This window comes from Subdoligranulum sp. APC924/74 (genome assembly GCF_003324125.1).
GTDB classification, from domain to species: domain Bacteria; phylum Bacillota; class Clostridia; order Oscillospirales; family Ruminococcaceae; genus Gemmiger; species Gemmiger qucibialis.
Genome location: NZ_PSQF01000001.1, coordinates 1 through 57,671, shown reverse-complemented (window position 1 = coordinate 57,671; position 57,671 = coordinate 1). Strand labels below are relative to the sequence as shown.

The following is a 57,671-nucleotide window of genomic DNA, read 5'->3' as shown; positions in this document are numbered from 1 at the left end:
CAGCCGGATGGCTGTCAACCACCCAGTCAGCGCGGAAGGTCATGCGGTCTGCATTATGCTCCGGGGTTCTGACCTGCTCTGCCCATTCCTTATTGCCGTGAGAAAAGCGGCCATCGTAGCTTTTATGGTGCAGAGTGTTCGCCAGAATGTAGCCCACACGCTCCATGCCGTACTGCCGCACCACCTGATCGACTGCATCATCGCCAAGGTACATTCCATCATAGTTGTCCGCAATCGCTTCATGGATTGCCTGCTTGCACTCACTGTTCAGCCGATAGGATGTGCGGTATAAATCCACCTCGTCATTTTCTTTGGCATAGCTGAACGGCTCGTAGTAAACAGGCACATCCGAATAGTCCTGTGCGCTGTTGTCCGGCACAGGCGCAGCCTTTTCAATGATCTCCGATACCACATCTTCTTTTTTCGGCATATTCCATTTTTCAGAAAGATATTTCTGCACGGCCTCCTGAAAATCTTCATCGAAGCCGTTCCACAAATCCTCTGCCACCAGCTTGCCCTGCTCATTGACTGCAACGCAGGCCGCCATATCGCCGTGTTCCTCATGCTCCAGCAGGAAGAACTTCTCGCCGCCGACTTCTGTTTCATCAATGGCGTACCATGTACCGATATGCCCTTCGACTGCGATGTGGTCGGAATCACCGTGGATCAGTCCATTTCTTTTCTGCTGCTGTTCCTCCATGAACTCTCGCACAGTCAACTCTGCGCCTGTGAAGTTCAGTCCTTCCTCGCCCAGTTCCAACCGCCCCTCTGCGCCAAGGTCAAGTTCTTCGGCCATCAGAACAGATGCCGCATGGTTCACCACCACAGTTTTCTCCACTGTAATGGGCTGGCCTGGGTCGTAGTCCGAACCGCGCAGATCATAGCGATATAAGCCCTCCGGCACATCTTCATCCCGCAGTCGGCCATTGCTGAAAAGACCGGGCTTATCAAAGATTTCGATTTCCTGCAATTCTTCGTTCAAAAGCGTTTCTTTCTGCAAATCCATATTCCTTTCCTTGAAAAATTCCGGCAACTCGGCAAAGCCGATGCTGTCCACATAGTAGGCTTTGACTGTACTGCCATCATTGAGTACCACCACATCACTGACCGACAGCGAATGTCCGGTAAAGTCTGCCGGACGCTGGATGTTGAACCGTTCATAAATGCCATCCAGCGTATCCTTTTCCGTAAGCGGTGCGGTATAGATCAGGTCATAATCTGCACGGGTAACCGTTATGCCTTTCTTCTGCACATAGTCCAGCCCCATAAAGCGGTAGTCGTGTTCCGGGTCACGCTCTGTGATTTGATAAATGCCGAACTGCTTTTCGCTACCATACAGCAGCACATTTTCCTGTTCTGTCATGTTCCGCCCCTGTTCCAAATCTGCTATTGCAATCTGGAAGGTATCACTTCCGCGCTCGATTTCCTCTCGTGCTGTGACAAGAATCGGCCACGGGCTAATGCGGACAAGATAAATCTGCTTACCCTCGTCATACAGTCGCAGAGCCTGTTCACGGTTTATCACTGTCAGCTGAAAATCCGGGCGCGCATACTCGTCCTCTGCATAATCTTCCCGCTGTTCCAACAGAATCGCATCCCATGCGTCTGCCTTAATGCCGAAAATGCCATCGTGCTGCTCGATTTCCTCTTGGCTTACATAATCACCTGCCGTGCCATCACGGAACAGCGGATAAATCCTCTCACCCAGCCGATGCCATTCCCGTGCGCCTTCTTTCGTCAGCGGCAGCACATCATCTTTTCGGTAGCCATAGTCGTGCATTTCCGAAAGACCAATCATCCCATCCGGGAGATTTTCGATTTTCTCCTGCGCATCGTGCATCAGGCGGTTGACTTCTTCTTTGTCATCCTCGGCCACTGCAGCTGCAATACCGTTCACCAGTTCTTCCGTTGCCGCCCGGTCATCCAGTTTGAAGGCGAAATTTACGATGAGGTTTCGCTGCTCATCATCAAAAATCGTTTTTTCCTGCTCCTTATTGGCAATCAGCTTTTCCGCATACTGCATCGCGGTCATGCGCTCTGCGCTCCTTTCCGCGACTGCCGCTTCCAGCTTTTCCAGAAAGTCGGCTGCGGTCAGTCGAATCGTATCCATCGAATCTTTCAGTTCCTTCATCTCCTTGCCACTGGCCCAGCTTGCCACATACGGAAATGAATAATCGGATGTGTCAATGTCCAGAGCCGAGCAGACCGTAAATGCAATGCTTTCGGCTTCGGTTTCTTTCGTGAGCCTGTCTTTTTCTTCGCCGCTCTGCTCCATCAAATCGCTGTTGTGCAGCATCGCATGAGCAACCTCATGGATCATCGTCTTTATGGTCTGGCTCTCGCCCATGCCGACCTGAATGCAGATTTCTTTGTCTGCATCACTGTAATAGCCTTTGGCATCTCCTTCGATTTCATCAAACCGCATCGGCACAGGCGATACCTGCTCGATTGCCGCCGTAAGCAGCGCATAGTCTTTGACGCTGGCCGTCAGTTCGTTCACTTCCAGCGATGGAATCGGTTCCCCATCGGTCTGTGAAACATCAAAAACCGTCGTCACTCGGAAGCGCGGAACCACATACTCCACACGTTCCATTTCCGGTTCACCGTTTTCGTTCAGCACAGCCAAGCCCGTATCCTTGTCGATTTTCTCGCGTTCTTCCACTTCCTTGATGGGAGCCGGAGCAATGATCTGGATGCCCTTTTCGCCTTTTTTGACGTAACGGTTGAACTTATTCTTCCATGCGTTAAACCCTGCCACCAGTGTGGCATCAGGCCGCTGCATAGCAATCAGTAGCGTATTATTGAAGCTGTAATTATGGAATTTTGCCATCGTGCGCAGGTATGTCGTGTACATTTCCGATGTAAAAATGTCCTTTACGCCCTGCTCCAGCCGTTCCGTGATTTCTTTCATCTGCTGTTTGCGGTCAACTGCCATGCAAGCCCTCCTTTTTCTTGACCCATCGTGTTTTCATCTGGCGCGGATATTGGTCGGCCTGTTTTGGTGCTTTTGCACCGTTCCATTCCAAGCCTCCGGCTCTGCCCTCACAGGTATATCCGGCAGCTTTCAAAGAACTGCCATGCTCTGTGTCCAGAACATATGTGATAACTTTGTTGTAGCCCATTGCCCGTGCTGCACGGTATGCCGCCGCATACAGGATGCTGCAGGCGTTCGGCGTTCCATCCGTACACAAGCGGTTGACTTCCAGCGTGTAGCCATCGTCCAGCCGCCGTGCCACGGGTCTGCCGCAGATGGCAACCCCCACCAATGCGCCATTGTCCGATACCCCGATGGAGAACTTATGTCCCCGTGTCGGCTTATGGTGGCGGTGATACTGCTGCACAAATGCGTTTGCTGTTTTCAAATTGATCGGTGTTAATGTCAGCAAATGCCCTCCTTTTTCAAAAATGCCCCGTTAGATTCCTTGCAGAGATCTAACGGGGTTATCCTATTTACAGTTCCATATTGTGACTTTTCCGCTTCTGGGATTTCTGCGGTTCTGCGCTGCGCTCTGCCTGCTTTGCATGAAGCTGTGCCAGCACAGAGGGTTTACGCACATTGTCCGCAGTGCGCTCTGCAACACGGCCTGCGTAGTTCACAGGCTGACGTGGCTTATCTGCAACCTCGGTTTCGGCTGCATCCTCGTCCACGCCCAGCGCATCCTCACTACCCTTTTCATCCATGTTGAGCAGAGAGTTCAGCTCCGCAAGGCGCGCAGATTTTTCGGCCAGTTCTGCTTCCTGCGCGAAAGGACGCTTGGCTTCTTCCTTTGCCTGCGCCAACTGCTGTTCCAAGGTTTCCAGTCTGCGTTCCACCTGCGGCAGCGTTCTTTCAATGCCTGCCAGTGCATTGGTAACGCGCAGGATATTACCCAGCGGGTCTTTGCCGACTTCCATCGAATAGTTCCATGCGCCCTTGATGGACAAACGGAACACCTTATCGAAGTTGTCAAACCGGGAGTGCAGTTCAAACGCACCGTAGCTGCCGATTCTGCCCTCGGTGCCAGCCGCCTTCAAAGCCTTACAAGCCTCGATGATGGCCGCGCCCGCTTCCTTGCGTTCGGTGTACACCTTGCCGCTGATCTCCATAGAGAAGTGGTCTTTGTCCTGCGCCAGAAGCGGTTTTGCCTCTTCCATATCCGTTTTCAGTGCTTCGATCTGACCCTTTGCCGCAGTAATTTCTCGTGGATAGCGACGCGCAATATCGGATTCCAGACTATAAATCTGACTGGTGTGATTGGCTTTCAGCAGTTTCAGTTTGCTGACCTGAATATCCAAGTCCATCTTTTCCTTGATGTAGGGATTGCCCGTTGCCAGTGCCTTGATTTCGGCATAGGACAGCGCGGTATCGTCCACATCATCGCAGGCACGGACAGGCGACTTGGATGTCATAATCTGGCTTATAAACTTCTGTTTATTTTCCAGAATCTGCCACATATACGAATCAAACGTATTTTCAGTGACGTAACGATAGATTTTTACCTGCTTATTCCGGTTTCCCTGCCGGAGAATACGTCCTTCCTGCTGTTCTAGGTCAGACGGCTTCCACGGGCAATCCAGATGATGCAGGGCAATCAGCCGATCCTGAATATTGGTTCCTGCGCCAAGTTTCGGCGTAGACCCCATCAGGATACGAACCTGTCCGGCGCGCACCTTTGCAAACAGGTCAGCCTTTTTGGTTTCCGTGTTATACTCGTGAATGAACGCCACTTCTTCACGAGGAACACCTTTCGCCACCAGCTTCTCCCGCACATCATCGTAGACGTTGAATGTGCCATCTGCTTTTGGTGTCGATAAATCGCAAAAAATCAACTGTGTTCCCCTATCCGGGGCAGATTCTTCCCAGACCTTGAACGCATTGTCCACACAGCGATTGACCTTGCTCTCCGGCTCATCCGGCAGCATATCATTGATAAGCCTCTGGTCGAGTGCCAGTTTTCGGCCATCGTTGGTGATCTTGAGCATATTATCGAATCTGGGATTCACATTACCGTTGCGTACAGCCTCGGCGCGGTCAGCAAAGGAACTCACCATTTCTTCCTGTGTTTCGCTGGGCTTCAACACTTCGTTGATGTACTCTGCTTGCGGCACAGGCAGGTTCAGCATATCCGCCGTCTGCACGTCTGCCGATTCCTTGAACAAGGAAATCAGTTCCGGCAGATTAAAAAACCTGGCAAAACGTGTTTTGGCACGGTAGCCCGTCCCTTCCGGTGAAAGCTCGATTGCTGTGACGGTTTCACCAAAGGATGCCGCCCAATCATCGAAGTGGCTCAGTCCCATCTTCTGCAGGGTGTCATACTGGAGATACCGCATAATGGTGTACAGCTCCACCATCGAGTTGCTGACCGGGGTTCCGGTTGCAAAGGTCACGCCCTTGCCGCCTGTCAGTTCGTCCAGATACTGACACTTTGCAAACATATCGCTGGACTTCTGGGCATCGGTCTGGGCGATACCCGCGATATTCCGCATTTTCGTGTAGAGGAACATATTTTTATAGAAATGCGACTCATCCACAAACAGGCGGTCAACCCCCAGTTCCTCAAATGTAACCACATCATCCTTTCTCGTCTGGTCGTTCAGCTTTTGCAGCTTTGCTTCCAGCGTTTTCTTTGTTTTTTCCATCTGCTTGACCGTAAAACTGCGGCTGTCCTCACTCCGGGCATCGGCCAGAGCCAGCGTAATGTCGTCGATTTGACGCTCTACAATGGCTTTCTGCCGTTCCGGGGAGAGCGGCACTCGCTCAAACTGCGAATGACCGATCACGATGGCATCGTAATCACCGGTTGCAATGCGGGAGCAGAACTGCTTTCGATTGCTGGGTTCAAAATCCTTCTTCGTTGCCACCAACACATTCGCATTGGGATAGAGCCGCAGGAAATCCGCGCCCCACTGCTCCGTGAGGTGATTCGGTACCACATAGAGATTCTTCTGCGACAGACCCAGCCTGCGGCTTTCCATGCCGGCAGCAATCATCTGGAAGGTCTTGCCTGCGCCCACGCAATGCGCCAGCAGCGTATTGTTGCCGTACAGAATGTGCGCTACCGCATTTTTCTGGTGCGGCATCAGGGAGATTTCCGGGGTCATGCCCTCGAAGCGGATATGCCTGCCATCGTACTCACGGGGGCGAATCGCATTGAAAATTCGGTTATAGGTCGCACACAAATCCTCACGACGGTCTAAATCCTTGAAAATCCACTGCTTAAACGCTTCCCGAATGGATTCCTGCGCCTGCTGCGCAAGCATCGTTTCCTGCTTATTCAGTACACGGTGGTCGCCATCCGCATCGTGAATCGTATCGTAGATTTTGGTATCCCGGAGGTTCAGCGCATCCTCCAGCAGCTTATAGCCGTTGACGCGCAGGGTTCCGTAAGTGTTGGTAACAAGCGGATTGCCGCGATCCAGCGACTTGCCCGAAATGTTCCATGCACCTGAAATTTCGGAATAGGTTGCCTTAATATCAATCCCGGCATAGTAGTTCGGGGTCTTGAACACTTCTTTCATAAACTGCGTGATATACTCCGGCTTCACCCAGTTCGCACCCAGCCGCACTTCGATTTCCGAAGCATCCAAATCCTTGGGCTGTACCCGTTTGAGGTAATCCACATTGATTTGATATTCAGCATGGTTTGCCGCAAAGATTTCTGCTGTGGCCAGTTTTTCACGAACATTGCCGGACAGGTATTCATCCGAGGTTTCCCACTGCTGTGTCACAGGATTTCGGAAAATCGCACCTACCAGTTCATCCGTGATTTCCTGTTCCGGTTTACCGCAAAGCTGCGCCATAAACGGCACATCCACCTTTGCTTTTTCTCCAATGGAAAGTGCCAGGGCTTCGCTTGGCGTGTCCACCGAGGTAACAGGCTCCGGCTTACGGATGGTACGTTTGGTAAAAATATCGGCAAGCCGTTTGAGATTCTTCTCCTCGTCCAGAATTTCCAGTGATGCCAACAGACAATAGCTGCTGTCCTGCCGGAACGCCCGCTTGTTGGCCGTGCTGTTGATAAGGCCATACTGCGCCTTAAATGCGGTGTACTGCTGTTTCAGTTCATTCTGCAAAAGCTGAACTTCTGCATCCGAACCATCATGCAGCTGGCAATCCAACAGTTTTCGGGTGGTTTCCCGCAGAGCGATCATACCCAGCACCCGCTCTGCGGTTACGGCAGGCAGTTCCACCTTATTCATAAAGGAGTTTTCGCGGTAGTAAATCTGCCCGTCCACGTTCGTGAAGCTGAAATTCTTCACATTTGGGTCTGCCGGAATGGGTTCTTCCTGCACATCCAGTTCATCGTCGGAGATTTCCGGCACTGTGATGGTAGCCTGGATGTTGCCGACCGCCTCTTTTAACTGCCGGGCAAGGTCTGCACCCTCGATTGGCTTGACCGTTGTTTCCTGCTTGCCGTACTGGGTACTTTCCGTGGTGATCTCCCCCAGCACCATCTCAGGATGCTGCGCAAAATACTGGTTGATGGAATATCCCTCCGACGTTTCACCGAGATCCACCCAGTCAGCCCGCTCCACCGCTGCACGGTCACGCTTCTGCAGGAACAGAATGTCAGCAACCACGCCCGTGTTGGCATTGCGCTGGAACGCATTGTTCGGCAGACGAATCGCGCCTACCAGATCGGCACGGTTGGCAAGGTACTCACGGACAGAGGAATCCTTCTTATCCATCGTACCGCTGGACGTTACCACCGCCACCGCACCGCCCGGACGCACAAGGTCAAGGCTCTTGGCGATAAAATAATCGTGGATGAGGAAATTGTGGCGGTCATACCGCTTATCCGGTACCTTGTAATTGCCGAAAGGTACGTTACCCACAACACAGTCAAAGAAACTGTCCGGGAACTGCATCGTTTCAAAGCCCTGCACCGCAATCTTGTTTTTCTGGTACAACTGCTGTGCAATGCGGCCCGAAATGCTATCCAGCTCCACGCCGTACATCCGAATCTTCTCCATGCTGTCCGGCACCAGACCCATGAAATTGCCGACACCACAGGACGGTTCCAGCACATTGCCTTTGGACAATCCCATATTGCCCAGGGCTTCATACATTGCCTTGATGACCGTAGGGGAAGTGTAAAATGCATTCAGGGTACTGGCACGGGCTTCCTTATACTCATCTGCCGTGAGCAGGGACTGCAGTTCGGCATACTCTTTCGACCACTCCGCATTGCTTTCATCGAACGCCTGCGGAATGCCGCCCCAGCCCACATACCGGGAGAGTATCTCCTGCTCCTCTGCGGTAGCCTGCCGCTGCTCTGCATCCAGCGTTTGCAGCACCCGAATGGCCTCCACATTGGCTTTATACTTTGTTTTCGGTCCTCCTGCACCGAGATCATCATCCGTAATGCGGAAGTTCATAGGCTCCTGTTTGGGCTGTGCTGGCAGTTCTATCGCACCGCTGTCCAGCGGAAGATTGTGCTGCCGCCGTGCATGGTTGACCTCTGCCGGGGTCATAGGCTTCTGCGTCAGCGGTTCAAGGGCTTCCTCTGCTGCTGCACGGCTGATGGCATCCGTTCTGTTCTGCACATCTGCGATCAGCTGCATCTGTTCCGGCAGAAACTCAGGATTCAGCAAATCTTCCAACTCGCCACCCGATTCTGCCACCGAATAGATCACATCCATCTGCTCCGGGGAAAAATCCTCGTAGGCCACGCCAGCATTGTGCAGAGCCGTAAAGACTGTGATTTCCACCGCTTCTTCCATCGGCACATCGGCCTGTTCGTACAAATGCCGAATGTACTCCAGCGGTTCCGTTCGGAAGATCGGATACCGGGCTTCTTTCGCAAGGGTCATGTCCTGCAAGCTGACCGTTCCCTGTTCAAAGTTGACCGAATCCACACGGAACTCTCTATCGTCCAGTTCAACGATGGTATTGACTGGCAGATATTCCTCTCTGCGGAAATACTTTGTCTGCGCATGGGTTCCATCTTCCTGCTGGCCGGACAGATAGACGCTCTCCCCCTGTTTCCAGAGCTTCTTTGCCTGTGAGGCCCACTGTTCACGCGGAAAACCAGATACATCAACCTTGCCGAGTGCGGTTTCCTTTTCCAACAGCTTGCTGCCAAGAAATTCTGAAACGCGCTTTGCATCCTCGCCGTAGAACTCAAAGTTACCGTGCTGCTCGTAGCCGACCAGCGCATTCGGGTAACGCTCTTTCAGCGCGTTATACTCGTTGGCGGCATCCAGCGGCAGGGGCTGCAGCGTCTGCTCCGAAGGCTTTTCATCTGCAATGGACACATCTTTTTGGGGTTCCTCAACCGCTGCGGCGGTTGACTGCTCTTTCGATTGCGCTTCCTGCTCCATGAAGTCAAACATGGACATCTGCCCCTGTTCAGGAACCGCAATCTCAACAGCCCTCTTCTTTTCCGGGAAAATCGTGTACGTTCCATCGACATACTGGTGCAGGATAGAGAGGAATTCTGCCTTGCGCTCATATTCCTCGGAATCCAGCGGCACAGACAGCAGTGCCTTGTCCATCTGCTCCAGAAGTTCCGCTGCTTGTTCGAGGTCTGTCAGCTTTTCAACAAGAGCCTTTCGTCCTTCTTCATGGTAAAGGTCTTGCGGGTAAGGCCGCTCCACGTTGTTCGGCAGATGGTGATAGAAGCCCATCACCCGCATTGCCATCTTCTCTCGCTCATAAGAAGGCATTCGGGAGTAGTCTGCCGGCTTCAAATATTCACTGTCACGGATAAGCCGGTCAATTCGGCCTGCGGCCTGATTCCAGTTCAGATGAACACTGGCATACGGATTCCCGTATGGGCCACGCTCCAAAGCAATACCCCTGCCATCGTGATCTTCGTGAGAATCGTCTGCCCCGCAGAGTGCATGGCTGCTGCCGCCGATCCCGTAATGCTCTTTCAGGAAGTCAGCCCGTTCTTTTTTGTCCTCATGATTCAGGAAGAACGAATAGATTGCCAGCCGACTGTCCGAATAATTGCTTCCCCGCGTGAAATAAGCGTTTATTTCATCTTCCGTAATGAACTTCTTGTACTCATTCCAGTGAAAGCCATCTCGCGCCGAGTAGTTCTGATAAGGCTTTGCAAACTGCTGGAACAGAGCTGCCACTTTATCCGGCTTATAAAAGTGCATCCGCATCAGGTCTTTATCTTCGGCGTAGGCTTCCCCCAGCGCAGATAATCTGTCGTTTAGGTCAGTCAGAAAATCCGTATCATCCAGCAAGCCTGCCAGCCTGTCTGTCAGTTCCGGGAAACCGCCCCTGAAGATTGCTGTATCCTGAAACACTGCTTCGGCAACACCGTCTGCCAAGTCACGTTCCATATAAGCCAACGTCTGCGCGTGTTCCTGTAAGGCGTTCTGCCGTGCAGCATCCAGAACCGCCTGCGGAGCATACTCGCCCTGCCGGAGCAGTTCATGGATACGATTGCTCACATCCTCCCAGGATAAAAACGCATTGGCAAGCGTACCGCCCTTTGCCGTGCTGCCTACTGCAATACGCAGCCCTAAATCATCGAACCAGACTGCATACTTTGCGCCGTCAATTTCAAAGCCTTTGCCGCCCGTACCATATTCGTTTTTCACGAACTCCGTGTATTCTTCCGGGGTTTTCTCGACCATGAAATTGTAGATCAGACGAAGCTGACCTTTACTGCGGTTGCTGCCCGTGCGCAGAATTTCATCGACCACTTCGGAATCAAGTGCAATTTCATCCGCATACCGCGCCTGGATCGGTGCTTCGATAGCGCGGATCTGCTGTTCCACGGTCGGCAAATCAGGAAAAGAAAAAGCAGAGGCAATTTCTTCCTCTGCTTCGCTCAAATCCTGTTCCGTTGTCGGTTCAGTTAATTGTACACCAATTCCTTCAAGACGATCTCCTCGGCCATCGCCGTCAGGTTGTTCTGGTGCGCTGCCCATGCCAGCGGGTCTTTCTCCTTGCTCGGTGCCGGGAACTTCTCGTTCAGGCTGTCCAGCAGCGTTTCCACCCGGCTCTCCGCTGCTTCCTCGATCTGCGCCAGATGCTGGTTCAGCCTGCCGCTCATCAGCATACTCTGATACCAGTTCTTGCGGTTCTCTTTCAGATACGTCCTGCGCAGCATCCCGTACTTCCCGATGATCTGCGGCTCGTCCTTCACGGCCAGATTCGGGAACAGATAATCTCCCTTGCGGTAATACGTCAACTCCATTTTCTTGTCCTCCTTTGGTCGTGTTTTCTCCGGTTTCGTACTTTAATGTGTTAAAGTCCGTATTGGTATTATACAAGCTGTCAACGGATTTTTCAAGCTGCTGCGTGATTTCTTTTTTGTAAATTTTCCGCATCTCTCGGCCAATGTCAAAAAGAACCGCTTCGCACTGTTCGGAAACCGCGTTGCCAAGGAACGACAGCACCGGCAGCTTGTTGAAATCCACAATGCGGATAAAGTCATCATCGTCCAGCACATCCATAGGCTCCTGCCCGCAGCGGCGGGAAAGCGTATAGAAGATACTGTTGGTCATCAGTTCCCGAAAGCGGACACGGATGTTATCTTCGTCCAGTTCTTCCAGGAACGTATCCGCCACCTCATAGGCCAGACCATCCATCGCTTCATCCAGATTGTCGGCGGTCAACTGCTGTGCCAGTTCCATCAGGGCGGTGTTCATGCTGTCTGTCTGGGATAAACCATAGGTATCTTCCAGATGGTCTAAGATAGCCTGCTCATGCTCGTGGCTGTCCAGATTCCATAAGAGCGGTGTTTTTCCGCCGCGCACCAGATGGGTGTCAGCAATATCGAACACATACCGCAGCTTGGTACGCGGTCCGGTATCATCCAGAAGCGCGATGCCTTTTGCGCCACGGTTGACCCATCGGCTCATTTTCTGATTCCAGAGTTCCAGTTCTGCGCAGGCGGTTGCATCGGGCCGCTGTGCGTGGATCAGGAGTGTATCGGTGAACGAATAGCGATACAGCCGCGCCGCCACATCCAGATAACTCATCCAGTCCTGTGGCGAGTTACTGACATACCGGGCGCTCTGCTGCGCCAATTCTCGAATATCGTTAATCTGTGGCAAGGGTCAAACCTCCTTTATGTTTTCTTTTTCATCGGTGCTTTGGGAAATTCCAGACTGTACTGTGCGCGGCCCTCTTCGACGCGCATCACAAGATCAGCGGCGAATGTCTTATCTTTTTTCGCGGAATAAAAGTCTTTTACATGGGTGCGGCCTTTCTTCAAAAGGTCTACCGCCATCTTCTTGTCCAGCGTTTTTCTCATGTTGGACAAGTATCTGCTTTCTTTCCAGAGTGCAAATTTGCAGCTACGGTCTGCACAACAAAAACTAAGTTTGCTCTCATGTACAGGATTGCCGCAGACCGGGCAGCTTCCTACGCTTACCTTATTATGATGGGGAGCTGCCGCGACGGTAGGAATCTGCCGGAGGTCAGCCAGCATCTTATCGAGCAATCCGTGGATGCCCTGCATAAAATCATGGGGCTTGATCTCGCCGCGCTCCATCCGCAGCAGATCATTTTCCCATTCGGCTGTCATGCTGGCGGATTTCAGGTAGTCCGGGATGTTGTGAATTACCGCCACCCCCTCCTCCGTGGGAATCATCTGCTTGCCTTTACGCTGCACATAGCCGGAGGATACCAGCTTTTCCAAAATCGCAGCGCGCGTTGCAGGGGTTCCCAGACCTTTCTTCTCCGTGTCCTTTTCAAATTCCTTGTTGCCTGCGGTTTCCATGGCCGACAGCAGGGTATCTTCGGTGTAGACTTTCGGCGGTGAAGTAAAGCCCTGCTTTTTCTCTGCCCGTACCACCGGAAGAACCATTCCTTGCTCCATCTTTTTCGGAAGCGGCACAACCTTGTCCTTTTCCGGCTCTACGAACGGAACAGGCTTTGCCGTATATCCGGGCTGCAAAATTTCCTTATACTTTGCTGTAAAATTCTGTCCCTGACAGCATACCGTCACCAGCACATCCTCATAGATGAACGGCGGTTGCACGGCCAGCAGCAGTTTCCAGATGATAAGCGAAAGAATCTTCTGTTTGGTTTCGGACAACTTTTCCTTATTACACTTTGCGCCCTGCATCGTCGGCAGGATCGCGTGGTGGTCTGTGACTTTGCTGTTATTGATAACGCAGCTCACATCCACAGTCTGGCCATCCAGAGCCAGTACCAGAGATTCCACTGTCTTGCGCATATCCTCGGTCACAAACTGGCTGTCCGTTCTGGGATATGTCACCAGCTTTTCTTCATACAGTTCCTGTGCCGCCTGCAAGGTCTGGCTTGCAGGCAGACCATAATAGCGGTTTGCTTCTCGCTGCAAGGTCGTTAGGTCATACAGCTTCGGGGGCTTCTTCTCCACTCGCTTGCGCTCGATGCTGCCGACCACCGCACACTGACCATCGCAAGCGGCCTGCATAGCATCCGCGTCCTGCTCCTGCGCCATCTGTTCCGATACAGCCACGACACCTGCGCCAAACAGTTCCACTTTATAATAAGGTTCTTTTACGAAGTTCTTGATTTGGGCCTGCCGTTCGGCCAGCATCGCCAGCGTCGGGGTCTGCACACGGCCAATGGTCTGCTTTCTGCCGTACTTTTTTGTGAAAGCACGAGTGCCGTTCATGCCGATCAGCCAATCCGCTTTTGCTCTGCACTCGGACGCTGCAAACAGGTTGTCATACGCTGCGCCGTCTTTCAGGTTCTCAAAGCCCTGCTGGATAGCGGCATCCTCCATACTGCTGATCCACAGCCGCTTGATGGGGAGTTTACTTCCGGCAAGAGCATACACACGGCGGAAAATCGCTTCGCCCTCGCGTCCTGCATCGCAGGCGTTCACCACATAATCGAATTTCTTGCTGCGGAGCAGTTTGCGCAGAACATTGAACTGCGGCTTCTTGGTATTGTGTACCAGCAGTTTCCACTCAACAGGGAGAATCGGCAAATCCTCAAAACGCCAGTTTTCATAGCGTTCATCGTAGTGTTCCGGGGCTGCATACTCTGCCAAATGTCCCAGACACCAGCTTACCACGCAATTCCCACCCTCCAGATACCCGTCCTCCTGCCGGTATGCACCGATCACTTTTGCAATGGATTTCGATACACTCGGTTTTTCTGCAATCACCAAATATTTCAACGCTTTCTCCTTTTTGAAAAAAGCAGGGATAGCCTTTCGACTACCCCTGCCCCCTTATCTCACGGTTTTACTCCTGCTGGCTGTCCTCGTTCACAGTCGCAAGGCTCTGGTCGGTTTCCAGATTTTCACTCTGCGGCGTTTCTTCTTTCGGCTTCGGCTTATAAATGTAGAAGTAGAAGAAAGCACCTGCACCGCCCAGTGCCGCCACGAACACCAGCAGCAGAATCTTATTCATGCCACCGCTCGATTCCTCTTTCGGTTCTTCGATTTCCACATCCGGGGTAGGTTCGGGTTTGGTTTCGGGCAGAACTACCGCAGGCGTTTCTTCTTCCTGCTTGCCGTTCCGCTCTTCATCGTCCAGAAACTCCTGCAAATCGTACTCGTCGATCATCGAGAGCATATAGACGTTCTCATTGTTCCGCGCCCGGTCAATCACCAGAAAGAACGTGTTGCCGCCCTTGGTCTTTACTGTGAAGAACTCCTTGCTGGGGTCATCTACGATGTTGTCCTCCACCTCGCCGTTGCCTGCGATGGTGAACGGGATCTTTTCTTCCTCCGTTGGCTCGGCTTCCTCGACCACTTGCACAGGTTCCTCCGCCACCGCAGTGGTATCCACATAAGCAAAGACCGGTGTCGAAAAGCCCACTGCCATCAGCAGGGTCAGAATTGTGCTGGGGATAACAACTCCCAGCCGTTTAAGCATCTTTTTCAATCGCTTCCTCCGTTTCTGCTTCTTCCGAAGCGTTGTTTACAGCGGTCAGGAACGTCACATTGCCCGCCTGAATGTTGTCCAGCAGAGCCAGCAGTTCGCGCCCGCCCATCTTGGTGCTGCGGATGGCACGAATGATCTCGCTGTCCTCTTCCTTTTTCTGTGCTGCCCGGATGGTTCTCAGCCGTTCTTCCAGTTCCGCGATCTGCTGTTCGGTCTTTTCGGCTTCATCCAGATATTTCTGTAATTTTTTGCCCATCGGCCCTCCTTTCAGTTGATGCGGCCAAAGCCTAAAAAGTGGCTTTGCCAGTAGGTCGAATTGATGCTGGTATAGGAAATGGGGTCGCCGCAGTGGATCATCATGCCATTGCCGACGTAGATTCCAACGTGCGACGCGCCAACGGTGTTATAGGTTTTCTCAAAGAAAATCAGGTCGCCGGGCTTTGCATCCGCAGGGGAAACATAACTGCACTTCCCGCGCAGGCCGTTGGCTGTTGTACGCCCAACGCTCCACCCATTGCCGCAGTTATTGATAACCCAGCATACGAAGCCGGAACAGTCAAAACTGGTGCTTGGGGAACTGCCGCCCCACACATACGGCATACCTAGATACTTTTCGGCTTCCTCAATCATCCTTGCGAACTTTTCATCCGAAAGGGCTTCCGAAGGAATATTATACTTGAAACCACCGCCGGAACCACCAGTACCGCCGCCCGTGCCGATACTGCCCGTTGTGCCGCCGCTGTAAGTCGGGGAGCCTGCGCCGAACAGTTCCGGGCGGTTGCCGTAGGTCAGGTTATAGGCATCGTATCGTCCGGTCTGCTTCCGGTTCATGTTCTTCCGCGCGATGGTATCGAAGCCCTTATTTTTCAGCAGGACATTGAGAATTTTATACTCGTACTCCACTTCTTCCTGATAGGTATAGGTTTCCATGCTGATGTTTCCAAAAGCGTCAATCGTTGGCCGAATCCCTACTCTGGTTTCCATGCGAGTGCGAATCTCAATTGTTTCCCACACTTTCAGGAGATACTGTTGCTTGAACAGTTCCTTGATAACAGGCTTAACCTGTCCTCTGGTGAACTGCTCATAAACTGCCGTCAAATGAGAAATCAGCTGATACGGGTCATGGCCGATCTCGTCCAGCTGATAGCGGTATTCATCATAGCCCGGATGGGTGGATTCCATCTGCCGAATCTGCTTATCCAGTTCTTTTTCCAGCTCCAGATAATCCTCTTCTGCACCTTTCATGTCGGCATCCTTGCTGGGGTAGGTCGTTCCCACAAAGGTACTACCCGTTCCCTGAATCGCTGCACCACAGCTTGAAAAGGCTCCCAGCATTACCATCACCAGCAGGATACCCACTCCAATACTGACCCACAGGGTTTTATTCTGCGCGACGATCTCCTGCACCGCCGCTTTCGCTTTTTCCGTAATGGTGTTGGTTGCCGCTGCTGCCTGCTTGCTGGCGGCAGTTCCGGCTTTCTGGCCGCGCTTGGCGGCTGCATAAGCATCCTTATACTGCTTTTTCTGGTAAAACTTCGCACCGACTGTTTTTGATTCACCTCCTGCGGCAGTCGGCGGTGGTTGGGGCTGTTTCTTTTTCAGCGGCGGTTCTGCTGCATTTTCTGCAGTACCGCCCTCGCTCTCGGAGAATTTCAGGCGGCTGGACTTCTGATCCTCGCCACCTCTTTTCTCTGCTCTGGCAGATTTGTCTTTGGGCTTTTTCCTGCCTTTGACAAAGTGGTGCAGGCGTTCGGCGACTTCTTCCGACTTATGAGCAGCTTCCACGCCGGAATTGTCCTTTTCTACCTGATGTACTTTCTGATGGGCATACCCGGTGGCGGTGTCCACTCCTTTCTTGGCCACCTTTTTAACGCCCATCTCCATGCCACGGACAATGCCGCCTTTTTCATCCTCAAAAGAAAGTCGGCCTTTCTTTGCGGTCTGCGGCTCTACATCCGCTTCCGCAGGCGCATCCTTTGGCTTGCCCTCTTCCTGATGGGCTTTGTAATAGTCTGCGCTCTGCTTGGCGGTGCTGTGATGCCGGGGTGTTTCCTCCTTCCCATCCTCGGCATCCATACAGATTTCTTCGTCCACGACAGGTTCTTCGTCTGTTTCCTTTTCCGCAGTTTCTTTTGCCGAATCTTCCTTCTCCGGCTTTTCTTCTGCGGTTGCGGACTTCTGTTCCCCGGTGCGGAGGATTTCATCCACCAGACCATCCTTGGTCATTTTCTGGACGATTTGATCTCTGCCCCGAAACTTTTTGTCTGCTATGGAAATCACCTCCTTCCGGCTGGAGCCGTCATGCGAGCAGGGCTGCGTGGGTTTCCCACTTATCAAGCACCTGCTCCAGCTTCCGGGCAAAGGCGATCAGACGGGTATTCACTTCCTCACGGTCAAGATAACCGCGGGCTTCCATGTGAAAGCCGTCAGTCAGTTCATCGGCCAGTGTGCCAACGGCATAGAAATCTTCCAGCACCGTATGCACCACCGATTCTTCATCGTGGAAGTTGAGCGGCTCCATCTCACCAAAGGGCGGGCCGGAATCACTTTCGTGCGGCTCCATGTCAGAGTGATGATGAATCTTACGGCTCAGTCGGTCAAAAATGTTCGGTGTGTTCATGCTTCTTTTTTCTCCTTGTATTTTCCCATCTCATTGGGCTTCGTTGTCATCAGACTGTACAGTTTCAGCGAAGTATCGAACTTATCCTTAAACGGGATAATCGTGTTGCCGTAGAACAGCAGCCCCTCGCCCTCGTTGCTGTTCGTCACATACGACAGCTGGAACGGTGAAATATTCAGCTGCTTTGCAAGGATTTGTCGGTCGCCGGATGCCTGGTTGAGCATATAAATAAAATCGCTGTTCTCGAAGATATTCTCGATTTCCCGGCTGGCGAGTAAATCCTTGATGTTCTGCGTAATTCCTGTCGGTACACCGCCCCATTTTCGGAACCGCTTCCAGATTTCGACGCTGTATGCTGCGGTCTGTTCCTCTTTCAGCAGGAGGTGGAACTCGTCTATATAGTACCGGGTGTTCTTTTTGCTGTTGCGGTTGATGGTAACGCGGTTCCAGACCTGATCCTGGACGATGAGCATACCCAGTTTTTTCAGCTGTTTGCCCAACTCTTTGATATCGAAACAGATAATTCTGTTATCCAGTTGCACATTGGTCTGGTGATTGAACACTCGCAGCGAACCATTGACGTAGATTTCCAATGCCGTGGCGATACGCTGCGCCTGCCGCTCTTTCTGCTCCCGCAGGCAGTCGTACAGATCACCGAGCGTTGGCATATTTTCCGGCTTCGGGTCGTTCAGATACTTCTGATAGACCAGCGGCAGGCAGCGGTCAATGACCGACTTTTCTTCCGGCTCCATGCCATCCCGTGCGCCCATGATAAGTTCGCACAGGGAAAGAATGAAGTCCGATTTCATGCCCAGCGGGTTATCATCGTCCGCATAGTTGAGGTTAATGTCCATCGGGTTGATGTAGTCCTTACTGGTGGACGAGATGTGAATGACCTGACCGCCCAACGCTTCCACCAGCGGATAATACTCGCCCTCCGGGTCTGCCACGATAATATCGTCCGTTGTGGTAAAGAACACATTGGTGATCTCACGCTTTGCACTGAACGACTTACCGCTGCCTGGTGTGCCGAGGATCAGGCCGTTCGGGTTTTTGAGTTGTTTGCGGTCTGCCATAATCATGTTGTTGGATACCGCATTCAGACCGTAATAGAGGGAATCTCCCTCCATGAAAAGCTCCTGCGTAGTGAAGGGAACAAAGATTGCCGTGGAAGTGGTGGTCAGTGCGCGCTTAATGGGAACGAGATTATTTGCCAGCGGCAGGCTGCTCATAAGGCCCTGTTCCTGCAAATAATCCAGACGGTTCAGTGTGCAGTTGAACTTCTGAGCGATACCAGCAGTCTGAAACACAGCACTATCCAGCTCCTGTTTGGTCTTGGCCGTATTGAGGAACAGCACCGTAACAAGGAACATACGCTCATTGCGGCTTTGCAGATCATCCAGAATCTTCTTGGCCTCGCCGCCATAAGTTGCAAGGTCGCTCGGAATAATTTCCATATCATAACCAGACCTCACAGCTTTCTTCTGTTCCTCGATTTTCATACGGTCCAGGTCGGTAATTTTGCCCTTGATCAGTTTGATGGCTTTCAACTGGTCTACCGACTGCACATGGATGCTGACCACCAGATTTTTGTCCATATCCAGAAACTCGGCCAGCACCTTATCCGTCAGTTCCGGGGCAAGGATGTTCAGATAGGATGCTGCACCATAGGTGTCTCCCATCATAAAGTCCTTGCCACTCTTGAACAGGAAACTGGTCGGGGCAATGAAGTCTTTGGTCGTCATGCCGCTCTGCAGGATGCGGTCATAGCTAAAATCGAACTTCTGCTGTTCTTCCTGATGAAAGGTTTCGTACATGATCTGAAGCCGTTCCACGCCGTTCAGCGGGTAGGCTTTCACGCCCAGCACCTTGAAATTATTGAGAATATCGGTTTCGATACGCTCTAACCGGGGCTTTGCTTCCCGGACACTTTTCGCTTCAATGCTGAATGTGATGTACTTCGTCCGAACCAGACCGTTATTGCCCTTGGCAAGCTGCTGTTTCAACATCTGCGCATATTCCATACGCACATCGTCAAACGCGTCGTGCTGCGGCTCGATCTGGATCACCCTGTTGTACTCGCTCATATCGCTCTTGTGGTTGATGAACGAAAGCTGAAAGCGGATGCTGGCATCGAAGTAGTTGAGGAAGTCGCACCAGCTTTCAAAGATGGTGTTTTTATCCTCGTTCTGCGCCAGCTGGTAGTTGATATCGTAGAATCGGACGGTTTTGGAATACAGATGTTCCTCCACCCGGCAGATACCGTCGCGCCCCATTTCCAGATACGGAATGGAACGCTGCACGGTCAACCGTTGTTCCTTTTCGTTCCTTTCGGGTTTACGAAAGAACTTCTGGAAGAAGCCGCCGAGTTGCGGTTTCTTCTTCGGTTCACTTTTTACCAAGAATGCCTCCTTTCTTCTGGATCGGTGCTGCGGTTTCCAGTTCCCGGTCATACAGGTTTTCGACTTCATAGCGCCGCACTGCAGGCCGCTTAAATCGGACGCTGATGAAATTCGTCAGAATGGTTTCAAGGTGCATCCCGTTTTTCTCATACAACGCAAAGAAAAACTCCGGCAGCATCAGGAGCACCATGCCTGCTGCCGCATTGCTGGTTCCCAGCGTATCGCGCGTGAGGAAATAAAACGGAACGCCAATGCCTGCCGCGAACCCCATACATACAAGCTGGCGTTTCGTCAGGTTCAGAAAGACCTTATTCTTTACTTTAGAAAGGTCTTTGGGAATCGTTACATAGGCCATTTATCACCAGAACAGCACGACCGCCGCCGGGAAATGGCTCTGTCTGCTGTCTTTTCCTTTCGTTTGATTTTCCCGGATTTAGTGACTGCCGAAGATCTGTTTGGACAGACTTGCGGTTTTCAAAAGCGAAAAACAAAGAATTACCGTGTAGGCCATCGTGCCGAACAACGCCGAGTGAATATCCGAAGATACCCGGATGCTGCCGATGAGGGCTGCATAAATCGCCACGCAGACCATCATCAGGAACGCCTGAAATGCCAGCGCGAACAGCCCCCGGAAGTAGTTCGTACCCACATGACCCCATTCACGGTTGCTCATGGTTGCAAATGGAATCGGAGCAAGCGAAGTGTAGAGGTATATTTCTATCATTCTGCCGTACATTATCACTGTGATAACCACTGACAGAATTTTCAGACACCAGCTTACAACAAGGGTTTCCAATGCCAGCGTCACCAGTTCGCCAATCGCCATTGTTGCCATTGCCGCCTGCATCTGCATGGAAAGAGAACTAATATCAATGGCGGTATTGCCACGGATAATGCCGGAGGAAGAATTTACCACCGACTGTCCAATGTCAAATACCGCCATTGCAATATCGAACGTATGGCTGACGAGATAGACCGCGATCCACATCTTCACGAAATACTTGAAGAACATCCATGTGTCTACATCGTGCAGATTGTTCCGTTCCGTCAGCATCGAAATCAGTTCGTAGCAGAGGATCAGCGTGATGATGATTCCCGCAATCGGAATCACCACCGAATCCGAAATGTTACGGATCATGCTGAAAATACTGCTGTTCCACCCTTGCGGTGTCTGCCCGACCTGAGCAGCGATTTCACTGGTCTGTTGGTTGACCGCTGTGAACATCGTACTCAGGTTGGACTCCACCATGCCGGAAAGAAGTTCCCTCATCCATTTTTCGATTGCTGCGAAAATATTATCGAACAATGGCGGGTTTTCCTCCTATCGCTTGTTGATTAGCCGAACAGACCAGAGAGCAGCGGGATCAGCTGGGTGCCGATGAGGATGACACCGCCGCCGGACATCAGCTGCTTCATGCCCTGCGACTTTGCGCCGGGGTTGTCGTTTCCGTACCCTTCCATGAGGTTCACAACGCCCCAAACACCAAGGCCCGCGCCGATGGCAACAACGAGAGTCTGCAGAACGGTAATAGCCTGATTGAAGAATTCCATAGTCGTTTTTCGCCAGATTGCAGCATTGATAAAAAATACGATTCCAAAAGAAAAACAGGCTGGCACATCTTCGGTGCTACCTGTTTCCTGCAATTCTGGCTTCTCCTTTCATTTTCATAAAAAATCAGCCTTTTGGAATCGCAAAATGTAGAAATCAGTCGGACAAGTTACCTGCCACGGGGTCTGCCCGGACAGGCGGGCGGGTGTATTTACTTCGGATAATGGCCTCCTTCCTATGCTGTGCTTTCTTCGGACAAATTCACCTCGTAGCAATCAAATTCTTCATCCATCCGCAGTCTGAGTTCGTGCTTCAGATAGCGTTCTACATCGAAAGCGTTCTTCTTATCAAAGTCCGAAAGCTCCTTGTACCGCTTATGCTTGGTAATGTCGAATTTGTCGCTCAGGAATGGCCTGACTCCGCGCAGCTGCAGGATGCACTTACTGCCATCCATGACAGAAAGCTCGTCCCGGCTCATAAGCTCCTTTCCGGTCTTTTGGTAGGTTGTACCAAAGGATGGGCTTTGACCGCGTGTGTCGGATGTGTTATATAGGTCGATTGTTTCTTTTCCCAGCGTTTCGGAAATTTCTTTGAGCGTCGAACTTTCCTTGCCGCCGAGGAACAGCATGGTGTCGCAGTTGCCGATGATGGTTTCTGCGGCATCCTTGTAGATGGTTTTCAACTGGCTCTGCGACTGCAGGATGATGGATGCCGAAATCTCGCGGCTGCGGATGGTGGCGATCAGCTTATCAAACTTCGGGATCAGCCCGATGTTTGCGAACTCATCGAGCAGCAGCCGCACATGATACTTTAGCTGACCTCCGCATTGATCGTCTGCACGGTCACAAAGTAGATTGAAAAGCTGGGTGTACATGATGGACACCACGAAATTGAACGTATCGTCCGTGTCGGAGATGATAACGAACAAGGCTGTGCGGCGATCTCCCAGCAAATCCAGTTCCATTTCATCGTAGGCCATCAGGTCACGCAGCTCCGCAATGTCAAATGGGGCTAACCTGGCACCACAGGAAATAAGAATCGACTTAGCGGTCTTGCCGGCAGCCAGCTTGTATTTCTTATACTGCCGGACTGCAAAATGCTCCGGCTTCTTCTGTTCCAGTTCCTCAAAAAGCTCATCTACGGCATTTTTGAAGGTTTCATCATCCTCGCGGGCTTCGCTGGCATTGATAAACTCCAACAGCGTGGAGAAGTTCTGCTCCTCCTCCGGGGCTTCATACCAGATGTAGCCAATCAATGCACAGTAGAGCAGCCGTTCCGCTTTGATCCAGAAATCTTCGCCGGATTTTTCTCCATCACCCTTTGTGTTAGCGATGATGGTATTGACCAGTTTCAGAATATCTTTCTCACTGCGGATGTAATGGAACGGATTGTACCGCATTGATTTTTTGAAGTTGATGGTGTTCAGGACTTTGATCTTATACCCGGCATCCGAGAGCATCTTTCCGCACTCGATAATGATCGTACCCTTGGGGTCCGTTACGACATAGCTGACCTTTTGGGGCATCTGCATCAAGTTGGGCTTGACGTAAAATCGCGTTTTGCCACTGCCGCTGCCGCCGATCACAATGACGTTTTTATTGCGGGCGTACTTCGGATGCTTTGGTCTACCACTCATCATCAGCCGTTCGGTCTGTGTGAGGATGACGTTGTTCTCGAATACCGGGTCAATAAAAGGTTCGATGTCCTTCTGGTTTCCCCACCGGGCAGAGCCATATTCTTCGCCTTGCCGATACTTCTTCGCGTTTTTCCCTTTGAAGTAGATCACTGCTTTCAGCGCAGCTGCGCCGACCAGACCTATCAACAGATCAAACGGATGAAAGCTGGGCAAGAAACTTTTGTAGGCCAGGCCAAAGTTCATAAAAAGAACCATCAGCCTGTCCACCACGGAATCGCCATTGCAATGACGGTAGAGCCATGCGGCTTTCTCCACCATGTAGAAGGCGATAATGTACGGAAAATTCAGCAGGATCAGCTTTTTCATATCTGCTGCCTGCGCCATCCGGCTGATTTCCGCAGCCAGTTTTTTGCCCCATGCCGTGCCGCCCGTCTGGTTGGACGGTGCTTTGCGCGGCAGGCGGGCAGGTGTTTTCGGATTTTTCATCGTATCGTTTCCTGCTCCCTCTTCTTTTCTTTCTTGAGCTGACGGTGATTGGAAAGTTCCGCTTTCACCTTTTCCAGCTTCTGGCGCACCGATTCACGCTTCTGCTTTTTCAGCGTTTCGCTGGTGTATTCCTTAAAGGCGGCGGTCATAACATCCACATCCTTGGCCTTAAAAAAGACCATGTACTCTGTTTTGCCATCCTGCTCCACCTTTTTCAGACTGTAATCAATGCCGTATTTCCGGGCCACCCGGTCGAAGGACTTGATATTATTGTCTGTAACCACAATATTCGTGATCTGTGCGCCGCTCTTTTGCAGGCTCTTAATGCTCTGCTTACCCGATTTTTCACATTGGCTTTTTTCTCCTTTTGCCTGCTGTTTCTTCTTCTCCATCTTTGAGAGCAGCTTTAACAGGGCTGCTTTCAAAATCTGTGCGGTGATTTTTCCTCCTTTGATGCACAGCGCGATGGTTTTCTCAGTGACTTCTTCCTGCATGGTTGCTCATCTCCTCTCTATCTTTGCTGTATCAGGGGTGGTCTGCCCCAGACACAGGAGATACCGTATTCCCCAACATGGAGCGAAACTTCTTACGGCACTGGTGCAGCAGATAGCCACACTCCCATTTGTGCCGGCAGTGCTTGCAAGGATGGCCGCTGTCCGTTCCCGGACGCTGGCGCATCATGCGTTCAAACGGATTATCGGTAAAATTCATAGGTTTAACCTCCCTGTTCAGCCAGCGGCAGCACCCCGTGCCGCTTCAACGTATGATAAAGGAACTTCCGACCTTTCTGCGTCCATGCCGTGTGCAGCTTTTCCACCTCGGAACCATCGCTGCGCTGGAGCCGGAACGTCAGGCTGGACGTATAGCCCTTACCGTGGTGTTCCGAATACAGCACCCACTGGCCGTTGGCCCGGTACTGGATGCCGTGCAGATGCAGCAGCCGATTAAACACCTTTGCTCCGCAGCCGTACTCTTTGGCGATCTGCGTGGTTGTCACCAGCGAATCCGAATCGCTCAGCTGCGCTTCGTAGCTGCTCCGACGCGGCGGCTTCTTATGCAGCAGGCCGAACAGCGCATCCCAGTCAAACGGTTGCGGACGATACGCCGCGCCGACTGCCGTATGGTGCAGTTTGCAGAGCTTCTTTGCCATGTCCTGCGTGATGCGGTAGTCTTTCACATACCGCTGGACCGTGCGCCCGCCCTCATCCTGCAGCCGGAAACGGGGCATATACTCGTAGTCGCGGCCCTCGATGAAACCATACTGGCACATACGCGGGAACCACTTGCGGAAGTCGCTGCGAATGTGCATCTGGTCATACAGATCACGCGCCCACAGCGTAGAGGGCAGCGTGTCCATACTCATGAATACGATGTTCATGGGGTTGTCCTCCTTAATTTTTATCTACCCTGCCGCCCCACCCCATATCATGCCGAACCTGTGCGGAATAATAGCTATCCACGGTCACGGGAGCATTGTAGAGCGTTGCCAGCAGATATTGCTTGATGTTCCGAATCTGAGTGCTGTTTTCTTTTAGGCACTCCAATATGTACTGGATATGCGAGGAATCCAGCTTCATCAGGCGGCTTTTCACCACCTCTTTCGGCTTTTCCTCGCCACAGATGCGCAGGAACTTCTTTCTGCTGGTGACGGTTTCAACCAGCAGTTCCAGAATCTCATACAGAACCGTTTTATCTGCCGGATAGCCCTGTTCCAGAATTTCCAGTTCCAGAGCCTCCTTGAAATAGCGGCGGTACTGTTCTTCTTCCTGCAGTTCAGCCGGATAGATAAGATCAGTCTCACTACTATCTGTCTTATTTATCTTCTCAGTATTACTTCCGTTTGATTTTAGAACTCCCGGAAGTTCGTTTTTCAAACTGCCGGAAGTATGATTTTCATACTTCCAGTAGTTCGATTGCGAAAGCCCCGCATAAAGGTCTTTCACATACAGCAGATTGGGTTTGCCAAGTCCCTGTCTGCGCCGCTCGATGAGCCGAAACTCCTGTTCCAGTTCATCCAGCAGTTTGACTGCCTTTTGTCTGGCACAATGAATAGAGTCCATGACTTCCTCTATCGTGCAGATAATGTAGGCGTTGCCGTGCTTGTCCTGCCAGCCGTTCTTAATGGAAAGGCTCATACGATCCAGCAGCACCGCATACAGCAGCTTGGCATCCCCGGACATCTTCTGGAATGGATCAGCCTTGACCAGTGCCTTCGGCACACGGTAAAAGCTGTATCGGTCTGCTTCCAGACCTTTGAAATACGGGTACTCCATGTAAATTCATCACCCCCTGTCTGATTGGATTTGCACTATTGGAAATAACAGTACATTCCTGCGGTGGAACACGTTTCCTTGCTCCGCCGCAGTGTATCTGCTGTTATTTGAGTTTTTCCATTCGGCCCCAGCCCGTTCCTGCCCCATATTTCAGCGGCGTTTTCTCTGGTAAGACGCGCAGGATGCACATTCAGTGCCAGAAGTATCTCTCTGGGATGGCTTATTCAGTTTTCAAAGAACTTTTGTGAGGGCTTGTTGTATAACCCTTACACCTATAGCATTCTGAAAGTGGTGTTTGGCAACCACTTTTTCAAATTTTCTCAAAAAAAATTTGCCGCAGGGATTTTTAAGTCCCCACGGCAGTTTTTCTATATTATGTATAAGTGCAACGGATGCGGTCAAGCCCCTTTTTGATTCCCTTTGTCACATATTGATGTGATACTCCCATCTCAGCAGCAATTTCCCGGTGCGTCATTCCCTCAATATAGTGGCGACAAATCATTTCCCACTGGTGCTTTTTCAGCAGTTCGCTTGCCTTTCTCAAAAATTCTTTATTCAACACAAAATCCATAACATTTATACGCGGATCTTCCATTTCATTGTTATACTCCGGATTCACATCCGCCGCATACGAAAAAGTTTCACTTTCCCGTGCTTCAAGATTACGCACAAGTCGATCCTCTCCCTCCAGCACAAGACGAATATGCCATTCCATATCCTCAAAATGGTTATGTGGAATTGTCTGATGCTCATTTCCCTGCGATTCATAGTAGTAGTGTGTACAGTTATGAAGTGCAAACACCGTATATCTTTCGTGTGCATGGTAGGAAACATATCCATTTTTATAGACGACTACTTCCGCATGGTTCTCCATCTGTTTTCGGAGAATCACTTCTATACCATCTTCCAATATCTTCTTCAAACCCGGCACTCGCTTAAATTCACTTGCAACAGGAACCATCTTCTTCAGTTCTTTCAAAGTAATAAAATTCATTTTAACCACCTTCCTGCCTTTCGGCAACAGGTGAGTCTTCTATGAAAGAACAGCAGAAATGACCTCAGACCCACCCGTTTTTTTTTTGAACGGGGAGCCTAAGCTCCATTCGATTAAAATTATGCCTATACCTATAGCATTCTAAATAAGGGTTTTGGCAACCACTTTTTTCAAAAAACTTTCAAATAAAAAAGCCGAAACAGGATGAACTACTTGCAGGCGTACTACTGCGCTGCATTCGCTCATTCTGTTCCGGCCTATATCACATATTGCTACGGTATCGCTCTAACAAACAGATATTATATTGTAGACCCAAAAGAACGTCTGGTGGAGCTGGTCGGCTAACCAGGTGCCGCCTAAGATTCCACCTCTGCGCTTTCAGTGTCGATGAAGCACTCTGCTTCAGGCTTCTTTCCGTTGGTTCTCTGCTGTGAAAAATTCGATACTCTTCACGGGAAGGCCGTGAATACACTCCACCAGAGATTCAGCAGAAATATAATCTTCACAGCCACCACGCTTGATCTGAAGCATATTCTTTCCATCAACGACACTGCGATTCCCAATCCGCAGCCCCTTTGGGGTGCGGATTTCATGTTCTCCGTTGCTCATCTTCTCACGGCCTCCTTTGTGTTGGTTTAAGTTTCTTTTTTCTTCTATTCAATTTCACCTTTTGAACTTCCGCTCTTTTTTCACCTTTTTCGGCTTGCATATTTACGATTTTTACGGTATAATAATCCAAAAGATGATAGAATATAGCATATATTATAAGCAAGTCGTACCGCCGTGTCAAGATGAAAATGTGAAAATTCGTTGCATCTTTCAGATTGAATATTCACAAATTCCTTTGTACATTGTTACAGCACGATAACTACGCCATAGAAAGGTTGCAAACATGAAATTTGGAGAGAAAGTTCGCGATCTACGAAAGAAGCATTCTTTAACACAGGACGAATTGGCACAATGTCTGGGTATCAACAAACGAACGATCATCGGATGGGAGCGTGATGGCCGCTACCCTCGCAGCATTGAAATGCTTGAAAAGATGGCCGATATATTCCATGTACCTCTGACCTATTTGCAGCCGGATCAGTCTTTATTTATCGAACGTGCCGCCGAAGCCTACGGAAAAAAGGGCAAAATAGAAGCCCAGCATCTCGCATTTGAGCTTACTGAGCTATTTGCCAGCGGAGAGTTGACCCCGCAGGATATGGACGGCATTATGTATGAAATGCACAAAGCCTATTTTAAGTACCGAGAACAAAAACGAGAAAAGGAACGAATAATGAACCTGTGAACCACTGTTCTATTCACTATGCCATCCCCGGAAGGAGATCACATTATGGATTCTGCGTTTATTCACCAAGCTGCCAACGAACTTGTCCAAACTGCCGGAACTCGCAACATCAAACAAATCGCGCGCAGTTGCAGTCTGGACATCAGTGAAACATCCCGCATTAAAGATATGTTGGGTTTGCTTTCGCTCTATTTTGATAAGCCACTGATTCTTATCAATCGCCAGCTGGACAAACAGACAAAGCAGATGGTGTGCGGCTATGCTCTTGGACATTATCTTGAGCATCAGCTTCTTATGGACTTGCATACCCTGAACAAGTTTCTGACCATTAAGGACAAGCACATCCTTCTTTACGAGCATAACGCTTTCACATCCCACCTGATGTTGGACAGTGATGAAGTCTATCAAATGACGAAGCGCGGGTTGGACGCAGGGCAAATTTCCGCAGCGAAACGGATTCACCTCAATCTGGTGCTGGTAAAACTTCTTGAGCTGCATCATCTGGGATATGATCTAAGGCATTATCACGCCCAGCACCATGCATTTATCAAACAGTTCAACCTTCCGGCACATTTTCAGTTTGATTCAATAGCAGCTATATAGCACTTTTTCCTCTGCAGATTATATGCAGAGGATTTTTATTATACTTGTACATAAGTTTCCATTATCATTTGCAATCGCTTCTGGTCAAGTTTTACTGCTCGTTCGCATTCATCAATGCAATCTCTATTTGTTGCAAATAGCACATAGCATCTATCCCTTACTACCGCCTTATTGTTATCAGTTGCATCTGATTTGCTACTACGATATTCTATCCCATAATACTTCGTGTACCTTTGGATAAATTTTGTAAACACCTGTGTTGGTTTATACTCTTTTTCAGATTGGGAACTTTGTATATCCTTGGAAATCATTCGGATAAAAGAATCCAAAAAGAACCAGCTATCTCTTGTTTCCTTATTTTCCAAATCAAATATGCTTGGTTTTTTCCATAACTGTATACCCGAAAAGTTAAGCACATTGATTCGTTTATTCGTATGAAATGTTCCGATTGTGTAAGGATTTTTTGTTTTGGTGACTTCTCTTTTTAGAATAGTTTGGTTACATGCACCATAAAACATCATGTCGCCTTCTTCGCTAAAGCGGTTATTTTTTACGAATTTTGCTGGCGGAGTTCCAATTGTTCCTGCAACAATTCTATCAAACCCCGGTGTAACTGTCCCCATTTTTAGATAATTGACAGCTCTGTAAATCGAATTAGTCGGCCGAATCGTATCCGTCATATTCATCTTTATAGTACTATCAAGGACTCCCTGCATAATTCTCCCAATTCGTTTCAAATCATCAGGTGCGTCATCTCTAAAGCACAATGCGACAATTTGCTCAACCGATTCTTCTCTATCATTAACTAGGTTACAAAACAGTTTCCATTTTTCTATATCCTGCTCATAGGCCCTTGCATATATATCATCTGCCTCTGTTCTATCATCAAAATTCAAAATATCCGTCAACTCATCCAGTAGTTCATCATGCGGCGTTTCAATATATTCTTCAAGAATATCATGTACAAAGTTGTATGGATCAATAACATTTCCACAGTACTCACCAACCTCACTATCATAAGGGAGATTTCCATCTGCTCTCTGATAGTATATCCTAATGGCCGGCATCATAAAAGACATCAGCTGTTCAACGGTAATTACCTTTCGACTTGTGACAGGTTTTCCATTTTTAGTTTTACAGTAATCACACTTTCCTTTTTCTCCGTTTAGCTGAATAAGCTTTTTTAGGTATTCGTCTTGAACACAGCAGGAACAAACCTTCTTATCAGATGTTCCATAACCACGCTCTTCGCATTCCATCATCAATCTTTTCGCAAGTCCCACTGTTTTTTCTCCCCTTAACAGCATTTTTTAATTAAAAGAACGCCTACAGCAGAAAAGAGATCTTCCACTGTAGGCGCATATCTTTATCTTAATTTTTCCAAAATTTCATCGGCACTCATGCCTTCGGCAAGCAGCTTTTTCAGAACGGACTCTGCTTCTGTCTTTTTTGCTTCTTCTACAGCTTTGGCATCTGCCTTCGCCTTCTTTGCTTCCAGCTTGACAATTTCCTTGTCGATAGCTTTCAGCGATGCTTTCTTCTCTTTCAGGTCAGCTTTCAAAGTGTCAATGTTTGCGGTGATGGATGCAATCTCAGCTGTGAGTGCTTCCTTTGCGGACTGCTTTTCTGCAATCTGCGTTGCGAAATCAGCAGTCACAGTTTTGGGCTTATTCTTGCTACCTTTGGGACGGGGCATAGGGGACACCTCCATCAAATTCATATTGCTTTAATGTAAGTATATCATATTGTTTGCTCTATTTCAATTTTAGAAATTGAAATGGCTGGTTGCTTGTTCTTTTGCAATATGCTCCATATCTGGATAAATAGAACTTTCATGGAATCCCATCGCATCCAGCTGAACTAATAATTGCTTTCTAATCTGTTGCGGTATACGAATCTTATAAAAATAGTCGCAGGATTCATCCGCCATGAGTATCTTATCCAGATGTTCAGAAGTGCTGTGAATCGTAAAATCCGATTGTTGTACATACATTCTCAAGTCGCTTCCTACACCATGACATGCAATAATTCTATTCTGTGATTCATTATTGTCATTATCATGATTAGAAAATGCACCTTCCAAGTCACTACTCAGACTGTCATAGTTTATCGGAGGCACATATTCTCCATAACCCACTTTTTTATTCAGTTTCATCGGATTCAGAACCCAAACGGCTGCATCCGCCTTTGCATCTTCGTCACTACTCAATGCAAAATATAATGCAACCAGAGGCGATTCCGACCAATCCAGCAACCTGGTTGGCAAACCATAATGCTGCATCAACGTCAACCACGATGCGCGGTCATACCGTTGTGGAACACTAGGATTCAGCCGCATGGTATGAATCATGAAATTGGTCGTTATATACTGCTCATAATGTTCACCCATGCCATCTTTCCGTTGAACCGATGGTACTAGCCCCCACGAATAATCAGACTGACCTCGGAACCACATACGATACTGTTGTTCGGCATCAATTCGTGTAATCAGTTCCACATATGTACCAATGTTATTGACTTCCAATTCACAAAGCATAACACAGTTCTCCTCTAATAAAAATCTTGTTGACATGAAGCAGTAAAATTATATTTTTCAATTCACTTAAGCTCCATGACTTCGATAAATTCTCCCGTTTTTATCCGATTTTCTAATGTTTTACACTCCACATTTTGATCTTTTAAATATAGTTTTCTCGAAGGATTCATATTCAAAACTATTATTCTATGTTTATTCCACAGTAACACTTTTAGCCAAATTTCTCGGTTTATCTACATCTAATCCCTTAGCAACAGACACATAGTAACCCAGCAACTGCAGCGGGATCACTGCCAAACTACCAACGAAGTGCTCATCCACCTTTGGAACATAGACCGTGAAGTTTACCTGATCTTCGATTTCATACTTGCCATAAGTAGTGAGCCCCATCAGATACGCTCCACGGCTCTTGCACTCCAGCATATTGCTGATAGTCTTTTCGTAGAGTTCGCTCTGGGTAAGCACACCGATGACCAGTGTTCCCTGCTCGATTAGACTGATGGTTCCGTGCTTCAATTCGCCCGCAGCGTATGCTTCGGAATGGATGTAGCTGATTTCTTTCAGTTTCAAACTGCCTTCCAAGCAGACTGCATAATCAATGCCACGGCCAACGAAGAACACATCGTGTGCATTGGCATACTTCGCAGCAAACCACTGGATGCGTTCCTTATCTTCCAGAGCTTTCTGCATCTTTTCCGGGAGAGTCAGAAGTTCAGAAATATAGTAGCTGTACTGCTCCTCCGTGATTTTTCCTCTCACCTTTGCGAACTGAACAGCCAAGGAGTATATGGCCGCAAGCTGTGCGCTATATGCCTTGGTCGTTGCAACAGAGATTTCCGGGCCTGCAAGCGTATAGAACACCTTGTCCGCTTCACGCGCAATGCTGCTGCCTACTACATTGACAACCGCCATCGTGGTGATGCCCTTTTCTTTTGCCAAACGCAGTGCTGCCAGTGTATCCGCAGTCTCACCAGACTGGCTGACAACGATCACCAGTGCCTTCCGATTGAGCGGCATCTTACGATAGCGGAACTCGGATGCAAGTTCCACACGCACCGGAATATCTGCCATATCTTCTAGCACATACTGAGCAGCCATGCCCACATGCCATGCAGAGCCACAGGCTACAATATAAATCTGCTCGAAGTTCTTGATTTCATCCTCAGTGATCTCCACGCCGGACAGGTCGATAGCGCCGTTCTTGATTACGGAATTAAGAGTATCCTGGACGGCTTTCGGCTGCTCATGGATCTCTTTCATCATGAAATGCTCAAAACCGCCCTTTTCGGCTGCTTCTGCATCCCATTTGATTTCGGTGGTCTGCTTCTCAATTTCATCACCGTTCAGGTCATAGAAATGCGCCTCACCCGGCGTCAACTTTGCAAACTCAAGGTTGCCGATGTAATACACATTGCGCGTGTATTTCAGGATTGCCGGAACATCGGATGCCACATAGGTTTCGCCATCCGCAATGCCGATAATCATCGGGCTATCCTTGCGAGCCACCCAGATCTCGCCCGGATAATCACGGAACATCAGCTCAAGTGCATAGGAACCGCGCACACGAACCATTGTCTTGGCAATGGCATCGATAGGGCCGAGGTCGTACTTCTTATAATAGTAGTCCACCAACTTGATGACCACTTCGGTATCCGTCTGGCTGTAGAACGTATAGCCATGCTTCAACAGTTTTTCTTTCAGTTCAGTATAGTTCTCAATGATGCCGTTATGTACGCCAACGACCTCAGACTCAACTGTGCCGGAACCGGAACGACTACAGTTACCGGAAACATGCGGATGTGCATTCGTCTGGCTCGGCTCACCGTGGGTTGCCCAACGGGTATGGCCAATACCACAAGTTCCTTTCAGTGCATTACCGTTATCGGTTTTCTCAATCAGATTGGACAGACGGCCTTTTGCTTTCACGACCTGTGCCAGATTTTCTCCATCCCGGACAGCCAACCCAGCCGAGTCATATCCTCTATACTCCAGTTTAGACAGACCATCCAGCAGGATCGGTGCTGCCTGTCGATTTCCTGTAAATCCAACGATTCCACACATAGGTTTTGCCCCTCCTATTATTCATTTTTCTATGATACTTTTCCACTTATACAAAACGACTCCGGACACTGCCAGAGTCGTCATTGACTTTACGCCTTATATCCCTTTTCGCCGATTACATTGACCACTTCGTCAACATACTTCTGGCAGGTGTCGTGGTCAGGTGCTTCCACCATAACACGAACAACCGGCTCAGTGCCGGACTCACGAACCAGAATACGGCCGGTATCGCCCAGTGCCTCAGCAACCTTAGACACGGCTTCCTGCACAGCAGGGTCATTCTGTGCAGCCTTCTTATCGGTCACGCGAACATTCTCCAACACCTGCGGATAGATCTTCAGCGGTGCGGCCAGCTCGCTCATCGGCTTCTTCTTAGCCAGCATGACTTCCATCATCTTCAAACTGGTTAAGATACCATCGCCGGTGCTGGCATATTTGGAGAAGATGATATGACCACTCTGCTCACCACCGATACGACAGCCGTTCTTCGCCATGTACTCGTATACGTACTTGTCGCCCACAGCAGTCTTGGCGTAACCGATACCTTGCTCATCAAACGCTTTGTACAGACCAAAGTTGGACATGACAGTCGTAACCACAGTATTGGTCAGCAGCTTGCCACGCTCTTTCATATAGCAGCCATAGATATACAGGATATGGTCGCCAGTGATGACATTACCCTTCTCGTCCACGCACAGGCAGCGGTCGGCGTCACCATCGTAGGCAAAGCCGACATCCAAGCCCTTCTCTACTACGAACTTCTGCAGACCCTCGATGTGGGTGGAGCCAGCATTGTTGTTGATATTCAGACCGTTCGGCTTGTTATTGATAACGTAGGTATCTGCACCCAGAGCATCGAAAACGCTCTTAGCGATATTCCAAGAGCTGCCGTTAGCGCAGTCCAGGCCGACCTTGACACCCTTGAAGGAATAGATGCCGAGACTGATCAGATAGCCCATATAACGGTTACGGCCTGCCACGTAGTCCACCGTGCAACCGATGTGCTCACGACGAGCAAAGGGCAGTTCCGGCCAGTCCTTATCAAAGACATGGAGTTTGCCGTCAATATAGTCCTCCACCAGCAGCAGGGTCTCCTCGGGCATTTTTTCACCGTAGCAGTCGATCAGCTTAATGCCGTTATCGTAATACGGATTATGGCTGGCAGAAATCATGATACCGCAGTCAAAGTCATCCACACGAGCGATGTAAGCTACAGACGGCGTGGTAGTAACGTGGAGCAGATAAGCATCTGCACCGGAAGCCGTCAGGCCAGCGACTAGGCTGTACTCAAACATGTAAGAGCTGCGACGAGTGTCCTTGCCAATCACTATGCGAGCAGGGTCGTTATCACCATTGCGCTCACGGAGAGCGTTATAATACCAGCCCAAAAAGCGACCCACTTTATAGGCATGGTCTGCTGTTAATGTAATTCCGGCTTCACCACGGAAACCGTCCGTTCCAAAATACTTTCCCATTTTAAATCTTCCTCCTAATACTATTCTTCTAATTTAAACGTATAGTATCTCATGCACTAATATCAACGAGTGCCTCGTATTCACTAATCTACAAATATTCAGTTTTTCAATAATACACCACCCTTCCTCAGTTATTGATTACCCGCTAAATGTTGTTTCCCATACACTGTCATCATTATCTTCTTAATCGTTCCTTGTACATCCAGATAATTCGTATTATGGCTTGCATGAGACTCATTTGCTTCGTCCTTGACCACGAACTAGTCGCAGTATAAATTGCGGTTGTCAGTAGACGCGCGTAAATAGTGACCCATATTCTCACCACGCAAGCGCTCATCACGTGTTATCAAAGTCTCAAACAAATCATCTCCATGACGAGCGCCAATGATATTCGTTCAAATATCATTAAAGAACTACTGAATAACCTTTGCAAGATTGCCTATGGTAAAAGCATCCACCTTCTGGACAAACAAAACGCTAAGGTTTGCATGTTGGAACTTAAACACAAATATACTCACATCGGGGGCCGACCCCCGAGAGTTCTCGGCAAGACTTGAATTGTTATTTTTTGTGTTCTAGGCTCAAATTGACTCTACTAGTTATTTTTCATTTTTTTCAAAGCCGCTAACGCAATTTTTATTCCCGCAATCATCCCAATGCAAATTAATGCATACCTTAACATAGTATAACGATACAATACCAAACCGAACAACGCAGCTATGATCGTTAATATTGCCATAAACAAGACTGCCTTATCATTATATACCGATTTATTTCCAGTTTCTTTGAGATGAACCTTTCTTGCAAATATAACTTGTGCACCTGCTAACACTATATATGCTACCAGTGTAGTATATGCAGCTGCCATATAGCCAAAAATATTTATACATATGAAATTCAGTATAAGATTTACAATAGCTGCGATAGTCGAAGAATACATTATATAATTAGTTTTTTTATGGTATATGAGTAAATTAGAGTACATATTTGATACAGAAGTCAAAAACACTCCTGCTGCAATAGGCGGCATAATATAAATTGCTTCATAATATTCCTTAGTAGCTAATATTCTAACTATTTCTGGCGCTAAAAAAGTAAGCATAACTGCAATAATAGCATACGATCCCATTAAAGCTAATGATAATTCTCTAATTTTATTATCTTTTTTACTTATATTCTGATATAAATACGGTATAAATGATGAATTAATTGCACTCCAAACTAATAGTGAAATTGAGCTTACAGTATATAAAGTACTATATATTCCAACCGCATCATTCCCCACCATTTTGCTTATCATCATTCGATCAGAAACACTTAAAATCTGTGCTGCAAAAGCATAACCAATAAGAGGAGCGCTCAGCTTCAAAGAGTATTTCCAATACTTTATATTTACTATCGTTTTCCCTTTTGCATATATTTTAATCCATATAACCGCCGAAATCGCCATTGTTGCTATGTTAGTTGCATACAATCGGCCCACCACAACTTGATCCGATCCCGCTTTATTTAAATATAAAACAACTATCACGGAGAATATTGTTGATGCTAAAGCTGATCCCATTGTCAATGCACCAGCTAATTTATATTTATATTCATATCTTTGTCTTAACAGCCAAAAATCCTGCGCCGGTGCAAAGAAAAACATTACTAGCATCAAAATTATCAGCACAGAAGGCAACCCTATAATTCTATTCCAAATATCAGGTATGAGGAAATAAATACATCCTAGAACAATTGCCATCATTGATGTTAATGTCAAAACAGCCGATTGATATTGATCCCTTTCCCCCTCAAAGTCTTTCATCGCTGCCTGAAATCCACCCGATGTTAATGATAGTGTTGCAATTACACTCAACAAAGAATACCAGGAGTTATATAAATTAACCATTCCAATTTCGCTTGTAGACATTATTCTCGTGAAAATTGGAACTGTAATCATTGATAATCCTCGTGAAAAAACAGATGCCATGGTATAAACCACTGCTGCTTTTACACCCAAAGGAATATTTTGTAGCCTTTCCTTTAGCATTTTATTCTCCTACAATGTATTTGCGGGTAACCCCACAGCATCCTGCCGTGTTGCTATCCAACTTATTGCCTAAGCTGTAGAATAAGAACGTTGTGGCCTGACACCATTTTATCTGGGCTTACACGTTCACTAAGGAGTCAGTCAGCCATAGAGTTCTAATTCGCAGCATTCGATTTACGCAGGTATCTGGAATTCCAGCCAGAACCATATTTCTGTTCATCTCAAACGTAAAAAAGGAAAAAGCATAGCAAAAAACATCTAATATCAGGAGTACTTCTGTAGCATGATTTCTGGATTCTTATAAGAATCCTCCTCTCCAGACCCTTCCTTCAATCCCTTCTTCCTGATTTTCTGTTTGGACAAAGAGCAGTCCCTAGATGTTTCACATTCAGTACTAGACTTTATAACACTATTTACATTCAAACGCAGACTCACTTACACTTATTCAAAAATGCATTAAATTGTTCTATATATTTATCAGGCGTAAACAGTTCATTTGCTGTTGTCAATGCATTATTTTTTATTTCTTCAATTTGTTCTCTTGACAAATCGATAATACTAAGCAATGTGGTTTCTAATGTATTCAGGTCATTATTTCTAACAAGGAATCCATTATATTTATCTTTTACAAATAGATCCGTGCCTCCTACAGATGTGCAAATACTAGGAACCCCTAACATCATTGCCTCGCAAAACTTTGTCGAAACTCCTGCTTTCGCATATCTTTTATTCATCCGTAATAGAACCGACAAATCTGCCTTTTCCACTATACTTAGCGTCTTGTCATGTGACAATCTTCCATGACAGTAAATTCCATATTTTTCTAATTCATCGTTCCCTACCAATTTCTGCACTTGCATCTTATCAGGGCCAATTATATCAATGACAACACGTACTTCATCAGTATTTAATCGAATTATCGCATGTAATAGAGTATCAATATAATCCTTTGAAGCCAATGCGCCTGCATAAACAATTTTCAGCACTTTTCTATTATCTGAATTTTCTCTTATTAATTTTTTCTTTTTATCAGCTTCTGGGAAAATTGGCGGTAACAAAATAGTATTACAGTTTTGCTCTAAATAATGTTGATACAAATATTTGCTTATTGCTATAACATTGCCAACTTTTTTATCGATATATTTTTTTTGTAAGTCTTTTTCTGTATTAATAACTCTCGGAATAATTCCCCGATAATCTTTAGGGTTTCTCCATTCCGTAGTTTCTATTACCAACTTAAATCCTTCTTTTTTAGAAAGATTTAACATTTTTAAAACATATAATATCGAATTCGGCTCATATAAAATGATTATATCAGGTTTTATTTTATCAAGAAATTTTAGTGTTTGCTTAAAATAAAATTTCCCAAATACTTGGTCTAAATTCCAAAAAGCGCCTCTTACCTTTCCCCGTCCCGGATAAGGATCCATATATTGGTATGTCACCTCATCCACTTCTTCCATTCTTTTGCCATCAGAAGCCAACTCACATAATATATGAACTTCATGTCCACAAGATTTCATAAATATAGCTCTATTCCTGACATGAATTGATGAAGCAGTGTCTGGATATCCGACATTTCCAATATATAATATTATCATGAATTGCCATCCTCTCTTTGCTAGGGTGTAAGATTTACAATGCACCTAAAAGCTTTAACTTAATCTTCAAATAATTTTTCCCATTCTTTTGCTATTTTCTTTACATTTAGCTGTTCTCTCAACTCACTTGCTTGCTTTCCCAGTCTTTTTGCTTTTTCCGGATTTTTTAGTAATCCTATTATTTCATCCGCAAATATTCTATCATCACCGACAGGTGTAAGTATGCCATTAATATTATTTTTTATAACCATTCTAGCGCCACCTATCGGACAATCTGTACATACCACAGGAAGTCCTATCGCCATAGCTTCCAGCATTGAATTAGACATTCCCTCAAAATCTGATGATGATACAAAAACACTAGCATTCACTATATATGTTTGAACATTTGCTTTTTGTCCCATAAATTTGACATTATCAGAAATATTTAGTTCTTTAGCGTATTTTTCTAATTCCTCCTGTTGCTCGCCTTTACCATATATTTCTAATACATATTCCGGGAACACATCAAGGACTCTTTTCATTGCCCTGAGAAGCATGAATATATTTTTTTGTTGACTTAATCTATTTACAGCTACAATTCTTTTTTCTCTTTCTCCATCATATGGATCCGGAATTGACGAGGTAATAGGATTTGCAATTACTTTTGACTTTTTCTCTAGGCTCTTACCATAATACTGTTTTGCATCTTCGGTTTGGAAAACAACTCTATATGCTTTTTCGTAACTATACTTTACATAAATCTTCTGATACCAATTGTAATAATACTGCGGAGCATTTCTTTCCGATAAAATAAATCTATATTTATTTAGCAAATTTCCCAATATCAGATATTGATATCCCAAGCCCAACGAAATCACATAATCTGGCGCTTGATTCTTCAATAGTTTTTTTAATTCTTTTATTCTAAAAAATATTGCACATTTCCCTGTATTCTCAGGCAAATAATCAATTTTAATTTTCGGATTAATCCTATAATTATTATTTGCCTTTGAAAATACAATAAAGAAAACTTCATAACCGCTTTCACAAAAATAATCGGCTAAGGCAACTGTAACTCTCTCAGCACCGCCTCCACCTAAGCTACCTATTAAAAATGATATCTTTTTCATCAGCCTATGATCTCCCGTAATATTTTTCTCTTAATGCTTTTCCAACAAGCATCATTACAATAACGCCACTATATCCCAACTCAATCTGATAATATGTAGAAACGCCCATATACGCTAGTAATACAAAAAATCCGACAAATTTTGCTGCTCGAATCACTATTCTACTTTGCTCATTATAAATCTTACTGCCTTTTAAAGTAGATGCATATACACACAACCATGCAATCACTGGGAAGATTCCATAATGGAACATAACAAACATAAACTGATTATCGAAATAAATATAGTTCTTATTTCCCAAGTAGCTATAAGAAGCATTGATACCCAATCCAAAAATCAAATCTTCCCATGAATGCTGTGCAAAAAAGATTACATATTGTCCACTTCTGGTATCTTCCAATCCTCTATTGAATAAATTTCCTGTAATCTCTGGAAAAACATAAGAAACTCCCAACATTGCAATAATAATCAGCAAAAACCCCATTAAAATCTTAACAGATCTATTCCTATTACCCAAAACCGCAACAAATATAAATAATAGTATTAATGTCTGTAATACCCATGCTCTTGACTGTGTAATAAAAGCAGCGGCGATAATAAGCAACAAATCACAGTATATCAACTTTCTTTTATCTTCTTTGGGGAAATCTATAAAGGTCATAATGCAAGTAGATGTAAACCAATATGAGAATATCCCTTTATATGACGCATTCATAGGCCATTTAATTCCATAATTAGCCCAAAAAGAAAAAACAGCAATATAAAAACAACAGCAGAGGAGTATATTTATATACGGCAATTTGTTTTCCAATATATTCCATATATTGTCATCAAAACCAAGTAGCGCTGCCACTGGCAGCAAAATCACTGATGTAGAAATCGATTCAAAAAAAACAGATTGAGCGGGCGCTTTATCTAAAGCTAATACAGTCCATATCAAATAATATAAAATCGAACTTATAATCAAAATCCTTATTCCTGCATGGACTTTTTTTATATATTGTATAAAGCATCTAAATATCAGCACAAGAATAATAACACTTGAAAAACTTAAAAAGAGAGTTCCCCATCTTCCTTTACTAACAAACCTGTATGTATCATATATCGGCTCCCATTCACCCAACATATTTCTTAGCAAAGACCCTAAAATCACGCATATCAAATATATCTCAAATAAAAGTTCATTGATTGTGTATTTTGTTCTCATATTAAAATCACCATTTGGATTTTTCTTGCAATATATTTATATGATCTTCTAATTCTTCGTTCGTAAATCTTTCAGAAACACGTCTACCGGGTACTCCTACATATATGCCATAGGGATGAGTACTTTTAGTTATTACACACCCCCCCCAATAACGCATCCCTCTGCTACAGTTACTCCCTTAAGAATTGTTACATTAGCCCCTATCCAAACATCCTTCTCAATAATGACATCCTGATCGTTTTCTTCATCTTTTTCTTCATCTGTTACATCAGCCATGTACTTTCCTACTGCATTCATCTTGTGATCGCCTGTGATGATACTAAGCCTTGGGCCAATTACTACTTTTTCTTTAATGATAATGTTTGCTCGTGTTGTCCACAACAGTGCATGAGGGCCAATCGCAACATCATCTCCTATACTAATGTTGCCAATTCCCTTAATATCGCTTTTTTCTGCAATATGTACATTTTTGCCACAGTTTCCCAAAGAAGATTTAATTACACTTTCTCGAAAAATCTTATAAAATACCTTACGCACAAATTCTTCTGTTCCGTATATGTAGCGTCCGATTTTATTCATCTCAATCACTCATCCATAGCTTTTTCATATAATTTGCACACTTTCTCCAGATGTTTCTCTAAAGAATACTTCTCATATGCTTTTTCAATGCTTTCCTTTCCCATACGGTAAATAAGCTCATCATTCCCAGTCAATTCAAGTATTACTTTAGCAAAATCATCTATCTTTCCTGGCTCTACCATATAGCCGTTTTTACCATTTTCCACAAGCTGCGGTATCCCTCCAACATTTGTGGCAACTATGGGCAACCCATACCCCATTGCTTCTAGAATCGACATCGGCATTCCTTCCGTATAAGATGGTAAAAAGAAAAGATCTGCCTCTTGAAGAAGTTTTTCTTTCCTTTCCTTTTTAACCCATCCTGGAAATGAAAAATACTGAGATATACCTTTTTCCTCAACAATAGCCTGTAACTTCTCAATCTCTCCGCTTCCAGCTAAAACAAATTTAACATTTCTATTACGTTCAATGATTTTTTTTGCAATATCAGGAATGTCAAAGACACCTTTAAGCTCCGTAATAAATCCTAAAAAGAGAATAATCTTATCCTCATGATTTTTTCTCTTCAAACATTCTTTATGTATAATACTGTAATTTTCTATAACGACTTTTGAAGTATTTGTTTTTACGACCTGTAAATTATTTTTCCATTCTTCAGAAAGAACTACCAAGTATTTGCATCTATCAAAACAATCCTCTACCAATCGTTTTTTCTTATTGCTCGCATTAATATAAAAGTTTGCAATTTCTGATCCATGAATATGATTAATCACAGGAACATTAAAGATGTTCGCTATATACACAAATGGTAATTTTCTATAAAAGCTTCCGCCAAACGAAGAATGTATATGCACAAGATCCGGCTTATTTATTGCCATTTCCTTGAAAAACAAAAAATATGCCTCCAAAGCCTTGCATATTTTTTTTACTTTGCTTCCATCACAATAGGATTCAATATATTTTATCTTATACTTCTTTTCCAGCTCAGAACCTCTATAGCCGTTTACAACAGAAGAGATACCACCTTTTGCTGAAAAACTAGGTACGACCATAACCACTTTTTTCATCTCTCGACACCATTATCCCTAAATAGGTACCATATAAACTTGCTATTCGTTACAAAATATCTCTTAAATAGTCTACGCGGTTCTTTCATAAAACGGTAAAACCATTCTAAACTGTGATCCTGCATCCACTGCGGTGCACGTGGAATTACTCCAGAAATAACATTAAATGCTCCACCAACAGCTATCCAAACGGCCTTTGTATTTTTGCTGAGTTTTGCACAGAACTTTTCTTGCCGTGGCGCACCGAGTGCAACCCATACAAAATCCGCTTTCGATTCGTTGATTCTATCGCACAGCGCTGTTTCCTCTTGTACCGTCAACGGCCTAAACAACGATGGCTCACAACCGACAATGGATAATTGTGGATAATTCGCCTTTAAGTATTCAAGTAATGCATTCAGATTTTTTTGCGTTGTTCCATAAAAATAGTGACGAGCATCACTTTTTTCTGTGGCTGCAATCACTTGTTCCATAAAATCAGGCCCGGTCACTCGCCCCATTTCCGAATACCCGCGACGAACTCCAACGCTAGATAAGGGTTTTCCGTCTGGCAAAGTCATAAATGAATTGTTTTGAACCGCTTGATAGTCCAAATTCTCATGTGCTGTTACAGTAGTATGAACATTACAAGCACAAATATATCTTCCTCTTGCTTTGTCCATGTTTTCTAATAAATATTGAATCGCAGTTTCTTTGTTAACAGCCGAAATTTCAACGCCTAATATATTCACTCGTCGCATAGCTTTCTCACTTTATAACTCAGTATTTCCTCCACACCATCTTATTGACCACGTTTACATAACCCTGAATGATGCGAACCACCTTCATGGACACGGTCTCGTCCACATAGTCCGGGCAGGGCTTGCCCAGAACGCCCTTCTGCTTCATCTTAATGGCCATATCGGTGGCGTTGAGAAGTTCCCGAGTGGTAATACCAGCCAAAATGAAGTCACCGGCTTCCAGCGCCTCGGGACGTTCCGTACTGGTACGGATGCACACGGCGGCGATGGGATGACCAATGGACAGATAGAAGCTGCTCTCCTCGGGCAGAGTGCCGGAGTCGGAAACGATTGCCAAAGCGTTCATTTGCAGCTTGTTGTAGTCGTTGAAGCCCAGCGGCTCATTGACCCGGACACGAGGGTCGAGTTTGAAGCCACTCTTTTCCAGACGGTGCTTGCTTCTGGGATGGCAGGAGTACAGGATGGGCATATCGTACTTCTCTGCCAGTGCGTTGATGGCAGTAAACAGGCTCAGGAAGTTCTTTTCAGAATCGATGTTCTCCTCACGGTGGGCGGACAGCAGAATATACTTATCCTTTTCCAGCCCCAGACGCTCCAACACATCGCTTTTCTGAATCTTCTCCAGATTCATGTGCAGCACCTCTGCCATAGGAGAACCTGTCTGGTAGGTACGCTCCTTGGGCAGACCCGTATCCGCCAGATACTTCCGGGCGAATTCGGAATAGCACATATTCACGTCGGAAATCACATCCACGATACGGCGATTGGTCTCCTCGGGCAGACACTCGTCCTTGCAGCGGTTGCCTGCCTCCATGTGAAACAGCGGGATGTGCAGTCGTTTTGCACTGATGGCAGAAAGGCAGGAGTTGGTATCGCCCAGCACCAAATAGCCCTCCGGCTGCAATTCAGAGAGGATTTCATAGCTGCGGCCCATAATGTTGCCGCAGGTAACACCAAGATTCTCGCCAACCACCGGCACCAAAATGTCCGGGCCATACTCCCCGAAGGTGTTTTTCAACTCGAAATCCTCCCAGAAAACGGTGGAAAGGTTTCTGTCCCAGTTTTGATTGTAATAGACCACGCAGCAGTCAAAGTATTCACGGCAACGCTTGATAACGGCAGCCAGCCGAATGATCTCAGGACGGGTGCCACAGCCAATCATGACCTTGGTGCGCCCGTCATTTTTCCATTTAAAATTGTGTTCCATAATATTCTCCTAACGTCAACCAGTATCTTTTCTTACACCGGCTCGAAAAAGGTGTCCGGGTGGTTCGGGTTAAAGATCTCATTACAGGTCATCACCGTCACCAGATTCTCCGTTTTCGACAGATTGATGATATTGTGAGTCCAGCCGGGAATCATGTGGACTGCCTCGATCTTATCGCCAGAAACCTCAAACTCCACCGTTTCTCCGGTGTTGATGTTCCGCTCCTGAATCAGTCCGTGACCGGCAACCACGATGAACAGCTCCCACTTAGAGTTGTGCCAGTGCTGCCCCTTGGTGATACCTGGGCGGCTGATGTTGATGCTCACCTGCCCACAGTCAGCGGTATGAACCAATTCCGTGAAAGAACCACGGTTGTCCACGTTCATCTTCAGGGCATACTTGAACTTGTCCGTCGGCAGATAGGTCAGGTACAGGGAATACAACTTCTTAGCAAAGGAACCGTCTGGCATCTTGGGCATCATGAGCGTAGTCGGCTGTTCCTTGAACTCCTGCAGCAGATCTACGATCTCGCCCAGTGTTACCTTGTGTGTCACGGGGACGCAGCAGTAACGGCCATCTTCTTTCAGAATAGTCTCTACACCGTCAAATTCGCAGTGCTGTTCCTTGCCTTCCAGCAGATCAAACATTCCTTCTACTAGGTCGTCAATGTACAGCAGCTCCAGCTCGGTGCTGCGGTCATTGACAGTGAAAGGCTCATCGTTGGCAACCGCCCAGCAGAAGGTACTGACGGCGCTGTTGTACTTGGGGCGGCTATGCCCCATCAGGTTCACGAAGCGATAGACGGCAACCTTAGCCCCAGTTTCTTCAGCATACTGGAAGAACAGCTCCTCGCCAGCCTTTTTGCTACGACCATACTCACTATTACCGAAGCGGCCAGCCAACGTAGCTTGAATGGAGGAGGACAGCATAATGGTTGCCTTGTTGTTGTGCTTTTTCAAGCAGTTCAGCAGGTCAGATGCAAAGCCGAAGTTGCCCTTCATGAAATCCTCCGGGTTTTCTGGACGATTTACCCCTGCCAGATTGAACACGAAGTCTGCCCTGCGGCAGTACTCGTCCAGTTCCTCCGAGGTAGAATCCAGATCATACTCGTAGATTTCTTTAATATCCAGTGCCGGACGGGTCTTGTTTTTCCCATCACGAATGTTTTTCAGGTTGTTACAAAGGGCGGTTCCCACCATACCCTTGGCACCTGTGACTAGAATGTTCATTCTTTCACCTCTTAATGTACTGCAGTGCAGTCCGAAACATCTGCACTATCCAGCACAGTTGCATTATTGCAAATGGTGCAGTTGCTGCCGATGCGGGCAAATTTCCCCACAGTTGCACCTGTGCGAATCACGCTGCTGGTGTAGATCAAGGCGTAGTCCCCTATCGTTGCATCACAGTGGACTTCCGTTCCGGCATTCAGCAAAACACCGCTTCCGACAGAGGCTCCATTTTGGATACAAGCGTTTTGCAGAACCACACAGCCACAGCCGACTTCAGCAAACGGACTGACATAGGCACTGGGAGCAATGATGTTTGGGAACGCATAGCCAAGTGATTTTGCTTTCTCATACACCTGCGCCCGGAACTGATTGTTGCCGATACCTACCACCAGCAAGCTGTACTCTTTTTTCAGCTCCGGCAAATCAGCAAGACCGCCAATCACCGGAATACCACAGATCTCAGCACCCACAGACTGTCCATCATCCACAAAAGCGCAATCGTATTGGAACATCGCCTGCTCCGCCACCATGCGCCCGAAGCCACCGGCACCAACCAGAAGCAGCTTTTTCTTAGACATTCGGGATACCCTTCAGTTCATTCTGGACATATTCCGTGGTCAGGATCTTCTTAACAGTGCCTTCCACATCCAAACGGGTAGTGTTATGACTGGTGTAGGACTCGTCTGCCATGGTATGTACCTCGCCGTTGACGACAAACTTATCGCAGTTCAGGTCACGGTTATCCGCAGCAACACGGAAATAATGGCCCATATCCTGGCTGCGCAGACGCTCCTCACGGGTCATCAGAGTCTCGAACAGCTTCTCGCCGTGACGGGTGCCGATGATGTTCGTGCCGGTATCGCCGAACAGTTGCTGGACAGCCTTAGCCAAATCGCCGATAGTAGAGGCATCAGACTTCTGGATGAACAGATCGCCGGGGTTAGCGTGCTGGAAGGCGAACAAGACCAGATCCACAGCCTCGTCCAGGTTCATCAGAAAGCGGGTCATGTTGGGGTCGGTGATAGTGATGGGGTTGCCTGCCTTGATCTGGTCGATGAACAGAGGGATAACGGAACCGCGGCTGCACATAACGTTGCCGTAACGGGTGCAGCAGATGGTAGTGCCACCACGCTCAGCAGCTACACGGGCATTGGCGTAGATGACGTGCTCCATCATGGCCTTGGAGATACCCATAGCGTTGATGGGGTAAGCAGCTTTGTCGGTGGACAGGCAGACAACACGCTTGACGCCAGCGTCAATAGCGGCGTGCAACACATTATCAGTACCGATGATGTTGGTCTGGACGGCCTGCATGGGGAAGAACTCGCAGGAAGGAACCTGCTTCAGAGCAGCAGCATGGAAGATGTAATCAACACCGGGCATTGCGTCACGGATAGACTGAGGATTGCGGACATCGCCGATATAGAACTTCACCTTCTTGGCGTTCTCCGGGTGCTTGGCCTGAAGCTCATGGCGCATATCATCCTGCTTCTTTTCATCACGAGAGAAGATACGGATCTCCTTCAGGTCAGAATCCAGGAAGTGCTTCAGAACGGTAGAACCAAAAGAACCAGTACCACCAGTGATCATAAGGGTTGCGTTATCAAATGCAGACATAATTATTCTCCTTTTAAATAAAAATTTTATATTAATCACGCTGGAAAATATCGCGTGAATAAACCTTATTCTTCACATCATCCAGACACTTGTCATAGCGGTTTGCGATGATGGCCTGGCTCTGTTTTTTGAACTCTTCTAAATCATTAACAACACGGCTACCAAAGAATGTGTCCCCATCTTTCAGTGTAGGCTCATAAATAATGACCGTAGCACCTTTTGCCTTGATGCGCTTCATAACTCCCTGAATGGAACTCTGGCGGAAGTTATCGCTGTTGCTCTTCATCGTCAGACGGTAAACGCCAACCACAACTTCTTTTTCCTTGCTCTCATCCCAGCTATCATTTGCTTCATAAGCACCAGCAATTTCAAGCACCCGATCCGCAATAAAATCTTTACGAGTGCGGTTGCTCTCAACGATTGCTTCAATCAAGTTTTCCGGTACATCGGCATAATTTGCGAGCAGCTGTTTAGTGTCCTTGGGCAAGCAGTACCCGCCGTAACCGAAGCTGGGATTGTTGTAATGAGTACCGATACGCGGATCAAGGCAGACGCCGTTGATAATCTGCTGAGTATTCAGCCCCTTCATCTCTGCATAGGTATCCAGTTCATTGAAGTAGCTAACACGCAGAGCCAGATAAGTATTAGCAAACAACTTAACCGCTTCTGCTTCGGTAAAACCCATGAACAGAGTGTCAATGTTTTCCTTGATTGCACCTTCCTGAAGCAATTCAGCAAAAGTATGTGCAGCTTTTACCAGCCGAGCGTTTTCTACATCCGTACCAACGATGATACGGGAAGGGTAAAGGTTATCATACAGAGCCTTGCTCTCACGCAGAAATTCCGGGCTGAAGATAATATTGTCGCAGTGATATTTTTCGCGGACACTTGCTGTGAAGCCAACAGGAATCGTGGACTTTATCACCATAATTGCTTCCGGGTTATACTCAATTACCAGTTTGATAACCGCTTCAACTGCAGAGGTATCAAAGAAATTTTTCTTGCTGTCATAGTTGGTAGGAGCTGCAATGACAACAAAATCAGCATCAGAATACGCTTCCTTGGCATCCAGAGTTGCAGTCAGATCCAGCTCCTTTTCTGCCAGATACTTCTCAATGTATTCGTCCCGAATCGGAGATTTCTTGTTATTGATCATCTCCACCTTCTCAGGAACGATATCCAAAGCCGTTACCTGATGGTGCTGTGCCAGCAACACTGCCAGCGAAAGCCCAACATATCCCGTACCGGCCACGGCAATTTTCAAATCTTTAAACTCCTTCATTATTACTTTCTCCCTTGTATACTTATCTTGAGAACACACTCTTCACATACTCATAGCTGTTAATATCGCCAATGTCATACCGTTTGCCCGGCATAACGTAAGCGTGCATTGGGGTCTGTTTGCTCAGCCATGCGGCAAAGCTACCTGGTGCGTCATAACCGCAGCCATTGTCCAGTGCTTCCTGAATCCGCTTTACATCACAGGCACGGTAGCAATAGAACGGCGGCACAGCCAGATTTCCTTTCGGCTCTTTCGGCTTTTCCTCATAGCTGGTAATCAGGTCATTGCCATCCAACGTGATAATCGCCGTTTTCTGCTGCTTTTTCAGTTCATTTTCCACATGGCACATCACACAGGAAGTATCCTTTTCCTTTGCGAACTCCACGAACTTGGAAAGACTGAAATCCAGCACATTGTCGCCAGCCATAACCAGCAAATCATCAGCTAAATTCAGCTTTTCCACCGCCAGCTGAATATCTTTGACTGCTCCCAGACGAGTTTCATTGGTGCTTGTGCCATCGTCGATTACAGTAATCTCATAAGGCCGCGTCTTTTGCTTATTGCTTTTCCAATCCTCAAAATGCTGCGCGAACTTGTGGTTGGAAATTACCACAAATTCGTCAATATCGGTGGTATCCACTAAATCATCCACCAGCCAATCGAGGATGGACTTTTCTCCCACTTTCAGGAGCGGCTTCGGAAAATTCTCCGTCAGCGGATAAAGCCGTGTAGCGTAGCCCGCTGCTAAAATCAAACATTTCATCTATGTATTCTCCTTACAGTTCCACACCATCGGCACTCTCGCACAGATGGAAACTGTACTTACCTTCCAATGCCGGGAACGCTTTCAGATACTCTGCTGTGACCTTTGCTTCAATATCTTCGGCCTTGTCTGGGTCAATCAGCGCCATGCAGCAGCCTTTGAATCCCGCACCGGAGAAGCGGCCACCGTAGATACCATCAGTGTCAGCCATAATTTCATACAGTTTTTTCAATTCATCGCAGCCACACTCGTAATTATAAATGGAAGATTTGCCACTCTCGAAAACCAGCTGACCGTAGCCTTCCAAATCACCTTTACGCCACAGTTCTGCACCCTTTTCGGCACGAGCAAACTCGCTGTAATAGTGTTCTGCGCGTCTACGCCACAATTCTGGCAGACGGTCTTTATAGGCTTCAAACACCTCATACGGCACATCGCGCAGCCGGGTATTTGCAAAGGTGTCATAGTCCATCCCTGCATAGCCCATTAGTGCATAGGCTGCTGCCTTGCACTCGTCCTGCCGCAGATTGTACTTAGAGTTTTTCAAAGAACGCTCCAAGCCGGAGAAGAAGATTGCCACCTTATAAGGCTTCATTTTCTCACTGGTAGGGATCAGTTCATAGCTGTCATCTTTCGTATCGAGGTACAGTAGATGGTTTTTCTTAGAAAGAACTTCGCAGCTCTGATCGAGTTTGCCGCAAGAAACGCCAACATACTGATTTTCCGCTGCCTTTGCTGTAAGGATCATTTCCATCGGTTCGAGGTGGATACCATTGACCTTGCACAGCGCCGATAAGAAGCAAATAATGACCGAAGCTGACGAGGACAAACCACCAATCGGCAGACTTCCTTCGATAATGCCGGACAGACCGACTTTCAAACGGTACTTCTCGCCCAGCATCTTCGCTGCGCCACGCAGATGATCTGCCCAATCGCCCTGCTTTTCTTCCGGCACTGCACTTACAAAGAACTGGGCGCGCTTCGGGAAGTTCAGCGACTGCAATTCCACAACACCATTCTGCTTCGGGTGGTATGCCATGTGAATTCCCTTATCGATTGCCAGACCATTGATTTTTCCATACTGATGGTCGATATGCGCACCCAGAGGACTGATACGGTACGGGCAGAACGCCACATCAAACGGTTCCTGATGATATAATTCCTTGTAAACCCCAACACACTTCATCGGTTTATTTTCCTATTCTTCATTATTTGTAGAACTTTGCGTACCACTCAGCGAACTTCCGCAACCCCTCGCGCAAACTGGTAGAGGGCTTATATCCGAAGTCACGCTCCAGCGCACTGGTATCTGCATAGGTCACAGGTACATCACCAGGCTGCATCGGAACCAATTTTTTGTGTGCTTCAAAATCATAATCTTCCGGCAGAACACCAGCACGAATCAGTTCTTCCTGCAAAATCTGTACAAAGTCCAGCAGATTTTCCGGGTTCTGGTTGCCGATGTTATAAACTGCATACGGAGGAACGGGCAGACCATCTTCACCATTTTTACGTTTCGGCGCACCCTGCATCACACGGACAACGCCCTCGACAATATCATCCACATAAGTAAAGTCACGCTTGCAGTTACCGTAGTTGAAAATCTGAATCGTTTCGCCTTTCAGCAGCTTGTTAGTAAAGCCGAAGTACGCCATATCCGGGCGACCAGCAGGGCCGTATACTGTGAAGAAGCGCAGACCCGTGGAAGGAATGTTGTACAGTTTAGAATAGGCATGTGCCATCAGTTCATTGGACTTCTTGGTCGCTGCATACAGCGATACCGGGTTATCCACCTTGTCATCCGTACTGTACGGCACTTTTTTATTGCTGCCGTATACGGAAGAACTCGACGCATAGACCAAATGCTCTACCGGGGTATGCCCCTCATCGTAAGAATGGCGGCAGGCTTCCAGAATGTTATAGAAGCCAATCAAGTTTGCTTCCACATAGGCATCAGGGTTCGTAATGGAATAGCGGACACCCGCCTGCGCACCGAGGTTCACCACAATTTCCGGCTTATACTGCTCAAAGATAGATTCGATCACCGCCTTGTCAGCCAGATTACCTTTTACGAAGCTGAAATTGTCAAACTGCTCCAATTCGTTCAAACGTGCTTCCTTCAGGCGCACATCATAATAGTGGTTCATGTTGTCCAGACCCACAACCTTGACACCCTCCACCGTGGAGAGCAGTCTCTTTGCAAGGTTAGAACCGATAAAACCAGCTACACCCGTGATAAAAACACTCTTGTTTCTCAGATTGATTTTCGTTTTATTTCCGTCATTCATGTACATTCTGCACTCCTCACTTTTTGTATATAAACAGCAACAAACCCACGGCGGGTCGCACAAAGGCAATCCACCGTAGGCTTGAACTCTCCTGCAATCTTTATTTGCTGCTCCTTTTGTGGGTCAAAACAGAGCTTTCCAAAAAGCCTCCTACATATAACCCCAGGATTTCCCGCTTCTTGCAGTCTTTTCAACAAATAAAACTTTTGAAGGACAACTCAAGCCGTCAAAACCCTTTAGTTATCGTAGTTTTTCTTGGTTGACCCTATTATATCTCTAGCCCCACGCCGTTCAATAGTCGGAACAGACTTCTGACGGATTCCCTCGTACTCCGTTTTACCAGCATCGTCATATTCTGCACCACTCACATGATGGCCTGCTCTGTTGTAGCAGGTCACGTCACAACCATTCTGTGCCATTCGGGTGCAGAGCTCTTTGACAACGATTTCTACTCCGCCTTCTCTCGATAATCGCTTCTGTCCGAACATCGCAATCGCAAGTTTCTTACTCATAAATCTTTCCCACAATCCCACTCAATTTCTTCATCAATATCTCGGCTAACACAAAGAGCGGATAGGTTCGTACACCTGTCCGCTAGCTGTCACCCCACCCGCATGGTCGAGATTTTTTCCTGTGCGGCATTGCTGCCACCCAAAAAAATCAGTCGTTCATTCTTCGGGTAAGAAAATATGAACTTCGCGTTGCGGAGCCTTTCATTCTCTGCCGTACCCTTGCCGCGTATTATTTCACACTCCCCATGGACGGTAACTACAACTCTTTTACCAAACATCTTCGGCAGCCATGTAAAGAAGACCGGCCCCTCTGCATCGGGTACTCAACAATAGTTTTACGAAGTAGGTGATAAACTCATGGATTCTCATTGTTTTCTCTTGTTTTTCGCCATCTCCTCAAAACTTCTGAAAAAGCTGTGCCAATTTTGTGCCGCAGGGGCCAAAAGTTCGGCGTTTTAGTTCATATATAGTTCATATAACGGTAAAACACGACCGGTTTTAGTGCCCCATATAGTGTGCAAAACAGATTCTTTTTGATGATGCTACGTCAGTATGGTTTATCGGCCACACATTTCCCTCTTCCTTATCTCCAACAGCACTCCGGTCAAAATCACCAGCGAGCAAAGCAGGGTCAGCCACCAGTTTTCGGTAAAGCCGGCGATCAGGTAGCCAACAGCACACACGGCAATGACCACAAAGGCGTACTGCATCTGGGTTTGCACATGGTTGATATGGTTGGACTGGGCACCGGAGCTGGACATGATGGTAGTATCAGAAATAGGCGAAATATGGTCACCGCAGACAGCACCAGCCAGGACAGCCGCTACAGAAATGATCATCATGGTCGGGTCCAGTTCAGCAAACATGTTGACCACGATGGGCACAAAAATAGCAAAGGTGCCCCAGCTGGTGCCGGAAGAAAAGGCAATAAAAATTGCAATGCAGAAGATGACCAGCGGCACAAAGTTCATCAGGCTGGAATTCAGATTGATGGCCGAACGTACAAAGGTACCGATACCCAGGGCGTCCGTCATACCTTTCAGAGTCCAGGCCAGCACTAAAATCAGGATGGCGGGCATCATAAGCTTGCCACCTTCGGGAACGGAATTCATAAAATCCTTGAAGCCGATGACACGGCGCGGCAGATACAGAAGCAGCAGGAATCCCACTGTGACCAAACCGGCAAACACCAACGCTTCCGAAGAAGAGCAGTTGGCAAAGTCCTCCACCAGATTCTGGCCGCCGTTCAGGTGGCCGGTCCAGATCATAGCTGCGATTGCCGTTGCAATCATGACGACCATGGGCGCAATCAGATCGATGACCTTGCCTTTGGCGTATTTGCCGCCCTCGGTCGGGTCTTTTGTTTCCTGGTTCTGGAACTCTTCCCCGCCGGAGGTGAACAGATCACCTTTGGCCGCGTTCTCTTCATGCTTTTTCATCAGGCCGAAATCGAAGCCTACAATGGAGGTGAAGAACACCATATACAGGGTTAAAATTGCATAGAGGTTGAACGGAATGGTTTTAACGAACATCTCAAAACCGGACATGGAGCTGCCCGCCGGAACGTAAGAGTTGACGGCTGCCGCCCAGGAAGAAATCGGCGCAATGATGCAGACTGGCGCGGCGGTTGCATCAATGATATACGCCAGCTTGGCGCGGGAAACCTTGTACTTATCTGTGACAGGGCGCATGACAGAGCCAACCGTCAGGCAGTTGAAGTAGTCATCCACAAAAATCAGCGCACCGAGCAGAGAGGTCGTTACCAAAGCGGAGCGCTTACTTTTCAGGTGGCTGGAGGCCCACTCACCGTAAGCGCGGGTGCCGCCGGATTCCTGCATGAGCATAACGATCATGCCCAAAAGGATCATGAACATCAGAATGGAAAAATCCACACTATCGATCATTGTGTTAAACAGCGTATCAAACGCAATCCACGGGTGGAATTCTGCCGTCAACAGTGCGCCAAGGGCACACCCCGCAAACAATGACAAATACACTTCTTTGGTCAGCAGTGCCAGCGCAATCGCCACAATGGGCGGCATCAGTGACCACCATGTTCCTACAAACATCCTTTATATTCTTCCTTTCCTCTTTTGATCTAATCGAAGTTATTCTAACATATTGTCCATGCCGATTCAATACGTAAAAAAATAATATATCCTAGGGCAATACCGCATAATTCTAAGTGCCGACACGGCGAGCGAGGTGCGGCAGATGCTAAGCCAAAAGCGCAGATAATACTGGATGCTGCAAAGGTGAGCGCCGCCAGTGGCGGAAACAGCGAACCGAAGCAGGGGCAGCGGTCGCAGAGTGCGAGGGGCTTTTGCCCCCGAAGCACGATGCGGGTACCGCAACCCGACATTATCGAGTATTTTGGCAACGCAGATGCCGTTCCTCAGCCGCCGGAGCGGTGCTTAAGCCGTAAGGCGGGAATTGTGCGGTATTGCCCTAGATAACATTGTTTATTTTCCCCCTTCTCATTCTCTTCCTTTTGACGCAAGCTGCACCCAAGAATCAGATTAGAATCAGATTTTTTTGCCAGAAATCGATATTTTTTGGTGTATGCCAATACCATCTTGCTGCACTCTATGCTATAATAAAGGCAATACCGCATAATTCTAAGTGCCGACACGGCGAGCGAGGTGCGGCAGATGCCGTGCCGCAGCTGCCGGAGCGGTGCTTAAGCCGCAAGGCGGGAATTGTGCGGTGTTGCCTAAAGTCAGATGCCATATAAAAATTGGCCACTACCGCCATTTTTGTCCTATTTTGTTATTTGCTATGCCCAACATCCCGGACCGGACTACAAACGTTCCCCAGAAATCCGCGCCGCAAAGTCAAAAAAGGAGGGCCCACCATGTTCGTCCAGAAAGTACCGCATATTAAGGACCAGTTTTTGACGCAGGAACGCGCCAGCATGGAGCTGGAAAGCGGTCAGATTGCCGTGGGTTGGTATACCAATGAGCAGGACAGCCAGTCTGTTGTACACTCTCACCCGTATTATGAGCTTGTACTGCCCCTGGTGGGCAGCAACGTGCGCTATTCTGTGGACGGCAACATTTATGATATAAACCTGGGGGAAATGATCATCTTCCCTGCCCGGTGCTATCATGCGGGCATGTTTAATATCACGGATAAGATTTCTGAACGTCTGATTGCTCAGATCGACGCCGAGCTATGGCAGGAAGCCCTGCTGGCCAGCGGGCTGGTTGCCCCCACCTGGCTGGGGCAGCTGGTGATCCTGGATGCAGACGCCGTCACCGCATGGGATCTACGCGGCTTATTTGAGCGGATGGCCCAGACCGCTTACTTACACGGCAGCACCCAGCACATGGTGCAGCGGTGCGAGCTGGTGGAGCTTTTGCTGCTGATGGACCAGATTGTGGCCGAGCGCCGCACGGCACCGCCCAGCGCTACAAGTGCCCTGGTTGCCAAGGCCGTTGCTTTTTTGCAGGCCAATTATACCGACCCGAACCTAACCGTTGGCAGCCTTGCCAAATATACCTACACCAGCCGGGAGCATTTGTCCCGCGCGTTCAAAACCTACACGATGGAAAGTGTACACGGCTATTTGACCAACCTGCGCATGCAGCATTGCCGCCGTGCCATTGCAGCCGGCGCCAGCGTGCTGGATGCCTGCAACGCCAGCGGTTTTACCAATTACACCAGTTTTTTGAAAACTTTCCGCAGTTTATACGGCATTACGCCGTCCGAATATCGCAACCAGCTGCGGCGTACGCCGGAGCGGGTTCACTCTACCCCATAAACAATGTAAGCCGCCCGATATCAAGTCTTGGACAACTTTTTTCCCAAGGCAACACCGCACAATTCCCGCCTTGCGGCTTAAGCACCGCTCCGGCAGCTGCGGCACGGCATCTGCCGCACCTCGCTCGCCGTATCGGCACTTAGAATTATGCGGTATTGCCTTAACGCAAAATCCCGCTGTGTTTGTAGAAATAGACCATATTTTCGACTTTTCAGATACACCCTAAGGAAAAAAGAAGGATAAACAGGCCCGAAAAGCGGAAAATGAAGTTGATGAAAGAAATGGAATGAAAACCTCAAAGCGCAATACAATATGCAGCTTCTAACCGCCAAGGAAAAAACTCAAAAGCAAGTTATTGGCTTTTCCTGATGTTTTTTCCTCTTTTGCAAGTGGCATGCGGCAGTCCATTGAAGTTTTTTCCACTGGCTAAACGCTGTTCTTAATATTCAACATGCTTCGCATATTCGCTCTTCTGCTGGTTTACTTTTTCACATCTTTTGCTCGTCCTTACTTTGTGCTTGCTCAGCTCTTAATTCACATTTTTTTGGCACAAACAGCTTTATGCAGTCGGTCCCTTCCAATTTCAACAGCTGGATTTTTCGCTCAACACCACCCGCATAACCGATCAGGCTGCCGCTGGCACCCACCACACGGTGGCACGGGATGATGAGCGAAATGGGGTTATGTCCCACGGCTCCGCCCACCGCCTGGGCGGACAGGCGCGCCGTGCCATGCTTTGCCGCAAGCCGGGCGGCCAGCGCGCCGTATGTTGTCGTTTGCCCGTATGGGATTTGCAGCAGCAGCGCCCACACTTCCTGCCGGAAGTCTGACCCGATGGGGTGCAGCGGCGGCATAAAATCCGGCATTTTTCCGCTGAAATACACATCCAGCCAGCGCTTTGCTTCGGTCAAGGGCGGGGTTTCGCGCTCCGTGCTCTGCGGGGCCAGGCCCGCCGCATAATACTTTGCGCGGTCAAACCACAAGCCGGTCAGGCCCACTTCATCCGCTGCCAGCAGAATTTCCCCCAAGGGGGACTGATAATGCGCGGTGAACATCATAGCATCTACCCTTTCTGTTGTACTTTTGATGTTTTCTCCGTGTGGGAACCAGCGGGTGCTGCCTTTTTGGCCGGGGCTTTCTTTTTGGGGGCATAATCCTTCAACCCCGGCACCGCGCCGCCCGCGGCGGCCCACAGGTAAAGGCTCGCCACACTGCAATAAGGGCTGAACCGCCTGCGGTACTTTTCAAACAGTTTGCGGTCAATTTTACGGTGATGGTACACCATGCGCAGCCCGCGCTGGATGGCAAGGTCATCATAGCTGAACACATCGGGCCTCTGCATGCAGAAAAGCAAAATCATCTCCGCTGTCCACACGCCAATGCCTTTCAGGGCACTTAACTCCCGGATCACTTCCTCATCCGGCTTCTGCCAGATGCCCTCCAAATCAAACTCACCGTTCTGGATTTTTCGTGCAAAGTCCGTAATGTACTCTGCCTTGCGGCAGCTGATGCCAAGCAGCTGTAATTGCTCGTTCCCTGCTTCCAGAATATGCTCGGCATCCACCGTGCCAAGGGCACCCCGCATGCGCTGCCAGATGGTAGCCTGCGCCTTGGTGGAAATCTGCTGCCCCACAATATGGTGCACCACGGCAGAAAACAGGTCTGTATCCACCTCGCGATTCACCCGGCCCACCTGGGCAATCACCGCCCCAAGTTTTTCATCTTTGCCGCTCAGGTATTCCGTTTCTTCCTGCCCGTATTGAAAGTACATGGTCTTTCCTTTCCTGTGTTCTTTTCGTGTTCTGTGTGTTGGTTTCTGCGTTTATCCTGCCATCATTATACCATGCTTTGCGCGGTTTGGGCATCGGCGGCGAAAGCGTATTTTTTTATGGCAATACCGCATAATTCTAAGTGCCGATACGGCGAGCGAGGTGCGGCAGCTGCTAAGCCAAAAGCGCAGATAAT

Annotated in this window: 46 protein-coding genes and 1 pseudogene (1 of these 47 running past the window's edge); 3 read left to right on the top strand and 44 right to left on the bottom strand. The window is 47.7% G+C overall.

The genetic code is table 11. The features are described 5' to 3' along the window. The 20 genes and pseudogenes from C4885_RS00240 to C4885_RS00145 form a co-directional block, all read right to left on the bottom strand. Positions 1 to 2,935, bottom strand: partial view of a DUF3849 domain-containing protein gene (locus C4885_RS00240; protein WP_113998509.1) — the 5' portion only. 1,103 nt of this gene lie to the left of the window's left edge; 2,935 of the gene's 4,038 nt are visible here — the first part of the coding sequence; it begins with the start codon at positions 2,933 to 2,935; its stop codon lies off the left edge, out of view. Next, positions 2,925 to 3,386, bottom strand: a complete 462-nt coding sequence (locus C4885_RS00235; protein ID WP_113998508.1) for an XF1762 family protein — start codon at positions 3,384 to 3,386, stop codon at positions 2,925 to 2,927. The genes C4885_RS00240 and C4885_RS00235 overlap by 11 nt, the downstream gene beginning before the upstream one ends. Positions 3,387 to 3,450: 64 nt before the next feature. Beyond that, positions 3,451 to 9,303, bottom strand: a complete 5,853-nt coding sequence (locus tag C4885_RS00230) for an Eco57I restriction-modification methylase domain-containing protein (protein ID WP_242979442.1) — start codon at positions 9,301 to 9,303, stop codon at positions 3,451 to 3,453. 1,496 nt (positions 9,304 to 10,799) lie between these two features. Continuing rightward, positions 10,800 to 11,141: a TnpV protein gene (locus tag C4885_RS00225; RefSeq protein ID WP_113998506.1), complete on the bottom strand. Its 342-nt coding sequence runs from the start codon at positions 11,139 to 11,141 to the stop codon at positions 10,800 to 10,802. A gap of 876 nt (positions 11,142 to 12,017) precedes the next feature. Next, on the bottom strand, positions 12,018 to 14,066 hold the full coding sequence (gene topB, locus C4885_RS00220) for a type IA DNA topoisomerase (protein ID WP_113998505.1): 2,049 nt from the start codon (positions 14,064 to 14,066) through the stop codon (positions 12,018 to 12,020). A 67-nt stretch (positions 14,067 to 14,133) separates the two neighbouring features. Beyond that, complete coding sequence (locus C4885_RS00215; RefSeq protein WP_242979441.1) at positions 14,134 to 14,769, bottom strand: DUF4366 domain-containing protein; 636 nt, start codon at positions 14,767 to 14,769, stop codon at positions 14,134 to 14,136. Then, positions 14,762 to 15,034, bottom strand: a complete 273-nt coding sequence (locus tag C4885_RS00210) for a DUF4315 family protein (protein WP_055187021.1) — start codon at positions 15,032 to 15,034, stop codon at positions 14,762 to 14,764. Before C4885_RS00210 ends, C4885_RS00215 begins: the two co-directional genes overlap by 8 nt. 11 nt (positions 15,035 to 15,045) lie before the next feature. Next, complete coding sequence (locus C4885_RS00205) at positions 15,046 to 17,058, bottom strand: C40 family peptidase (protein WP_113998503.1); 2,013 nt, start codon at positions 17,056 to 17,058, stop codon at positions 15,046 to 15,048. Between the two features lie 19 nt (positions 17,059 to 17,077). Next, entirely contained in the window at positions 17,078 to 17,398 is a 321-nt protein-coding gene (locus C4885_RS00200; RefSeq protein ID WP_113998502.1) for a hypothetical protein, read from the bottom strand. Then, positions 17,395 to 19,869 (bottom strand): VirB4-like conjugal transfer ATPase, CD1110 family, encoded by a 2,475-nt coding sequence (locus C4885_RS00195; protein ID WP_242979409.1) that lies wholly within the window; start codon positions 19,867 to 19,869, stop codon positions 17,395 to 17,397. The genes C4885_RS00200 and C4885_RS00195 overlap by 4 nt, the downstream gene beginning before the upstream one ends. Continuing rightward, complete coding sequence (locus tag C4885_RS00190; RefSeq protein ID WP_113998500.1) at positions 19,787 to 20,155, bottom strand: PrgI family protein; 369 nt, start codon at positions 20,153 to 20,155, stop codon at positions 19,787 to 19,789. The genes C4885_RS00195 and C4885_RS00190 overlap by 83 nt, the downstream gene beginning before the upstream one ends. Positions 20,156 to 20,233: 78 nt before the next feature. After that, on the bottom strand, positions 20,234 to 21,070 hold the full coding sequence (locus tag C4885_RS00185) for a VirB6/TrbL-like conjugal transfer protein, CD1112 family (protein ID WP_371681606.1): 837 nt from the start codon (positions 21,068 to 21,070) through the stop codon (positions 20,234 to 20,236). 65 nt (positions 21,071 to 21,135) lie between these two features. Beyond that, on the bottom strand, positions 21,136 to 21,351 hold the full coding sequence (locus C4885_RS00180) for a Maff2 family protein (protein ID WP_113998658.1): 216 nt from the start codon (positions 21,349 to 21,351) through the stop codon (positions 21,136 to 21,138). 233 nt (positions 21,352 to 21,584) lie between these two features. Beyond that, a pseudogene (locus C4885_RS00175) lies at positions 21,585 to 23,204 on the bottom strand (VirD4-like conjugal transfer protein, CD1115 family); the annotation flags it as partial. A 263-nt stretch (positions 23,205 to 23,467) separates the two neighbouring features. Continuing rightward, positions 23,468 to 23,965, bottom strand: coding sequence for a PcfB family protein (locus tag C4885_RS00170; RefSeq protein WP_113998498.1), 498 nt, complete (start codon positions 23,963 to 23,965; stop codon positions 23,468 to 23,470). Positions 23,966 to 23,996: 31 nt separating this feature from the next. Continuing rightward, a complete protein-coding gene (locus C4885_RS00165; RefSeq protein ID WP_113998497.1) occupies positions 23,997 to 24,182 on the bottom strand; it encodes a hypothetical protein in 186 nt (61 codons plus the stop codon). 4 nt (positions 24,183 to 24,186) lie between these two features. Beyond that, entirely contained in the window at positions 24,187 to 24,849 is a 663-nt protein-coding gene (locus C4885_RS00160) for a phage antirepressor KilAC domain-containing protein (RefSeq protein ID WP_113998496.1), read from the bottom strand. 13 nt (positions 24,850 to 24,862) lie between these two features. After that, the gene (locus C4885_RS00155; RefSeq protein WP_113998495.1) at positions 24,863 to 25,744 is read right to left on the bottom strand and encodes a DUF6017 domain-containing protein; all 882 of its coding nucleotides are present in this window, start codon (positions 25,742 to 25,744) and stop codon (positions 24,863 to 24,865) included. A gap of 373 nt (positions 25,745 to 26,117) precedes the next feature. After that, complete coding sequence (locus C4885_RS00150) at positions 26,118 to 26,738, bottom strand: sigma factor-like helix-turn-helix DNA-binding protein (protein ID WP_113998494.1); 621 nt, start codon at positions 26,736 to 26,738, stop codon at positions 26,118 to 26,120. A gap of 402 nt (positions 26,739 to 27,140) precedes the next feature. Continuing rightward, positions 27,141 to 27,347: a hypothetical protein gene (locus tag C4885_RS00145; RefSeq protein ID WP_097776605.1), complete on the bottom strand. Its 207-nt coding sequence runs from the start codon at positions 27,345 to 27,347 to the stop codon at positions 27,141 to 27,143. Positions 27,348 to 27,630: 283 nt separating this feature from the next. Here C4885_RS00145 and C4885_RS00140 point away from each other — a divergent pair, with 283 nt between their 5' ends. Both C4885_RS00140 and C4885_RS00135 read left to right on the top strand, forming a co-directional pair. After that, complete coding sequence (locus C4885_RS00140; RefSeq protein WP_055185268.1) at positions 27,631 to 28,032, top strand: helix-turn-helix transcriptional regulator; 402 nt, start codon at positions 27,631 to 27,633, stop codon at positions 28,030 to 28,032. Between the two features lie 45 nt (positions 28,033 to 28,077). Beyond that, entirely contained in the window at positions 28,078 to 28,635 is a 558-nt protein-coding gene (locus tag C4885_RS00135) for an ImmA/IrrE family metallo-endopeptidase (protein WP_113998493.1), read from the top strand. 38 nt (positions 28,636 to 28,673) lie between these two features. Here the strand turns inward: C4885_RS00135 and C4885_RS00130 are convergent, their stop codons facing one another. The 22 genes from C4885_RS00130 to C4885_RS00020 all read right to left on the bottom strand — a co-directional run bounded on the left by C4885_RS00130 (position 28,674) and on the right by C4885_RS00020 (position 54,012). Beyond that, positions 28,674 to 29,918, bottom strand: a complete 1,245-nt coding sequence (locus C4885_RS00130; RefSeq protein WP_113998492.1) for a HEPN-associated N-terminal domain-containing protein — start codon at positions 29,916 to 29,918, stop codon at positions 28,674 to 28,676. 83 nt (positions 29,919 to 30,001) lie between these two features. After that, complete coding sequence (locus C4885_RS00125) at positions 30,002 to 30,331, bottom strand: hypothetical protein (RefSeq protein ID WP_113998491.1); 330 nt, start codon at positions 30,329 to 30,331, stop codon at positions 30,002 to 30,004. Between the two features lie 69 nt (positions 30,332 to 30,400). Continuing rightward, positions 30,401 to 31,171 carry an FRG domain-containing protein gene (locus C4885_RS00120; RefSeq protein ID WP_158538751.1) on the bottom strand — a complete coding sequence of 257 codons (771 nt, stop codon included), beginning with the start codon at positions 31,169 to 31,171 and terminating at the stop codon, positions 30,401 to 30,403. 192 nt (positions 31,172 to 31,363) lie between these two features. Then, entirely contained in the window at positions 31,364 to 33,232 is a 1,869-nt protein-coding gene (gene glmS, locus C4885_RS00115; protein ID WP_113998489.1) for a glutamine--fructose-6-phosphate transaminase (isomerizing), read from the bottom strand. Between the two features lie 89 nt (positions 33,233 to 33,321). Continuing rightward, positions 33,322 to 34,707 (bottom strand): phosphoglucosamine mutase, encoded by a 1,386-nt coding sequence (glmM, locus tag C4885_RS00110; protein WP_113998488.1) that lies wholly within the window; start codon positions 34,705 to 34,707, stop codon positions 33,322 to 33,324. Positions 34,708 to 35,302: 595 nt separating this feature from the next. Next, positions 35,303 to 36,739, bottom strand: coding sequence for an oligosaccharide flippase family protein (locus C4885_RS00105; RefSeq protein WP_113998487.1), 1,437 nt, complete (start codon positions 36,737 to 36,739; stop codon positions 35,303 to 35,305). A gap of 431 nt (positions 36,740 to 37,170) precedes the next feature. Then, a complete protein-coding gene (locus C4885_RS00100) occupies positions 37,171 to 38,340 on the bottom strand; it encodes a glycosyltransferase (protein WP_113998486.1) in 1,170 nt (389 codons plus the stop codon). Positions 38,341 to 38,399: 59 nt separating this feature from the next. Next, a complete protein-coding gene (locus tag C4885_RS00095) occupies positions 38,400 to 39,452 on the bottom strand; it encodes a glycosyltransferase (RefSeq protein ID WP_113998485.1) in 1,053 nt (350 codons plus the stop codon). Positions 39,453 to 39,456: 4 nt separating this feature from the next. Further along, positions 39,457 to 40,659: a hypothetical protein gene (locus C4885_RS00090; RefSeq protein ID WP_113998484.1), complete on the bottom strand. Its 1,203-nt coding sequence runs from the start codon at positions 40,657 to 40,659 to the stop codon at positions 39,457 to 39,459. A 132-nt stretch (positions 40,660 to 40,791) separates the two neighbouring features. Beyond that, positions 40,792 to 41,238, bottom strand: coding sequence for a DapH/DapD/GlmU-related protein (locus C4885_RS00085; protein WP_199488056.1), 447 nt, complete (start codon positions 41,236 to 41,238; stop codon positions 40,792 to 40,794). A gap of 5 nt (positions 41,239 to 41,243) precedes the next feature. Then, positions 41,244 to 42,305 carry a glycosyltransferase family 4 protein gene (locus tag C4885_RS00080; RefSeq protein WP_113998483.1) on the bottom strand — a complete coding sequence of 354 codons (1,062 nt, stop codon included), beginning with the start codon at positions 42,303 to 42,305 and terminating at the stop codon, positions 41,244 to 41,246. Further along, positions 42,302 to 43,045, bottom strand: coding sequence for a WecB/TagA/CpsF family glycosyltransferase (locus C4885_RS00075; RefSeq protein ID WP_113998482.1), 744 nt, complete (start codon positions 43,043 to 43,045; stop codon positions 42,302 to 42,304). The genes C4885_RS00080 and C4885_RS00075 overlap by 4 nt, the downstream gene beginning before the upstream one ends. Positions 43,046 to 43,064: 19 nt before the next feature. Then, positions 43,065 to 44,252 (bottom strand): UDP-N-acetyl glucosamine 2-epimerase, encoded by a 1,188-nt coding sequence (locus C4885_RS00070; RefSeq protein WP_199488055.1) that lies wholly within the window; start codon positions 44,250 to 44,252, stop codon positions 43,065 to 43,067. A 32-nt stretch (positions 44,253 to 44,284) separates the two neighbouring features. Further along, the gene (locus C4885_RS00065; protein ID WP_113998480.1) at positions 44,285 to 45,481 is read right to left on the bottom strand and encodes an NAD-dependent epimerase/dehydratase family protein; all 1,197 of its coding nucleotides are present in this window, start codon (positions 45,479 to 45,481) and stop codon (positions 44,285 to 44,287) included. Positions 45,482 to 45,492: 11 nt separating this feature from the next. Continuing rightward, positions 45,493 to 46,059, bottom strand: coding sequence for a lipid carrier--UDP-N-acetylgalactosaminyltransferase (locus C4885_RS00060; RefSeq protein ID WP_113998479.1), 567 nt, complete (start codon positions 46,057 to 46,059; stop codon positions 45,493 to 45,495). Continuing rightward, positions 46,052 to 47,098, bottom strand: coding sequence for a polysaccharide biosynthesis protein (locus C4885_RS00055; RefSeq protein ID WP_113998478.1), 1,047 nt, complete (start codon positions 47,096 to 47,098; stop codon positions 46,052 to 46,054). Before C4885_RS00055 ends, C4885_RS00060 begins: the two co-directional genes overlap by 8 nt. Positions 47,099 to 47,129: 31 nt before the next feature. Further along, entirely contained in the window at positions 47,130 to 48,362 is a 1,233-nt protein-coding gene (locus C4885_RS00050) for a nucleotide sugar dehydrogenase (RefSeq protein WP_113998656.1), read from the bottom strand. 40 nt (positions 48,363 to 48,402) lie between these two features. Then, complete coding sequence (locus tag C4885_RS00045) at positions 48,403 to 49,143, bottom strand: nucleotidyltransferase family protein (RefSeq protein WP_113998477.1); 741 nt, start codon at positions 49,141 to 49,143, stop codon at positions 48,403 to 48,405. A 13-nt stretch (positions 49,144 to 49,156) separates the two neighbouring features. Beyond that, complete coding sequence (locus C4885_RS00040; protein ID WP_113998476.1) at positions 49,157 to 50,329, bottom strand: galactokinase family protein; 1,173 nt, start codon at positions 50,327 to 50,329, stop codon at positions 49,157 to 49,159. 22 nt (positions 50,330 to 50,351) lie between these two features. Then, on the bottom strand, positions 50,352 to 51,431 hold the full coding sequence (locus tag C4885_RS00035) for a GDP-mannose 4,6-dehydratase (protein WP_113998655.1): 1,080 nt from the start codon (positions 51,429 to 51,431) through the stop codon (positions 50,352 to 50,354). Between the two features lie 236 nt (positions 51,432 to 51,667). Beyond that, positions 51,668 to 51,943: a hypothetical protein gene (locus C4885_RS00030; RefSeq protein WP_341458695.1), complete on the bottom strand. Its 276-nt coding sequence runs from the start codon at positions 51,941 to 51,943 to the stop codon at positions 51,668 to 51,670. Positions 51,944 to 52,500: 557 nt separating this feature from the next. Further along, positions 52,501 to 54,012: a Na+/H+ antiporter NhaC family protein gene (locus tag C4885_RS00020; RefSeq protein ID WP_113998474.1), complete on the bottom strand. Its 1,512-nt coding sequence runs from the start codon at positions 54,010 to 54,012 to the stop codon at positions 52,501 to 52,503. 785 nt (positions 54,013 to 54,797) lie between these two features. On the opposite strand from C4885_RS00020, the gene C4885_RS00015 reads away from it, so the two are divergent. Beyond that, positions 54,798 to 55,706 carry an AraC family transcriptional regulator gene (locus tag C4885_RS00015; RefSeq protein WP_113998473.1) on the top strand — a complete coding sequence of 303 codons (909 nt, stop codon included), beginning with the start codon at positions 54,798 to 54,800 and terminating at the stop codon, positions 55,704 to 55,706. Between the two features lie 488 nt (positions 55,707 to 56,194). On the opposite strand, the gene C4885_RS00010 is transcribed toward C4885_RS00015, so the two are convergent. Both C4885_RS00010 and C4885_RS00005 read right to left on the bottom strand, forming a co-directional pair. Continuing rightward, positions 56,195 to 56,764 (bottom strand): methylated-DNA--[protein]-cysteine S-methyltransferase, encoded by a 570-nt coding sequence (locus C4885_RS00010; protein ID WP_113998472.1) that lies wholly within the window; start codon positions 56,762 to 56,764, stop codon positions 56,195 to 56,197. Positions 56,765 to 56,769: 5 nt separating this feature from the next. Continuing rightward, positions 56,770 to 57,477 carry a DNA-3-methyladenine glycosylase gene (locus C4885_RS00005; protein WP_113998471.1) on the bottom strand — a complete coding sequence of 236 codons (708 nt, stop codon included), beginning with the start codon at positions 57,475 to 57,477 and terminating at the stop codon, positions 56,770 to 56,772. Positions 57,478 to 57,671 lie beyond the last annotated feature (194 nt).

Excerpts from the sequence above, each read along its gene's own strand:
- C4885_RS00230 (WP_242979442.1), bottom strand. The coding sequence starts at position 9,303 with ATGGAGCAGGAAGCGCAATCGAAAGAGCAGTCAACCGCCGCAGCGGTT.
- C4885_RS00225 (WP_113998506.1), bottom strand. The coding sequence starts at position 11,141 with ATGGAGTTGACGTATTACCGCAAGGGAGATTATCTGTTCCCGAATCTG.
- C4885_RS00215 (WP_242979441.1), bottom strand. The coding sequence starts at position 14,769 with ATGCTTAAACGGCTGGGAGTTGTTATCCCCAGCACAATTCTGACCCTG.
- C4885_RS00210 (WP_055187021.1), bottom strand. The coding sequence starts at position 15,034 with ATGGGCAAAAAATTACAGAAATATCTGGATGAAGCCGAAAAGACCGAA.
- C4885_RS00200 (WP_113998502.1), bottom strand. The coding sequence starts at position 17,398 with ATGAACACACCGAACATTTTTGACCGACTGAGCCGTAAGATTCATCAT.
- C4885_RS00195 (WP_242979409.1), bottom strand. The coding sequence starts at position 19,869 with ATGAAGTCGAAAACCTGTATGACCGGGAACTGGAAACCGCAGCACCGA.
- C4885_RS00190 (WP_113998500.1), bottom strand. The coding sequence starts at position 20,155 with ATGGCCTATGTAACGATTCCCAAAGACCTTTCTAAAGTAAAGAATAAG.
- C4885_RS00185 (WP_371681606.1), bottom strand. The coding sequence starts at position 21,070 with ATGAGGGAACTTCTTTCCGGCATGGTGGAGTCCAACCTGAGTACGATG.
- C4885_RS00180 (WP_113998658.1), bottom strand. The coding sequence starts at position 21,351 with ATGGAATTCTTCAATCAGGCTATTACCGTTCTGCAGACTCTCGTTGTT.
- C4885_RS00170 (WP_113998498.1), bottom strand. The coding sequence starts at position 23,965 with ATGCAGGAAGAAGTCACTGAGAAAACCATCGCGCTGTGCATCAAAGGA.
- C4885_RS00165 (WP_113998497.1), bottom strand. The coding sequence starts at position 24,182 with ATGAATTTTACCGATAATCCGTTTGAACGCATGATGCGCCAGCGTCCG.
- C4885_RS00160 (WP_113998496.1), bottom strand. The coding sequence starts at position 24,849 with ATGAACATCGTATTCATGAGTATGGACACGCTGCCCTCTACGCTGTGG.
- C4885_RS00155 (WP_113998495.1), bottom strand. The coding sequence starts at position 25,744 with ATGGAGTACCCGTATTTCAAAGGTCTGGAAGCAGACCGATACAGCTTT.
- C4885_RS00150 (WP_113998494.1), bottom strand. The coding sequence starts at position 26,738 with ATGAATTTTATTACTTTGAAAGAACTGAAGAAGATGGTTCCTGTTGCA.
- C4885_RS00145 (WP_097776605.1), bottom strand. The coding sequence starts at position 27,347 with ATGAGCAACGGAGAACATGAAATCCGCACCCCAAAGGGGCTGCGGATT.
- C4885_RS00140 (WP_055185268.1), top strand. The coding sequence starts at position 27,631 with ATGAAATTTGGAGAGAAAGTTCGCGATCTACGAAAGAAGCATTCTTTA.
- C4885_RS00135 (WP_113998493.1), top strand. The coding sequence starts at position 28,078 with ATGGATTCTGCGTTTATTCACCAAGCTGCCAACGAACTTGTCCAAACT.
- C4885_RS00125 (WP_113998491.1), bottom strand. The coding sequence starts at position 30,331 with ATGCCCCGTCCCAAAGGTAGCAAGAATAAGCCCAAAACTGTGACTGCT.
- C4885_RS00120 (WP_158538751.1), bottom strand. The coding sequence starts at position 31,171 with ATGCTTTGTGAATTGGAAGTCAATAACATTGGTACATATGTGGAACTG.
- glmS (WP_113998489.1), bottom strand. The coding sequence starts at position 33,232 with ATGTGTGGAATCGTTGGATTTACAGGAAATCGACAGGCAGCACCGATC.
- glmM (WP_113998488.1), bottom strand. The coding sequence starts at position 34,707 with ATGGGAAAGTATTTTGGAACGGACGGTTTCCGTGGTGAAGCCGGAATT.
- C4885_RS00105 (WP_113998487.1), bottom strand. The coding sequence starts at position 36,739 with ATGCTAAAGGAAAGGCTACAAAATATTCCTTTGGGTGTAAAAGCAGCA.
- C4885_RS00100 (WP_113998486.1), bottom strand. The coding sequence starts at position 38,340 with ATGATAATATTATATATTGGAAATGTCGGATATCCAGACACTGCTTCA.
- C4885_RS00095 (WP_113998485.1), bottom strand. The coding sequence starts at position 39,452 with ATGAAAAAGATATCATTTTTAATAGGTAGCTTAGGTGGAGGCGGTGCT.
- C4885_RS00090 (WP_113998484.1), bottom strand. The coding sequence starts at position 40,659 with ATGAGAACAAAATACACAATCAATGAACTTTTATTTGAGATATATTTG.
- C4885_RS00085 (WP_199488056.1), bottom strand. The coding sequence starts at position 41,238 with ATGAATAAAATCGGACGCTACATATACGGAACAGAAGAATTTGTGCGT.
- C4885_RS00080 (WP_113998483.1), bottom strand. The coding sequence starts at position 42,305 with ATGAAAAAAGTGGTTATGGTCGTACCTAGTTTTTCAGCAAAAGGTGGT.
- C4885_RS00075 (WP_113998482.1), bottom strand. The coding sequence starts at position 43,045 with ATGCGACGAGTGAATATATTAGGCGTTGAAATTTCGGCTGTTAACAAA.
- C4885_RS00070 (WP_199488055.1), bottom strand. The coding sequence starts at position 44,252 with ATGGAACACAATTTTAAATGGAAAAATGACGGGCGCACCAAGGTCATG.
- C4885_RS00065 (WP_113998480.1), bottom strand. The coding sequence starts at position 45,481 with ATGAACATTCTAGTCACAGGTGCCAAGGGTATGGTGGGAACCGCCCTT.
- C4885_RS00060 (WP_113998479.1), bottom strand. The coding sequence starts at position 46,059 with ATGTCTAAGAAAAAGCTGCTTCTGGTTGGTGCCGGTGGCTTCGGGCGC.
- C4885_RS00055 (WP_113998478.1), bottom strand. The coding sequence starts at position 47,098 with ATGTCTGCATTTGATAACGCAACCCTTATGATCACTGGTGGTACTGGT.
- C4885_RS00045 (WP_113998477.1), bottom strand. The coding sequence starts at position 49,143 with ATGAAATGTTTGATTTTAGCAGCGGGCTACGCTACACGGCTTTATCCG.
- C4885_RS00040 (WP_113998476.1), bottom strand. The coding sequence starts at position 50,329 with ATGAAGTGTGTTGGGGTTTACAAGGAATTATATCATCAGGAACCGTTT.
- C4885_RS00035 (WP_113998655.1), bottom strand. The coding sequence starts at position 51,431 with ATGAATGACGGAAATAAAACGAAAATCAATCTGAGAAACAAGAGTGTT.
- C4885_RS00030 (WP_341458695.1), bottom strand. The coding sequence starts at position 51,943 with ATGAGTAAGAAACTTGCGATTGCGATGTTCGGACAGAAGCGATTATCG.
- C4885_RS00020 (WP_113998474.1), bottom strand. The coding sequence starts at position 54,012 with ATGTTTGTAGGAACATGGTGGTCACTGATGCCGCCCATTGTGGCGATT.
- C4885_RS00015 (WP_113998473.1), top strand. The coding sequence starts at position 54,798 with ATGTTCGTCCAGAAAGTACCGCATATTAAGGACCAGTTTTTGACGCAG.
- C4885_RS00010 (WP_113998472.1), bottom strand. The coding sequence starts at position 56,764 with ATGATGTTCACCGCGCATTATCAGTCCCCCTTGGGGGAAATTCTGCTG.
- C4885_RS00005 (WP_113998471.1), bottom strand. The coding sequence starts at position 57,477 with ATGTACTTTCAATACGGGCAGGAAGAAACGGAATACCTGAGCGGCAAA.